Annotated in this window: 48 protein-coding genes, 1 pseudogene and 2 riboswitches; of the genes and pseudogenes, 32 read left to right on the top strand and 17 right to left on the bottom strand. The window is 71.9% G+C overall.

From position 1 onward, the window contains the following. The coding region (locus tag CW362_RS26590) for a L,D-transpeptidase (protein WP_103552075.1) at positions 1–932 on the top strand (932 nt) is incomplete at its 5' end. Positions 933–961: 29 nt separating this feature from the next. Here CW362_RS26590 and CW362_RS26595 read toward each other — a convergent pair. Then, positions 962–1363: a response regulator gene (locus tag CW362_RS26595; protein WP_103552076.1), complete on the bottom strand. Its 402-nt coding sequence runs from the start codon at positions 1361–1363 to the stop codon at positions 962–964. Between the two features lie 202 nt (positions 1364–1565). Here CW362_RS26595 and ctaE point away from each other — a divergent pair, with 202 nt between their 5' ends. The 6 genes from ctaE (at position 1566) to CW362_RS26625 (ending at position 8765) form a co-directional block, all read left to right on the top strand. Continuing rightward, a complete protein-coding gene (gene ctaE / locus CW362_RS26600) occupies positions 1566–2186 on the top strand; it encodes an aa3-type cytochrome oxidase subunit III (protein WP_103552077.1) in 621 nt (206 codons plus the stop codon). A 64-nt stretch (positions 2187–2250) separates the two neighbouring features. Next, positions 2251–3060, top strand: coding sequence for a cytochrome bc1 complex diheme cytochrome c subunit (gene qcrC, locus CW362_RS26605; protein WP_103552078.1), 810 nt, complete (start codon positions 2251–2253; stop codon positions 3058–3060). Next, positions 3057–4133 carry a cytochrome bc1 complex Rieske iron-sulfur subunit gene (qcrA, locus tag CW362_RS26610; RefSeq protein WP_103552079.1) on the top strand — a complete coding sequence of 359 codons (1077 nt, stop codon included), beginning with the start codon at positions 3057–3059 and terminating at the stop codon, positions 4131–4133. Before qcrC ends, qcrA begins: the two co-directional genes overlap by 4 nt. After that, positions 4130–5770 (top strand): cytochrome bc1 complex cytochrome b subunit, encoded by a 1641-nt coding sequence (gene qcrB / locus CW362_RS26615; protein WP_103552080.1) that lies wholly within the window; start codon positions 4130–4132, stop codon positions 5768–5770. The genes qcrA and qcrB overlap by 4 nt, the downstream gene beginning before the upstream one ends. 169 nt (positions 5771–5939) lie before the next feature. Then, a complete protein-coding gene (gene trpD, locus CW362_RS26620; RefSeq protein WP_103552081.1) occupies positions 5940–7004 on the top strand; it encodes an anthranilate phosphoribosyltransferase in 1065 nt (354 codons plus the stop codon). An 85-nt stretch (positions 7005–7089) separates the two neighbouring features. Further along, positions 7090–7206: riboswitch (SAM riboswitch) on the top strand. 185 nt (positions 7207–7391) lie between these two features. After that, positions 7392–8765 carry an aminotransferase class V-fold PLP-dependent enzyme gene (locus CW362_RS26625; RefSeq protein ID WP_103552082.1) on the top strand — a complete coding sequence of 458 codons (1374 nt, stop codon included), beginning with the start codon at positions 7392–7394 and terminating at the stop codon, positions 8763–8765. Between the two features lie 39 nt (positions 8766–8804). On the opposite strand, the gene CW362_RS26630 is transcribed toward CW362_RS26625, so the two are convergent. Both CW362_RS26630 and CW362_RS26635 read right to left on the bottom strand, forming a co-directional pair. After that, on the bottom strand, positions 8805–9086 hold the full coding sequence (locus CW362_RS26630) for an Lrp/AsnC family transcriptional regulator (protein ID WP_103552083.1): 282 nt from the start codon (positions 9084–9086) through the stop codon (positions 8805–8807). Positions 9087–9128: 42 nt separating this feature from the next. Next, entirely contained in the window at positions 9129–9884 is a 756-nt protein-coding gene (locus CW362_RS26635) for a rhomboid family intramembrane serine protease (protein WP_103552116.1), read from the bottom strand. A gap of 154 nt (positions 9885–10038) precedes the next feature. Here CW362_RS26635 and CW362_RS26640 point away from each other — a divergent pair, with 154 nt between their 5' ends. From CW362_RS26640 to CW362_RS26660, 5 genes are all read left to right on the top strand, one after another. Next, positions 10039–10278: a hypothetical protein gene (locus CW362_RS26640; RefSeq protein WP_037624014.1), complete on the top strand. Its 240-nt coding sequence runs from the start codon at positions 10039–10041 to the stop codon at positions 10276–10278. Between the two features lie 36 nt (positions 10279–10314). Continuing rightward, entirely contained in the window at positions 10315–11664 is a 1350-nt protein-coding gene (locus tag CW362_RS26645; protein WP_103552084.1) for an NYN domain-containing protein, read from the top strand. A 492-nt stretch (positions 11665–12156) separates the two neighbouring features. Then, on the top strand, positions 12157–13191 hold the full coding sequence (locus tag CW362_RS26650; protein WP_103552085.1) for a C40 family peptidase: 1035 nt from the start codon (positions 12157–12159) through the stop codon (positions 13189–13191). A gap of 241 nt (positions 13192–13432) precedes the next feature. Continuing rightward, entirely contained in the window at positions 13433–14452 is a 1020-nt protein-coding gene (locus CW362_RS26655) for an NlpC/P60 family protein (RefSeq protein WP_103552086.1), read from the top strand. 66 nt (positions 14453–14518) lie between these two features. Continuing rightward, positions 14519–15754, top strand: coding sequence for a hypothetical protein (locus CW362_RS26660; RefSeq protein WP_103552087.1), 1236 nt, complete (start codon positions 14519–14521; stop codon positions 15752–15754). Between the two features lie 13 nt (positions 15755–15767). Here the strand turns inward: CW362_RS26660 and CW362_RS26665 are convergent, their stop codons facing one another. Further along, entirely contained in the window at positions 15768–16292 is a 525-nt protein-coding gene (locus tag CW362_RS26665; RefSeq protein WP_103552088.1) for a PadR family transcriptional regulator, read from the bottom strand. Between the two features lie 127 nt (positions 16293–16419). Between CW362_RS26665 and CW362_RS26670 the strand changes: the two genes are divergently transcribed. Then, positions 16420–17748 (top strand): MATE family efflux transporter, encoded by a 1329-nt coding sequence (locus tag CW362_RS26670; RefSeq protein WP_103552089.1) that lies wholly within the window; start codon positions 16420–16422, stop codon positions 17746–17748. On the opposite strand, the gene CW362_RS26675 is transcribed toward CW362_RS26670, so the two are convergent. Beyond that, a complete protein-coding gene (locus CW362_RS26675; RefSeq protein ID WP_103552090.1) occupies positions 17709–18950 on the bottom strand; it encodes a glycosyltransferase 87 family protein in 1242 nt (413 codons plus the stop codon). The two genes, CW362_RS26670 and CW362_RS26675, sit on opposite strands and share 40 nt — an antisense overlap. Positions 18951–19091: 141 nt before the next feature. Between CW362_RS26675 and CW362_RS26680 the strand changes: the two genes are divergently transcribed. After that, positions 19092–20234, top strand: a complete 1143-nt coding sequence (locus tag CW362_RS26680; RefSeq protein ID WP_103552091.1) for a glycosyltransferase family 4 protein — start codon at positions 19092–19094, stop codon at positions 20232–20234. A 314-nt stretch (positions 20235–20548) separates the two neighbouring features. On the opposite strand, the gene CW362_RS26685 is transcribed toward CW362_RS26680, so the two are convergent. After that, positions 20549–22345 carry an AMP-dependent synthetase/ligase gene (locus tag CW362_RS26685; protein ID WP_103552092.1) on the bottom strand — a complete coding sequence of 599 codons (1797 nt, stop codon included), beginning with the start codon at positions 22343–22345 and terminating at the stop codon, positions 20549–20551. 296 nt (positions 22346–22641) lie between these two features. Between CW362_RS26685 and CW362_RS26690 the strand changes: the two genes are divergently transcribed. The 6 genes from CW362_RS26690 to CW362_RS26715 all read left to right on the top strand — a co-directional run bounded on the left by CW362_RS26690 (position 22642) and on the right by CW362_RS26715 (position 28262). After that, positions 22642–23439 (top strand): metallophosphoesterase family protein, encoded by a 798-nt coding sequence (locus tag CW362_RS26690; RefSeq protein ID WP_103552093.1) that lies wholly within the window; start codon positions 22642–22644, stop codon positions 23437–23439. A 124-nt stretch (positions 23440–23563) separates the two neighbouring features. Next, complete coding sequence (locus CW362_RS26695) at positions 23564–24004, top strand: SRPBCC family protein (protein WP_103552094.1); 441 nt, start codon at positions 23564–23566, stop codon at positions 24002–24004. A 357-nt stretch (positions 24005–24361) separates the two neighbouring features. Then, positions 24362–25531: an ArsA family ATPase gene (locus tag CW362_RS26700; protein WP_103552117.1), complete on the top strand. Its 1170-nt coding sequence runs from the start codon at positions 24362–24364 to the stop codon at positions 25529–25531. 92 nt (positions 25532–25623) lie between these two features. Then, positions 25624–26109, top strand: a complete 486-nt coding sequence (locus CW362_RS26705; protein WP_103552095.1) for a DUF5304 domain-containing protein — start codon at positions 25624–25626, stop codon at positions 26107–26109. 54 nt (positions 26110–26163) lie between these two features. Next, on the top strand, positions 26164–27117 hold the full coding sequence (locus tag CW362_RS26710) for an ROK family glucokinase (protein WP_103552096.1): 954 nt from the start codon (positions 26164–26166) through the stop codon (positions 27115–27117). Positions 27118–27497: 380 nt separating this feature from the next. Beyond that, on the top strand, positions 27498–28262 hold the full coding sequence (locus tag CW362_RS26715; RefSeq protein ID WP_103552097.1) for an endonuclease/exonuclease/phosphatase family protein: 765 nt from the start codon (positions 27498–27500) through the stop codon (positions 28260–28262). A 72-nt stretch (positions 28263–28334) separates the two neighbouring features. Here the strand turns inward: CW362_RS26715 and CW362_RS26720 are convergent, their stop codons facing one another. After that, entirely contained in the window at positions 28335–29171 is an 837-nt protein-coding gene (locus CW362_RS26720; RefSeq protein ID WP_103552098.1) for a hypothetical protein, read from the bottom strand. Continuing rightward, a complete protein-coding gene (locus CW362_RS26725) occupies positions 29164–29973 on the bottom strand; it encodes an alpha/beta hydrolase (RefSeq protein WP_103552099.1) in 810 nt (269 codons plus the stop codon). Before CW362_RS26725 ends, CW362_RS26720 begins: the two co-directional genes overlap by 8 nt. A 159-nt stretch (positions 29974–30132) precedes the next feature. On the opposite strand from CW362_RS26725, the gene CW362_RS26730 reads away from it, so the two are divergent. The 5 genes from CW362_RS26730 to CW362_RS26750 all read left to right on the top strand — a co-directional run bounded on the left by CW362_RS26730 (position 30133) and on the right by CW362_RS26750 (position 35297). Beyond that, the gene (locus tag CW362_RS26730; RefSeq protein WP_240658063.1) at positions 30133–31032 is read left to right on the top strand and encodes a lysophospholipid acyltransferase family protein; all 900 of its coding nucleotides are present in this window, start codon (positions 30133–30135) and stop codon (positions 31030–31032) included. Between the two features lie 89 nt (positions 31033–31121). Then, positions 31122–32345, top strand: coding sequence for a MacS family sensor histidine kinase (gene macS / locus CW362_RS26735; RefSeq protein ID WP_103552100.1), 1224 nt, complete (start codon positions 31122–31124; stop codon positions 32343–32345). A 19-nt stretch (positions 32346–32364) separates the two neighbouring features. Then, positions 32365–33051 carry a response regulator gene (locus CW362_RS26740; protein WP_225860537.1) on the top strand — a complete coding sequence of 229 codons (687 nt, stop codon included), beginning with the start codon at positions 32365–32367 and terminating at the stop codon, positions 33049–33051. A 140-nt stretch (positions 33052–33191) separates the two neighbouring features. Continuing rightward, positions 33192–34220, top strand: a complete 1029-nt coding sequence (locus tag CW362_RS26745; RefSeq protein WP_103552101.1) for a 6-phosphofructokinase — start codon at positions 33192–33194, stop codon at positions 34218–34220. Positions 34221–34301: 81 nt separating this feature from the next. Further along, entirely contained in the window at positions 34302–35297 is a 996-nt protein-coding gene (locus CW362_RS26750; protein ID WP_103552102.1) for a 2-hydroxyacid dehydrogenase, read from the top strand. Here CW362_RS26750 and CW362_RS26755 read toward each other — a convergent pair. Both CW362_RS26755 and CW362_RS45705 read right to left on the bottom strand, forming a co-directional pair. Beyond that, a complete protein-coding gene (locus CW362_RS26755; RefSeq protein WP_103552103.1) occupies positions 35249–37204 on the bottom strand; it encodes an anthranilate synthase family protein in 1956 nt (651 codons plus the stop codon). The two genes, CW362_RS26750 and CW362_RS26755, sit on opposite strands and share 49 nt — an antisense overlap. Positions 37205–37314: 110 nt before the next feature. Next, entirely contained in the window at positions 37315–37371 is a 57-nt protein-coding gene (locus tag CW362_RS45705) for a trp operon leader peptide (RefSeq protein ID WP_101392327.1), read from the bottom strand. A 125-nt stretch (positions 37372–37496) separates the two neighbouring features. On the opposite strand from CW362_RS45705, the gene CW362_RS26760 reads away from it, so the two are divergent. From CW362_RS26760 to CW362_RS26770, 3 genes are all read left to right on the top strand, one after another. Next, a complete protein-coding gene (locus CW362_RS26760) occupies positions 37497–38714 on the top strand; it encodes a glycoside hydrolase domain-containing protein (protein WP_103552104.1) in 1218 nt (405 codons plus the stop codon). A 136-nt stretch (positions 38715–38850) separates the two neighbouring features. After that, positions 38851–40203, top strand: a complete 1353-nt coding sequence (locus CW362_RS26765) for a class II 3-deoxy-7-phosphoheptulonate synthase (protein WP_103552105.1) — start codon at positions 38851–38853, stop codon at positions 40201–40203. A gap of 159 nt (positions 40204–40362) precedes the next feature. Then, positions 40363–40650 (top strand): (2Fe-2S)-binding protein, encoded by a 288-nt coding sequence (locus CW362_RS26770; protein WP_103552106.1) that lies wholly within the window; start codon positions 40363–40365, stop codon positions 40648–40650. Between the two features lie 28 nt (positions 40651–40678). Here CW362_RS26770 and bfr read toward each other — a convergent pair whose 3' ends face one another. Continuing rightward, positions 40679–41158, bottom strand: coding sequence for a bacterioferritin (bfr, locus tag CW362_RS26775; protein ID WP_103552107.1), 480 nt, complete (start codon positions 41156–41158; stop codon positions 40679–40681). A gap of 154 nt (positions 41159–41312) precedes the next feature. On the opposite strand from bfr, the gene CW362_RS26780 reads away from it, so the two are divergent. Further along, a complete protein-coding gene (locus tag CW362_RS26780; protein WP_103552108.1) occupies positions 41313–41945 on the top strand; it encodes a sulfite oxidase-like oxidoreductase in 633 nt (210 codons plus the stop codon). A 52-nt stretch (positions 41946–41997) separates the two neighbouring features. On the opposite strand, the gene CW362_RS26785 is transcribed toward CW362_RS26780, so the two are convergent. The 6 genes from CW362_RS26785 to thiO all read right to left on the bottom strand — a co-directional run bounded on the left by CW362_RS26785 (position 41998) and on the right by thiO (position 48081). After that, positions 41998–42510, bottom strand: coding sequence for a DUF4396 domain-containing protein (locus tag CW362_RS26785; protein ID WP_103552109.1), 513 nt, complete (start codon positions 42508–42510; stop codon positions 41998–42000). A 96-nt stretch (positions 42511–42606) separates the two neighbouring features. Further along, entirely contained in the window at positions 42607–43476 is an 870-nt protein-coding gene (locus CW362_RS26790) for a deoxyribonuclease IV (protein WP_103552110.1), read from the bottom strand. A gap of 140 nt (positions 43477–43616) precedes the next feature. Next, a complete protein-coding gene (pknB, locus tag CW362_RS26795; protein ID WP_162684242.1) occupies positions 43617–45557 on the bottom strand; it encodes a Stk1 family PASTA domain-containing Ser/Thr kinase in 1941 nt (646 codons plus the stop codon). Between the two features lie 362 nt (positions 45558–45919). Further along, on the bottom strand, positions 45920–46714 hold the full coding sequence (locus tag CW362_RS26800) for a thiazole synthase (protein WP_103552112.1): 795 nt from the start codon (positions 46712–46714) through the stop codon (positions 45920–45922). A 3-nt stretch (positions 46715–46717) separates the two neighbouring features. Further along, the gene (gene thiS, locus CW362_RS26805) at positions 46718–46918 is read right to left on the bottom strand and encodes a sulfur carrier protein ThiS (protein ID WP_103552113.1); all 201 of its coding nucleotides are present in this window, start codon (positions 46916–46918) and stop codon (positions 46718–46720) included. Beyond that, a complete protein-coding gene (gene thiO / locus CW362_RS26810; protein ID WP_103552119.1) occupies positions 46915–48081 on the bottom strand; it encodes a glycine oxidase ThiO in 1167 nt (388 codons plus the stop codon). Before thiO ends, thiS begins: the two co-directional genes overlap by 4 nt. Continuing rightward, positions 48079–48191, bottom strand: a riboswitch (TPP riboswitch). Its footprint overlaps the gene before it by 3 nt. 51 nt (positions 48192–48242) lie before the next feature. Between thiO and CW362_RS26815 the strand changes: the two genes are divergently transcribed. From CW362_RS26815 to CW362_RS26825, 3 genes and pseudogenes are all read left to right on the top strand, one after another. Further along, on the top strand, positions 48243–48620 hold the full coding sequence (locus CW362_RS26815; RefSeq protein ID WP_103552114.1) for an avidin-fold protein: 378 nt from the start codon (positions 48243–48245) through the stop codon (positions 48618–48620). Positions 48621–48652: 32 nt separating this feature from the next. Beyond that, positions 48653–49891, top strand: a complete 1239-nt coding sequence (locus tag CW362_RS26820) for an NAD(P)/FAD-dependent oxidoreductase (protein ID WP_103552115.1) — start codon at positions 48653–48655, stop codon at positions 49889–49891. Positions 49892–49977: 86 nt separating this feature from the next. Continuing rightward, positions 49978–50122 (top strand): annotated as a pseudogene (locus CW362_RS26825) (Rv2175c family DNA-binding protein); the annotation flags it as partial.

Genomic DNA, 50122 nt, shown 5'->3' on the forward strand with positions numbered 1-50122 from the left:
CGGTGCGCGTGAGCACCGAGGACGAGGACGGCGCCCCCGGCCGCAAGGTCGTCGGCTTCGACACCAGCACGCCGAAGGCGAAGAAGCTGCTGACCGCCGAATTCGGCCCCAAGGCGGGCAGGTACGGCGTCGGCCAGCCCGTGACCGCCGAACTCAGCGCCCCCGTCAAGGACAAGGCGGCCCGCGCGATCGTCGAGCGTGCCCTCAGGGTCGACTCCACCCCCGCGGTGGACGGGGCCTGGCACTGGGTGGACGACAAGACGCTGCACTACCGCCCCAGGGAGTACTGGCCCGCCCACGCCACCGTCACGGCCCACAGCAACCTCGCCGGAGTCAGGATCGGCGACCGCCTGTGGGGCGGCGACGTCAAGCCTGTGAAGATCACCACGGGCGACAGCCTGATCGCCCTGACCGACGCCGCCACCCACTCCATGAAGGTCTACCGCAACGGCCAGGACATCAAGGAGATCCCCGTCACCACGGGCAAGCCCGGCTTCGACACGCGCAACGGCGTCAAGGTCGTGCTCGGCAAGGAGTCCCTCGTACGGATGCGCGGCACCAGCATCGGCATCGCCGAGGGCAGTTCGGACTCCTACGACCTGGAGGTGCGCTACGCGACCCGGGTCACCTGGAGCGGTGAGTACGTCCACGCCGCGCCCTGGTCGACCGGCTCCCAGGGGTACGCCAACGTCAGCCACGGCTGCACCGGGATGAGCACCGAGAACGCCGAGTGGTTCTTCAACACGTTCAACGAGGGCGACATAGTCAAGGTCGTCAACTCCGGCGGCAAGACCATGGACGCGTTCGGCAACGGCTTCGGCGACTGGAACCTCGCCTGGAAGGACTGGCGCGAGGGCAGCGCGCTGGTGGCCGGGTCCCCGGACCTGCCGAACCCGGCCCAGCGCGCCAGGCTGCGCCCCGAGAGCGTGTGAGACCGCGCCCCGCGAGGGGCGCGGGTTCCTCAGGCGCTCAGAAGGTTCCTGCGGCGCAGCAGGGAGGCCAGTGAGGCGGCGAACTCCACCGGGTCGACCGGCAGGGTCACCGCGGCGTCGGCGCGGCTCCAGGTGGCCAGCCAGGCGTCCTGAGGCCGCCCGATGAGCACCAGCGCGGGCGGGCAGTTGAAGATCTCGTCCTTGATCTGCCGGCACACCCCCATGCCGCCCATCGGCACCGCCTCGCCGTCCAGCACGCAGACGTCGATGCCGCCCTTGTCGAGTTCCCTGACGACGGCGGCCGGCGTCGCGCACTCGACGAACTCGACGAGGGGGACGTCCGGGGCGGGCCTGCGCCCGGTGGCGAGCCGCACCTGTGCGCGGGTGTTGGAGTCGTCGCTGTAGACCAGCACCGTGGCGGTCGGCTGCATTCTTCCTCCGAGACGTCAGCGTCGTACGGACAGCGTGCGCATCGGGCTGATCGTCCCCGCCCGATGCGCGGATGCTACTCCCTTGAACACCTCGTCAACACCGGTTCGGACACGGCTTCGATGGTCCATACGGGCTGGACACACCCGGTCAACACCCCGAACGGCACCCCCCGGCGTGAGGGCGGGATAAGCGACCGACATAATGTCGGTCGTGGCGACAGCAACGACAGTAGAAACCGGGCACGCGCACCCGTCGGTCAATCGGCCGAACCTCGTCAGCGTCGGAACCATCATCTGGTTGAGTTCCGAGCTGATGTTCTTCGCGGCCCTCTTCGCGATGTACTTCACCCTGCGATCGGTGACCGGGCCGGATCACTGGAAGGAAATGGCGTCCAGCCTGAACCTTCCGTTCTCGGCGACGAACACCACCATCCTGGTGCTCTCCTCCCTGACCTGCCAGCTCGGCGTGTTCGCCGCCGAGCGCGGGGACGTGAAGAAGCTCCGGATGTGGTTCATCGTCACCTTCGTCATGGGTGCGATCTTCATCGGCGGTCAGGTCTTCGAATACACCGAACTGGTCACGAAGGACGGGCTCTCGCTCTCCTCCGACCCGTACGGCTCGGTGTTCTACCTGACCACCGGCTTCCACGGACTGCACGTGACAGGCGGCCTCATCGCCTTCCTGCTGGTCCTCGGTCGCACCTACGCGGCTCGGAGGTTCACCCACGAGCAGGCGACCGCCGCCATCGTCGTGTCCTACTACTGGCACTTCGTCGATGTCGTCTGGATCGGCCTCTTCGCCACGATCTACCTGATCAAGTAATCGGGCCCACCGCCCGAAACATCCAGAAGCACCGACGCAGAAGATCCTGACACCGGGGTAATCCGTGAAAAAGCTCTCCGCACGACGACGCCATCCGCTGGCGGCGGTCGTCGTCCTACTCCTCGCGCTGGCGGCCACCGGGGGGCTGTACGCCGCGTTCGCACCCGCGGGCAAGGCGCAGGCCGATGAAACCTCCCAGTCCCTCGGTATCACCGAGGGGCAGAAGCTGTACTCCGTGGGCTGCGCAAGCTGCCACGGAACCGGCGGTCAGGGCAGCTCCGACGGGCCGAGCCTGGTGGGCGTGGGCGCCGCCGCGGTCGACTTCCAGGTCGGCACCGGCCGTATGCCGGCCCAGCAGCCGGGCGCTCAGATCCCGCGCAAGAAGGTGATCTACACGCAGGCCGAGATCGACCAGCTGGCGGCCTACATCGCCTCGCTCGGCGCCGGCCCCGCGATCCCGACCAAGAACCAGGTCAGCCCCGAGGGCGCGGACATCGCCAAGGGCGGTGAACTCTTCCGTACCAACTGCGCCCAGTGCCACAACTTCACCGGCAAGGGCGGCGCGCTGACGCACGGCAAGTTCGCGCCGAGCCTGGAGGGTGTCGACCCGAAGCACATCTACGAGGCCATGCAGACGGGCCCGCAGAACATGCCGTCCTTCCCCGACACCACGCTGTCGGAGAAGAACAAGCAGGACATCATCGCGTACCTCGACGCGGTCAACGGTGACGACACCGAGAGCCCCGGCGGTCTCGAACTGGGCGGCCTCGGGCCGGTCAGCGAGGGCCTGTTCGGCTGGATCTTCGGTCTCGGCACCCTGGTCGCCGTCGCCGTCTGGGTCGCCGCTCGGACCGCAAAGGCCAAGAAGTCATGAGTAGCCAAGACATTCCCGAAGAGAACGTGCCCGCTGAGCGGGCCTCCGACGACCACGCCGGTCACGGTCACGGTCCGGTAGCCCTCGCGGACGAGCAGAACCCGTTCGCGGACCCGGGGCTCCCGCCCCACGAGCACCGCATCCAGGACATCGACGAGCGGGCCGCCAGGCGGTCCGAGCGCCTGGTCGCCCTGCTGTTCGTGCTGTCGATGGTGGCCACCGTCGGCTTCATCGCCTCGTACGTGGCGATCCCGAACGACAAGTCGGTCTACATCTTCCCGCTCGGGCACATCAGCGCGCTGAACTTCGCGCTGGGCATGTGCCTCGGCGTGGCGCTGTTCTCGATCGGCGCGGGCGCGGTCCACTGGGCCCGCACCCTGATGTCCGACGTGGAGATCGCCGACGAGCGTCACCCGATCGAGGCGGCGCCCGAGGTCAAGGCCAAGGTCCTGGCCGACTTCAAGGACGGCGCCAGGGAGTCCGCGCTCGGCCGCCGCAAGCTGATCCGCAACACGATGTTCGGCGCGCTGGCCCTGTTCCCGCTCTCCGGCGTCATGCTGCTGCGCGACCTCGGCCCGCTGCCCGGCACGAAGCTGCGCCACACGCTGTGGTCCAAGGGCAAGCTCCTCGTCAACATGAACACGAACGAGCCGCTGCGTCCCTCGGACGTGGCCGTCGGTTCGCTCACCTTCGTCAAGCCCGAGGGCCTGGAGGAGCACGACGAGGACTTCCAGAAGGAGATCGCCAAGGCGGCCCTGATGATCATCCGGCTCCAGCCGGAGGACATCAAGGACAAGCAGGAACTCGAGTGGTCCTACCAGGGCATCGTGGCGTACTCGAAGATCTGCACCCACGTCGGCTGCCCGATCTCCCTGTACGAGCAGCAGACGCACCACGCGCTGTGCCCGTGCCACCAGTCCACCTTCGACCTCTCCGACGGAGCCCGAGTCATCTTCGGCCCGGCCGGTCACGCCCTGCCGCAGCTGCAGATCGGCGTGAACGCTGAGGGCTACCTCGAGGCGCTCAGCGACTTCAAGGAGCCCGTCGGTCCTGCATTCTGGGAGCGCGGATGAGCACTACCACCACCTCCGACTCGCGCCCCTCGCGCGAGAAGGCGCCCGCCGGTGAGCGGGTCGCCGACTGGGCCGACGGCCGTCTCGGGATCTACTCCCTGGCCAAGTCCAACATGCGCAAGATCTTCCCCGACCACTGGTCGTTCATGTTGGGTGAGGTCTGCCTCTACAGCTTCATCATCATCATCCTCACGGGTGTGTACCTGACCCTGTTCTTCCACCCGTCGATGAACGAGGTGGAGTACCACGGCAGCTACGTCCCGCTGCAGGGCCAGCTGATGTCCGAGGCGTTCAACTCGACCATGCACATCTCCTTCGATGTGCGCGGTGGTCTGCTGATCCGCCAGATCCACCACTGGGCCGCGCTGATCTTCCTCGCCGGCATGTTCGTGCACATGATGCGCGTGTTCTTCACGGGTGCGTTCCGCAAGCCGCGTGAGGTCAACTGGGTCTTCGGATTCCTGCTGTTCGTCCTCGGCATGTTCACCGGCTTCACCGGTTACTCGCTCCCGGACGACCTGCTCTCCGGCACCGGTGTCCGCTTCATGGAGGGCGCGATCCTGTCCGTGCCGATCGTGGGCACGTACCTGTCGTTCTTCCTGTTCGGCGGCGAGTTCCCGGGCGGCGACTTCGTGGCCCGCTTCTACTCGGTGCACGTGCTGCTGCTGCCGGGCATCATGCTCGGCCTGGTCGTCGGCCACCTGATCCTGGTCTTCTACCACAAGCACACGCAGTTCGCGGGCCCCGGCAAGACGAACAACAACGTCGTCGGCATGCCGCTGCTGCCGGTCTACATGGCCAAGGCCGGAGGCTTCTTCTTCCTGGTCTTCGGTGTCATCGCGGCCATCGCGGCGATCGCCTCGATCAACCCGATCTGGGCCCTGGGCCCCTACCGTCCGGACCAGGTGTCCACCGGTGCCCAGCCCGACTGGTACATGGGCTTCTCCGAGGGCCTGATCCGTGTCATGCCGGGCTGGGAGATCAACCTCTGGGGCCACACGCTCGTCCTGGGCGTGTTCATCCCGCTGGTCATCTTCCCGCTGGTCCTGGTCGCGATCGCGGTCTACCCGTTCATCGAGTCCTGGGTCACCGGCGACAAGCGCGAGCACCACATCCTGGACCGCCCGCGCAACGTCCCGACCCGGACCGCGTTCGGCGCCGCCTGGATCAGCTGGTACTTCGTCCTGCTCGTCGGTGGCGGCAACGACCTCTGGGCCACGCACTTCCACCTGTCGATCAACTCGATCACCTGGTTCGTGCGCATCGCGTTCTTCGTCGTGCCGGTGCTCACCTTCCTCGCCACCAAGCGGGTCTGCCTCGGCCTCCAGCGCCGGGACCGGGACAAGGTGCTGCACGGCCGTGAGTCGGGCATCATCAAGCGCCTGCCGCACGGTGAGTTCATCGAGGTCCACGAGCCGCTCAGCCAGGACGCGCTGCACACGCTCACCGCGCACGAGCAGTACAAGCCGGTCGAGATCGGCCCGACGGTCGACGAGAACGGTGTCGAGCGCAAGGTCTCGGGCGCGCAGAAGCTGCGCGCCAAGATGAGCGAGGGCTTCTACGGGGAGGAAGGCCAGATCCCCAAGCCCACCATCGAGGAGTACAAGGAGATCACGAGCGGCCACGGCCACCACTGATCCCCGGCTGTTCGCCACGGCAGGAGCCCCGTCCATGCAATGGACGGGGCTCTTTGCCGTCCTCCGGGCTGGATAGGGTGGACTCACCCGGTGCTGCGGGGCGATCCACCCCGCGTCACCCACGACCGTGTCACCCGCGACCGCGTGACCTACGAACCCAGGAGCGACCATGAGCGCTGTGAACCCCGCTGGAGGCGACACCGCGGCGGGCCGTTCCTGGCCCGCGGTACTGAACGGCCTGCTCGAGGGCCGCGACCAGAGCGCGGACGACACGGCCTGGGCGATGGACCGGATCATGCGCGGCGAGGCGACCGACGCGCAGATCGCCGGGTTCGTGGTGGCGCTGCGGGCCAAGGGCGAGACCGTCCAGGAGATCACCGGACTCGTCCGGGCGATGTACGAGCACGCCAACGTGATCGAGGTGCCCGGACGCACCGTCGACATCGTGGGAACGGGCGGTGACGGCGCGAAGACCGTCAACATCTCCACGATGTCCTCGATCGTGGTGGCCGGCACCGGCGCCAAGGTGGTCAAGCACGGCAACCGGGCCGCGTCCTCGGCGTCCGGGGCGTCGGACGTCCTGGAGAAGCTCGGCGTCAATCTCCAACTGCCGGTGGGCCGGGTCGCCCAGGTGGCCGAGGAGGCCGGGATCACCTTCTGCTTCGCGGTCAAGTTCCACCCGGCGCTGCGTCATGTCGCGGCGGCACGCGGCCAGTTGGGCATCCGTACCACCTTCAACGTGCTCGGCCCGCTGACCAACCCGGCACGGGTGAAGGCCCAGGCGGTCGGCGTCGCCGATCCCCGGATGGCGCCGATCGTGGCGGGCGTGTTCGCCGAGCGCGGCAACTCCTCGCTGGTCTTCCGCGGCGACGACGGCCTCGACGAGCTGACCACCACCGCGGGCTCCCACGTCTGGGTGGTCCGCGACGGCTCGGTCACCGAGGAGCGCTTCGACCCGCGCGACGTCGGGCTCGACATCGTCCCGGTGGAGGCCCTGCGCGGCGCCGACGCCTCGTACAACGCGGAGGTCGCCCGACGCCTGCTGGACGGCGAGAAGGGGCCCGTGCGGGACGCGGTCCTGCTGAACTCGGCGGCGGCCCTGGTGGCCCTGTCGCCGACCGGCGCGCCGCTCGCCGGACAGCTCCGCGACCAGATGGAGAGGGCGGCCGAGTCGATCGACTCCGGTGCCGCGAGACGCACCCTGGACCGCTGGGTGGCCGCCAGCAACGCCTGATCCGTGCGGGATCCCGCGCAGGACGCAGTCCAGGATCCGGACTGCGTCTTGCGCGCGGAAGATCCTCTGGCAAGATGCTGTACCAGGTCATGAGTGACAGCCATCAGGCCCCGGCCGGCTGTCCGGCAACCCTCCGTCCGTGGCGGGGTGCCCCGGGTGAAGACCAGGTCGTAGGCAGCGAGGCCTACGGCAAGCGCGGACCCCTCCCGCTCTCCGGGCGGACCACCAGGGGTCCTGGTCGTTCGAGGGAGCCTTCTGTGAGCAAGCGAATGCGTTAGGGCGCCGAGCCCCGCCTCCGCACACCCCTTTCACCTTTTCCCGCGCCGTGCCCCGCCCTTCGGCGGCCGGCCGCGCGGTGATCCCGCCTGCCTCTCACAGGAGCTCGCCATGTCTGTCTCCACCGTTGCCGCCGACCAGACCGTTTGCAGTGACTCTTCGGGGGCCCTGCCCGTTCTCGGCCGGGATGTCACCGTCCCGCTCGTCACCGGCGGCGAGGTGACCTACGCGGCCCTGGACTACGCGGCCAGCGCGCCGGCCCTCCAGCGGGTGTGGGACGACGTCGCCGCGTACGCGCCGTACTACGGCAGCGTCCACCGGGGCGCCGGCTACCTCTCGCAGCTGTCCACCGACCTGTTCGAGAACGCCCGCAGGACCGTCGAGGAGTTCCTCGACTGCCGCGCCGGCGACCAGGTGGTCTTCACCCGCTCCACCACCGACTCGCTCAACCTGCTCGCCGCGGCCCTCCCGGCCGACTGCCAGGTCTTCGTCTTCGAGACCGAGCACCACGCCTCGCTGCTGCCCTGGCGCGACGCCCGCGTGACCTACCTGAACGCCCCGCGCACCCCGGGCGAGGCCGTCGACACCCTGGAGCGCGCCCTCGCCGCCCGCGACCCCTACGGACCTGCCCTGGTCTGTGTCACCGGCGCCTCGAACGTCACCGGTGAGCTGTGGCCGGTGCGGGAGCTGGCCACCGCCGCCCACGCCCACGGCGCCCGCATCGTCCTCGACGCCGCGCAGCTCGCCCCGCACCACCCCGTCTCGGTCCAGGACCTCGACGTCGACTGGGTCGCCTTCTCCGGGCACAAGCTGTACGCGCCCTTCGGCTCCGGCGTCCTCGCGGGCCGCTCCGACTGGCTGCGCGAGGCCGAGCCGTACCTCGCGGGCGGCGGCGCCAGCCGCAGGGTCACCCGGCGCGAGGACGGCGGCGTGGACGTGGAGTGGCACGACAGCGCCGCCCGGCACGAGGCAGGCTCGCCGAACGTCATCGGCGCCTACGCGATCGCGTCGGCCTGCAAGGCGCTCACCGAGGAGGGCTTCGACAGGCTTATCGCCCGTGAGCAGCACCTGATCCGTACCGTCCGCGCGGGCCTCGCCGAGGTCCCCGAGGTCCGGGTCCTGTCCCTCTTCGGCGACGACGCCCCGCGGGTCGGCGTCATCTCCTTCGTCGTCGAGGGCTGGAACAGCTCGCACTTCGCGGCCGCGCTCTCCGCCGAGTACGGCATCGGGGTGCGCGACGGCCTCTTCTGCGCCCACCCCCTGGTCCGCACGCTGCTCGGCAGCGCCCCCGAGGCGCAGGGGGAGTGCGGCGCCCCCGAGGCGGCCCCCGGCGAGAAGTCCCTCAACGCCATCCGCGTCAGCTTCGGCGCCGGTACCCCCGACGAGCACGTCGAGCGGTTCGTCCGCGCGGTGCGCGAACTCGTCAGCGACGGCGCGCGCTGGCAGTACCGCACCGAGGACGGCCGCTGCGTCCCGGCCGTCTGACGGCCGGGAAAGCCCCGCCCGGAGGCGGCGCCGCGTCGGTCAGGAGTCGAGACCGATCGCGAACGCCGCCTCCAGGTCGTGCTGGGAGTACGTACGGAACGCCACGTGCGTGTCCGTCGCCTCGACGCCCGGGATCTTGCTGATCCTGCCGGGGATGACGTCCGCCAGGTCGTCGTGGGCCTGGACCCGGACCATGGCGATCAGGTCGTAGGTGCCGGTGACGGAGAAGACCTCGCTGACGCTCTCCAGGGACGCGATCGACTCGGCGATCTCGGGGATCCGGTCCACGCTGGTCTTGATGAGGACGATCGCGGTGATCACGGCTGGTTCTCTCCCTAGGGGGCCGCTGCTGGGGATCTCACCCTACTCGCGGTCCACCGGACCCGGCCGCTCCACCGGGGGGCGCGGAAACACCCCCGCAGGAGGAGCGGCGGCCGGGCGCCGGCGGAACCGCGCCCACGCGTAGACGAAACCCAGGGAGAAGCCCACCAGGTGGGCCAGGTAGGCGACTCCGGGGCCCGAACTGCTGCGGCCCGCCGCCAGCCACTGCAAGGCGAACCAGAACGGCAGCACCACCCACGCCGGGAACCGCAGCGGCAGGAAGAACAGGAACGGGAAGAGACTGGTCACCCGGGCCCTGGGGAACAGGTACAGGAACGCGCCCAGCACCGCGGAGATCGCCCCGGAGGCTCCGACCAGGGACTGCTGCGCGGTGGCGTTGGCGGCCGCGTAGCCGAGCAGGGCCAGGTATCCGCAGCCGAGGTAGAAGAGGACGAACTCCAGATGGCCCATGCGTTCCTCGGCCATCAGCCCGAAGACGTAGAAGAAGAGCATGTTGCCCAGGAGGTGCAGCCAGCTGCCGTGGATGAACAGGGCGGTGGCGGGGGTGAGCGCCTCGCCCGGGGCCCCGCCGAACAGGTCGGCCGGCACCACGCCCCAGCGGCGGAAGTACGCCCGCTGGGCGACCAGCAGTTCGTCCCCCGTGCCGTACGCGGGATCCAGGCCCGAGGCGGGACCGATCACGAAGATCAGACAGCACAGGACGATCAGCCCGTACGTCACCGGTGCCGGCCGACCCCGTACAGCCCTGCCGACCGCAGCACTCCAATTGCCGATCATGGTGCAGAGCATGACGTAACCACATCGATGCGCACAGATCGCCTCGCCGCCGTGGACAGCCGAGCGTCGAGTACCCGCCAGGCCGTAGGGTTACGAGCCAGACGCGCCGGGAGACCGGCACCGGACGGACACTAGTAAGGAAAGCGGCTGCCCTATGACAGTTCCCCTGCCCGACGCCAAGACCCGCTGGCGCTGCACTCTCTGCGGCAACCTCACGCGCTTCGACGTGACCCGCTCGTCGAAGGTCGTCGAGTACGTGCACCTCGACCTGGCCGGTGAGCCCAAGGTCGAGGAGCGCGAGGTGGTCAGTGAGACCATCGAGTCGGTGCGGTGCCGTTGGTGCAACGCGGTGGATCAGGTCGAACTCGTGGACAGGCCGGGCGCCGGCTCCTGACGGAGCGGGCCCCGTACGGATGGTTGGGGTGAACGGATGGTGGAGACCGCGGGCGGGGAGCCGGACGACGGCACCGCCGAGGTGCTCGACCGTCCGCTGCCCGACGGCGTGCGCAGACGCGTCGTGCAGATCGTCTCGGACGGCTTCGGCGGGCTGACGCTGACCGAACTGCCCGCCCAATTGAGGCAGTACGCCCGGTTCGCTCCGAATCGGCGTGCCAAGTTCGCCGGCAACGCGATGGCCGCCGCGCTGGAGACGGACCCGCTGTTCAGACAGCGCATCGCCGAGAAGCTCAGAGAGGCCCAGCCGGAGCTCACCGGCGCTCTCGACTCGGGCGCGCCGCCCCCGGCCGCGGATCCGCTGGACGTGGCGGCCGCGGCCTACGTGCTGCGTCCCGCGGGCTGGGTGAAGCTGGTGGCCGCCGCGGGCGAGGAGGCCGTACGGGCGGACGCCGAGCGCGCCGACGAGGAGAACCGCGCCGAGCTGGAGCGGCTGCGCGCGGAACTCGCGGAGGCCCGTGGGCAGACGCGGGCCGAGACCGAACGGCTGCGTGCCGAGCTGGAGACGGCCCGGAAGGAAGCGGAATCGCTTCACCGCAAGCTGCGCGGGGCCCTCAGCGATGTCAAGCGCGGTGAGGCGGCCCTGCGCAAGCTCCAGGCCGAGACGGACGGGGTGAAGGCGGAGGGCCAGGCGCAGGTGTCCGCGGCCGAGAGCGAGACGCGGCGGCTCAAGGCGCGCCTCGCGGAGGCCGAGGCCTCCCTGGAGGCCACCCGCAAGGCGGCCCGCGAGGGGCGCAGCGTCGAGGACATGCGGGTGCGGCTGCTGCTCGACACGGTGCTGGAGGCGGCCCAGGGGCTGCGCCGGGAACTGGCGTTGCCCCCCGTCTCCGTGCGGCCCGCCGAGACGGTGGAGGCGGTCGAGCCGGGGCGGATGACCCCGAAGGACATCGCCACCCGCGCGCTGTCCGAGAACGACCCCGCGATCCTGGACCAGTTGCTCGCGCTGCCCCAGGCGCATCTGGTCGTCGACGGCTACAACGTCACCAAGACCGGCTATCCCCAGATGCCGCTGGAGAAGCAGCGGCTGCGGCTGCTCGGGCAGCTCTCGCAGCTGGCCGCGCAGACCGGCGCCGAGGTCACCTGTGTCTTCGACGGGGCGGAACTGGCCGCGCCGGTGCTGCTCGCGCCGCCGCGCGGGGTGCGGGTGCTGTTCTCCAAGCCCGGTGTCACGGCGGACGAGCTGATCCGCCAGCTGGTGCGGGCCGAACCGCCCGGCCGGCCGGTCATCGTCGTCTCGACCGACCGTGAGGTGGCCGACGGGATCGCCGAGGCGGGTGCCCGGCCGGTGGCGTCCGTGGTGCTCCTCAAGCGCCTCTCGCGCGGCTGAACGGCTCCTCGACGCGTTCCTGTCGCGGGCCTCCAGCCGAACACCTCCCCTTGTGCCCGGTTCGGCACTTTCGTCCGCCTTGAATCCTTACGCGGCTTTCCCCCTGTGTGCCACGTTCCGAGGGGACTTGGGCGTGTGTCCGGAAGTCTCGCCCCACCCCACGGACCACGGGTTTCACGTGCGCGGCGATCCATGACCTAAGTCGCATGGGTCACCTACGCGTCATGCGTAACTTCTGCGCAGGATGCCCGGATTCGCCGGATCTTCACGCGACGTAGCGTCAAGCGGACATCACTGCAGGTGAGTTGATGGCAAAGAATGCGCTCCGTGACAAAGAATTTTCAGGTTTGGATTTGAACTGATCACAAGCAGGTCACTAGGGTCATGGCTCGAACCTCCAACTCGGGTGATCACTCATGGGGAGTGACGGTGGAGGGGCACCGCCCGTCGGCGTTTTCGGCAGGCGGCTGGAGGAAGAAGGAGCTCGCCTTCGTGGCGTCCCACCGTCGACCCAAGCAGCCGAGCCGCGCCCGTGTGACCGTGCTCACCACCGCCGCCGCAGCAGCCGTCGTGCTGAGCGCCAACGCCGCCAACGCGGCCCCGTCCGAGAAGCCCAACAAGGACGAGGTCAAGACCAAGGTCGACAAGCTCTACGAAGAGGCCGAGCAGGCCACCGAGAAGCTCGACGGCGCCAAGGAGAAGCAGCAGAAGCTGCAGAAGCAGATCAGCGCCCTCCAGGACAACGTCGCCCGCGGCCAGGAGGAGCTCAACGAGCTGCGCGACGGCCTCGGTTCGATGGCCAGCGCCCAGTACCGCACCGGTGGCATCGACCCCTCCGTGGCGCTCTTCCTCTCCTCGGACCCGGACGACTTCCTGGACAAGGCCTCGGCCATGGACCAGCTGAGCGCCCAGCAGATCGAGTCGCTCAAGAAGGTCCAGGAGAAGCAGCGTTCGCTCGCCCAGCAGCGCGCCGAGGCCTCCGCGAAGCTCAAGGACCTCGCCGACACCCGGACCGAGCTCGCCAAGAAGAAGAAGGAAGTCCAGGCCAAGCTGGGCTCCGCGCAGAAGCTCCTGAACTCCCTGACCGCGCAGGAGCGGGCGAAGCTCGCCTCCGAGGAGCAGGAGCGGGCGACCCGCGCCAGCGAGCGCGTCGACCTCGGCGACACCCCGCCCGCCTCGGGCCGCGCCGCCGCCGCGTTCGCCGCCGCCAAGACCAGGATCGGCTCGCCGTACGTCTACGGCGCCACCGGCCCCAGCTCCTTCGACTGCTCGGGCCTCACCTCCTGGGCCTACGCCCAGGCCGGCGTGACCATACCCCGCACCTCGCAGGCCCAGGCCAACGCGGGCACCCGCATCTACTCGCAGAGCGATCTGCAGGTCGGTGACCTGGTCATCTTCTACGGCGACCAGCACCACGTCGGCCTCTACGCGGGCAACGGCCAGGTGCTGCACGCCCCGCGCACCGGCACGGTCGTCCGCTACGAGTCGATCGGCAACATGCCCTTCCAGTTCGGCGTCCGGATCTGATCCGCCCGGGCGGACCGGGGCTCGGCCCCCACCGCCCGGAGCGCCCCCTGCCGCTCCGTCCGAACGGGCGAATCGCGGCAACTCGCGCTGACCCCACGCCCCGTCGGTGACCTGCGTCTCCGGCGGGGCGTCACTGTGCGTGCCCACCGGAGCCTTTGGTCGGTGCGTGGTCGCGCGGTTACTGTCTGGCGCGTTCCCCCGACGGGCGGGGGTCCGTCAGCGGAAGGGAGTGCGGCCAGCCGTGGGGTTCCATCGCCGCCTTGCACCGACCGGCTCCGACCGGGGCACCGGCGCCTTCGGCGTCGCCTGCGTGATGTCCGCGGCGGTCGCCGCACTCGGCACCCTGCCCGCCTCCGCGGCGCCGCAGGACGACACCCGGGCCGAGGTGGACCGCCTCTACACCCAGGCGGAGAGAGCCACCGAGGCGTACGACGCGGCCGACGAACGCGGCGACGCGCTGCGCGAGCAGCTCGGCACGGCGCAGGACGAGATCGCCCGGCAGCAGGACCGGGTCAACACCATGCGGGACGCGCTGGGTTCGCTCGCCGGGGCGCAGTACCGCTCGGGCGGACTCGACCCCTCCCTCGCGCTGCTCTTCTCCGCCGACCCGGACGACTATCTCGACAAGGCCTCCGTGCTCGACCGGATCAGCACCCGTCGGGCCGGTGAGCTCAAGGGCCTCCGGCTCGCCCTGCGCGAACTCGCCCAGAAGCGTGAGGAGGCCGACGGGAAACTCGCCGAACTGGAGCGCAGCCGTACGGCGGTCGCCCGGAACAAGCGGGTCATCGAGGGCAAACTGGCCAGGGCGAAGCGGCTGCTCGACTCGCTGCCGTACGCCGACCGCGCCGCCTACGACCGGGCGTCGCGCTCGGTCCGCGACGACCTGGCCGGCCTCGGGGACTCCGTCGCGTCCTCGGCGCGCGCGGCCGCCGCCGTCGCCGCGGCCCGTTCGGCGCTCGGCCGCCCCTACGTGTGGGGCGGCAACGGGCCCGGCGGCTTCGACTGTTCGGGCCTCATGCAGTGGTCCTACGCGCACGCCGGGGTCGGTCTGCCGCGCACCTCGCAGGCCCAGCGGTTCGCCGGACGGCGGATCCCGCTCTCCCAGGCGCGGCCCGGCGACCTGGTCACCTACCGGTCCGACGCCAGCCACGTCGGGATGTACGTGGGCGGCGGCCAGGTGATCCACGCGCCCTACCCGGGCGCCCCGGTGCGCTACGACCCGGTCGGGATGATGCCGATCTCGTCCGTCACCCGGGTCTGACGGGACGCGGGGCCGGCGCCGGACGGGCCGGGCGCGGCCGGGCCCGGGCACCGTACGATCGGGAGGATGGCTGGTCGAAGGGGTGCGTCGCGGGCAGGGCTCTCCGTGCTGCTGCTGCTCGCCGGGCTCGTCGGCTGCGGCGGCCGGACGGCTCCCGACACCACCACGGCCGAGGTGCAGCGGGTCCTCGACCGGCGGGCGACCGCGGTCCTGCACCGGGACGAGACGGCGTTCCGGGCCACCGGCGCGGCGGCCGGGGCCGGAGAGGGCCTCGCGAACCTGCGGGACGTGCCGCTGGCGGCCTGGTCCTACCGCCTGGCCGGTCTGAACCGCTCCGGCGACCGCGCCACCGCCCGCGCCGAACTGCGCTACCGCATCGAGGGCTACGACGCCGTGCCGGTCGAGACGGACCGCACCCTCGGGCTGATCCGTACCGGCGGGACCTGGCGCGTCACCTCCGACAGGCCGGCCGGCAAGGGTGGCGACCAGTTGTGGGACGAGGGGGCCGTCACGGCCGTACGGGGCCGCAGCAGCCTCGTCCTCGGGGTCGGGCAGTCCGGTGAGCGGCTGCGCTCCTTCGCGGATCTCGCGGACCGTGCCGTTCCGGCCGTGTCGGAGGCCTGGGGCACGGACTGGTCGCGGCGCGTCGTCGTCCTCGTGCCGGAGTCGCTGGAGGGGATGGCGGGGCTGCTCGGGGCTCCGGCGTCGGGCTACCGGGGGATCGCGGCGGTCACCATCGGCGAGACGGGCGGAGCGGAACGGGGATCCTCCCGGCCGGAGACCGGGGGAGGTCCGGCGAAGGCGCCCGCGGACCGCGTCATCGTCAACCCGGACGCGTACGGCGTCCTCGGCGACCTCGGCAAGCAGGTCGTGCTCACCCACGAGACCACGCACGTCGCCACCCGCGCCCGCACCACGGCCGCCACCCCGCTGTGGCTCTCCGAGGGGTACGCGGACTGGACCGGCTACCGCGGCAGCGGGCGGACGCCCGGGCAGGTCGCGCCGGAACTCGGGCGGGCGGTGGCGGAGGGGCGCGTCCCGGCCGCCCTGCCCGACGACGAGGACTTCGGGTTCACCGCGGACGCGGGCGCGCTGGCGCGGGCCTACGAGGGCGGCTGGATGGCCTGCCGGCTGATCGCGGACCACTGGGGCGAGGTCCGGCTGAACGACTTCTACCGGGCGGTGGGCGACCACGGGAAGCGCGCGGGGGCGGTCGAGGGCGCGCTGCGGGACGTGCTGCACACGACGCCGCAGGGGTTCACCCGGTTGTGGCGGCAGTACCTCAGGGGCCAACTCGGCTGACGCGCCGGGCGGTTCAGCCCTCCAGCAGGGCGATGGCCTCCGCGAGCCAGGCCCGCTCCGCCGCGCCCGTCGCCCGCGCCACCCGCAGCATCCCCCGCCGGAACAGGTCGTCGGCCTCCTCCGCGCGCACCGGCTCGCCGTCCCGGTAGAAGAAGCTCGCCGGGGTCTCCAGGAACTCCTGGCGGCGGCGCAGCACCGCGGCCTGTTCCCGGGGGTCGCCCAGGTGGCGCAGGAACGCCAGCAGGGTGTTGAAGCGGACCTGGTCGGTGATCTCGGCCTGCTTGGGCCGCCGCAGCCGCTCCAGCAGGTCCTCGCGCCCCTTGTCGGTCAGCGCGAGGATGCGCCGCGGGGCCGCGCCGCTGCCGGGCTCGGTGTGCTGGTCGAGCAGGCCCTTGTCGACGAGGCGGGTGATCGCCGGGTAGAGGGCGCCGTCGCTGACCGGCCGGACATGGCCGCTGAGGGCCTTGATGCGTTCCTTCAGCTCATAGCCGTGCAGGGGCTCCTCGTACAGAAAACCCAGGATCGACAGCTCCAGCATCGGGCCGGCCCTTCCCTCGTGGACGCCCCGCGGGGCCGGCGCGTCCGGGTGGTTGCGGGGTTCACCCGCCCATGGTACCTCTTATCGAGCTACCTCGAAACGAGGTAGCTCGATAAGAGGGAGTCCTGTGAACGCCCACCGCAAGCAGCTCATGGCGCTCGCCCGTCCCGTCTACCTCTCGCTGCTCGCCTCCGTCGCCGCCGGAATCATCAACACCGTCTGGGTCTCCCGGCTCGGCCGGGACGCCGTGGCCGCCGTCGCCGTCGCGACGAACACCGAGAACGTGCTGCTGGGCGTCGCCCTGGTCTTCGCCTCCGGCACCACCGTCCTGGTCGCGCACGCCCGGGGCGCCCGGGATCCGGGCGCGGTCCGGGCGGCCGTGCGCGGGGGCTGGGCGCTGTGCGCGGCGGTCACCCCGGTGGTCGCCCTCGGCGGCTTCCTGCTGCGCGAGCCGCTGGCCCGGCTCGTGCTCGGCGGCGACGGACGAGCCCTGGCCCTGGCCGTCCAGTACTTCGCGATCTCCCTGCCCGGCATCGCCGTCTTCTTCGCGCAGAACCTCGTCGACGGCATCCTCAAGGGGACCGGCGACACCCGGACCCCGATGCGCCTCGCCCTGCTGGCCAACGGCCTGATCCTCGGCCTCGACCCGTTCCTGATCCACGCGTACGGCGTCCCCGGCGCCGCCCTGTCGACCGTGCTGTGCCGCTCGGTGGCCCTCGTCGCGGGCCTGCGCGCCCTGCGCCGCGACCCCCTGCTGTCACAGGCGGCCGGCGCGGCGCCCGCCGAGGGAACCGGCGCGGCCCTGCGCCGCACCCTCGCCACCGGTCTGCCCATGTCCGCCGACTTCACCGTGCGCCAGGGCGGCTCGCTGGTCCTGGTCGCGATCGTGGCCCGGCTCGGGACGACGGTCGTGGCCGCCTACGCGATCGCCTACAAGGTCATGTACATCGCCACCATGGCGTTCTACTCGGTCCGGCAGGCCGCCTCGATCCACACCGCGCACAGCAGTGGCGCGGGCCGTGACGAGCGGGGTGCCATCGGACGGCAGGCCGTCCTCGTCTCGGGGACCGTCGGCCTGCTCGCCGCGGCGCTGCTCGGAGCCCTGGCTCCCTGGATCATGCGGGCCTTCGGCGCCGGTCCCGCGGTCGCCCACGAGGGCGTGCTGTTCCTGCGCTGCGTCGGTCCCTACCTGCTCCTGATGGCCTGCTTCATCGCCCTGGGAGGGGTCTTCGAGGGCAGCGGGGGAGCACCGGTGCTGCTGCGGGTGACGCTGGCCGGCACGGCGGTCCAGCTGCCGCTCGCCCTGGCCCTGTCCGCACTGGGGCCCGCGGGCATCTGCCTGGCCCTCGCGCTGTCCATGACGGTGCAGTGCGCGGCCCTGTGGCTGTGGGCCCGGCGGACGGTGCGGTCCGGGCGTCAGGAGGACGCCAGGGTCTCCCTGGTGGGGGCCGCCTGAGCGGGGAGCTCCGGCTCCGGCCGGGAGACCGTGCTCCGCCACAGCTCCCGGGCGGCCAGCACCGAGGCGACCACCAGCAGGCCGTTGCGCAGGAACAGCAGGGTGATGCCCAGCCACGTGCTGTTCACGACGTCCCCGAACCAGGTCGGGAACTCCAGCACCGTCACGAAGCACGCGACCAGCACGAGGACGGCGGGCACCGGCATCCGGCTCGCGCGGAAACACAGGCAGACCGCGGCGATCCCGACCAGCCACACCAGGTACTGCGGGCTGATGACCCGGCTGGTGGTGATGAACATCAGGACGGCGACGAACGCGGCGTCGGCGAGCGTGTGCGGCAGGAACCGCTTGACGCGCAGCCGCCACAGCAGCAGCCAGCCGAAGGCGAGCGCGGTCAGCACCAGGGCCGCCGTGCTCACCTCGTCGACGTAGTGGCCGACGAACTCCACCGAGCCGTAGTTGAGCAGCACCCGCCCGTTCCAGCCGTGGTGCCGGGCCACGTGGAAGACCAGGGCACCGAGCGACTCCACCTCGGTGCCGCGGTCGCGCTGGAAGGCCAGGAAGGCGAACGCGCCCGGCATCGTCGCCCAGAACAGCGCCGCGATCCCGGTCGCCGTCGCCGCCGCCCAGGCCCAGGCCCGGCGGCGCACGGCGGCGAGCAGCAGCAGCACCGGCCACACCTTCACCATCGCGCCGATGCCCGTGAGCGCCCCCATCACCCGGGGCCGGCCGGCCCCGGCGAGCAGAGCGGCGACCGCGACGGCCGTCACCATCAGGTCGTAGCGGGCGTACACGGTCGGACCGAGCAGCGGCACCCCGATCATCCACACCCAGGCGCCGCGCAGGGTCCTGCCGGGGCGCGAGCCCGCGTACAGGAGCAGTCCGAAGACCACCAGGTCGGCGACGAAGGCCAGCACGAAGAAGGCGTGCGGGTAGTCGAGGAAGGGCAGCAGGCCGGGGGAGAGGATCGCCAGGGCGGCGCCCGGCGGGTACTGCCAGGTGACGTCGTGCAGGGGGAAGAAGCCCCGGCTCAGGACCTCGTACCAGCCGTGGTAGATCACCGAGACGTCGCTGGTGACGTCCGGTCCCGGGAAGACGTACACCTTGGCCACGAAGAGCAGCAGCCCCAGCCTGGTCAGACCCCACGTCCCCAGCAGTACGGCCACGCCGAACGGGAACCTCGTGTTCCGTGCCCCCGTCATGCTCACCTGGCCCCATCGTCCGGAATCGTGTGCCACGCCGCCGCGCTCTTCGCGGAACCAGGGTGACGCACCGGTCTGTGTGCGAGCCGTCCAGCGCGGCCTGGCGGAGCTGTGAGTATAGGTTCGATATCGTCGAACACGATGCACAAGACCCTGATCGTGACGAACGACTTCCCGCCCCGCCCCGGCGGTATCCAGGCCTTTCTGCACAACATGGCACTGCGCCTGGACCCCGAGCGGCTCGTCGTCTACGCCTCGACCTGGAAGCGCGGCCGCGAGGGCGCCGAGGCGACCGCCGCGTTCGACGCCGAGCAGCCCTTCACCGTCGTACGGGACCGCACGACCATGCTGCTCCCGACACCGGGTGCCACCCGGCGGGCGGTCGGCCTGCTGCGGGAACACGGCTGTACGTCCGTGTGGTTCGGCGCGGCGGCACCGCTCGGGCTGATGGCGCCGGCCCTGCGCAGAGCGGGCGCGACCCGCCTCGTCGCGACCACGCACGGCCACGAGGCCGGCTGGGCCCAGCTGCCCGCCGCGCGCACCCTGCTGCGCCGGATCGGCGAGTCCACCGACACCATCACCTACCTCGGCGAGTACACGCGCTCGCGGATCGCCTCCGCGCTGACCCCGGAGGCGGCGGCGCGCATGGTGCAGCTGCCGCCCGGTGTCGACGAGCGGACCTTCCGTCCCGGCTCGGGCGGGGACGAGGTCCGGGCCCGGCTCGGCCTCACCGACCGGCCCGTCGTCGTCTGCGTCTCCCGCCTGGTCCCGCGCAAGGGCCAGGACACCCTCGTGCTCGCGATGCCGCGGATCCTGGCCAAGGAGCCGGACGCGGTCCTGCTGATCGTCGGCGGCGGGCCCTACGAGAAGGACCTGCGCACGCTGGCCGCGGAAACCGGGGTGGCCGGCTCGGTCCGGTTCACCGGGGCGGTGCCCTGGTCGGAACTGCCCGCGCACTACGGGGCCGGGGACGTCTTCGCGATGCCGTGCCGGACCCGCAGGGGCGGCCTCGACGTCGAGGGGCTCGGCATCGTCTACCTGGAGGCCTCGGCGACGGGCCTTCCGGTGGTGGCCGGCGACTCGGGGGGCGCGCCCGACGCCGTGCTCGACGGCGAGACGGGCTGGGTCGTCCGCGGCGGCTCCCCGGAGGAGGCCGCCGACCGCATCGTCACCCTGCTCGGCGACCCCGAACTGCGCCGCCGCATGGGCGAGCGCGGCCGTGCCTGGGTCGAGGAGAAATGGCGCTGGGACCTCCTGGCCGAGCAACTCCGAGCCCTGCTCTGACCCCACCGGGTGCCACACCTGCCCGTCGGCGCCTCGGGCTGCCCTGGGCCGTTCGCGCAGTTCCCCGCGCCCCTGGACGGCCGCCCTGACGGGCGCCCGCCAGGGCCGCGCCCGTCAGGGGCGCGGGGAACTGCGCGAGCAACCACGACGAGCCGCCCGCCCGGGACGGCGACTCCCTCCACGGCGGAAGCCGGAACCCCCCACCCGGCGAACGAGGCAAACGGCCCCCAGGGACGGAAACGGCTCGGCCCCCTCCACCGGAGGGGGCCGAGCCGTGTTGTTCCCGGCCGGGGCAGGACCCGGTCGCTCGGGCGTCAGCCCCGATAAAGTGCCTCGATCTCGTTCGCGTAGTCCTTCGCCACCACGTTGCGCTTCAGCTTCAGGGACGGCGTGAGGTGCCCCGACTCCTCGGTGAACTGGTGGGCGAGGATGCGGAACTTGCGGACCGACTCGGCCTTGGACACCGCCGCGTTGCCGTCGTCGATCGCGTCCTGGATGGCCGCCGTCAGGTCCGCGTCCTCGCGCAGCGACTCCGCGGTCGAACCGGCCGGCTTCCCGTGCTCCGCGGCCCACCGGCCCAGGAACTCCTCGTCGACCGTGACCAGCGCGCCGACGAACGGACGCCCGTCGCCGACCACCATGCACTCCGCGACCAACGCGTGCGCGCGGATGCGGTCCTCTATGACGGCCGGGGCGACGTTCTTGCCGCCCGCGGTGACGATGATCTCCTTCTTGCGGCCGGTGATGCGGAGGTAGCCGTCCTCGTCGAGGGTCCCGATGTCACCGGTGTGGAACCAGCCGTCCGCCAGCGCCTCCGCGGTCGCGCCCGGGTTGTTCCAGTACTCCTTGAACAGGTGCTCGCCGTGCAGCAGCACCTCGCCGTCGTCGGCGATGCGGATCACGGAGCCCGGCAGCGGCTGGCCGACCGTGCCGATCTTCGTGCGGTCCCACGGGTTGAAGGCCGTGGCCGCGCAGGACTCGGTGAGGCCGTAGCCCTCCAGGACCGTGAAGCCGATGCCGCGGAAGAAGTGGCCGAGCCGCTCGCCCAGCGGGGCGCCGCCCGAGATCGCGTACTCGCCGCGACCGCCGAGCACCGCGCGCAGCTTGCTGTAGACGAGCTTGTCGAAGGTCTTGTACTTGATCTTCAGACCGAACGACGGCCCCGAGGGGGTGTCCAGCGCGCGGCTGTAGGCGATCGCCGTGTCCGCCGCCTTGTCGAAGATCTTGCCCTTGCCGTCCGCCTGGGCCTTGGCGCGCGCCGAGTTGTAGACCTTCTCGAAGACGCGCGGCACGCCGAGGATCAGCGTCGGCCGGAACGCGGCCAGCTCGTCGGTGAGGTTCTTGATGTCCGGGACGCAGCCCAGCTTGATCGGCGCGATCATCGGCGCGATCTGCACGAGCCGCCCGAAGACGTGCGCGAGCGGGAGGAAGAGCAGCACCGAGCACTCACCGGTGCGGAACAGCGGACGCAGCCGCTCCACGATGTTGCCGCACTCGGCGAAGAAGCTGCGGTGGGTGAGCACACAGCCCTTGGGACGGCCGGTCGTGCCGCTCGTGTAGACGATGGTCGCCGGGTCGTCGGCCTTGGCGAGCGAGCTGCGCTCCTCGACGGTGGCGTCGCTGACGTCCGCGCCCAGGCGCCCCAGCTCCTCGACACCGCCGGCCTCGATCTGCCAGACGTTCTCGAGGGCGGGCAGCCGGTCGCGCACCGACTCCACGGAGGCCGCGTGCGCGGGGAGCTCCACGATGCAGGCCCGCGCGCCCGAGTCGCCGAGGATCCACTGCACCTGCTCGGGGGAGCTGGTCTCGTACACCGGCACGGTGACGGCGCCGGCGCTCCAGATCGCGAAGTCGAGCAGCGTCCACTCGTAGCGGGTGCGGGACATCAGGGCCACCCGGTCGCCGGGCCGCACGCCCGAGGCGATCAGACCCTTGGCCGCGGCCCGCACCTCGGCGAGGAACGTGGTGGCGCTGACGTCCGTCCAGGTACCGCCCACCTTGCGGGCGATCACGGCTACGTCGGGATGCTGCGCGGCGTTTCGGCGGACGATGTCGGTGAGATTTCCGTCCGCAGGGACCTCGTACAAAGCCGGAAGGCTGAACTCGCGCAAGACTGCTGCTCCTCATAGGGCGCCGACGCCACGACTCTGTGTGATGCGACGGTGCGGTCCAAGGCTCGGGCAGGTACTCAAGAGATCACTTGTTGAAATCCCGAGTACGACTGGACTGCCCGGACGTTACCCGCCGGTATGGCTTCTTCGACAGGGGGTCCCGGCGAGATGTTCCATGCGTCACACGTGGTGGCGTTCCTGCGCGCACAGTAGTCCACGGGCTTCCGGAGGTGCCAGTAACCGCAGGTCCGGCCCCCTCTGTTCACGTTTGCCGCACCGGCCTACGCTTGATCGTCATGGCATCCACACCGGTCAACCGTCCGAGGACGCGCATCCATGTCGTCAGCGACGTACACGGCAACGCCCGCGACCTGGCCCGGGCCGGCGACGGCGCCGACGCCCTGATCTGCCTCGGTGACCTGGTCCTCTTCCTCGACTACGCCGACCACGCGCGCGGCATCTTTCCGGACCTCTTCGGCGTGGAGAACGCCGACCGCATCGTCGAACTGCGCACCGCCCGCCGCTTCGAGGAGGCGCGCGCGTTCGGTGCCCGGCTGTGGGCGGGCATCGGCACCGACCGGGCCGCGGCGATCGAGAAGGCGGTGCGCAGGCAGTACGCCGAGATGTTCGCCGCGTTCCCGGAACCGACGTACGCGACCTACGGCAATGTCGACATGCCGACCCTGTGGCCGGAGTACGCCGGACCCGGCACCACCGTCCTCGACGGCGAGCGGGTCGAGATCGGCGGCCGCGTCTTCGGCTTCGTCGGCGGGGGGCTGCGGACACCGATGCGGACGCCGTACGAGATCAGCGACGAGGAGTACGCGGCCAAGATCGAGGCGGTCGGCGAGGTCGACGTGCTGTGCACGCACATCCCGCCGGAGGTGCCGGAGCTGGTGTACGACACCGTGGCGCGCCGTTTCGAGCGGGGCTCCCTCGCGCTGCTGGACGCGATCCGGCGCACACGTCCCCGTTACGCGCTCTTCGGCCACGTCCATCAGCCCCTCGTCCGCCGGATGCGCGTCGGGGCGACGGAATGCGTGAACGTGGGGCACTTCGCGGGCTCGGGCCGCCCCTGGGTGCTGGAGTGGTGACACGGTGACGGCGCGGAAGGCCAGGTGGGGTGACAGCGTCCGCGGCCGTGCGCGGTAGCCTTCACGCTGCACACACGTGCGTACCACCCTCCTTCACCGGACCGCATCTCGAGGAGCCACCGCGATGGCGGAACACACCAGTTCGAGCATCACGATCGAGGCGGCACCGGCTGACGTCATGGCGGTGATCGCCGACTTCGCCCGGTACCCGGACTGGACGGGTGAGGTGAAGGAGGCGGAGGTCCTCAAGTCGGACGAACTCGGCCGCGCCGAGCAGGTCCGTCTCGTCATGGACGCCGGTGCCATCAAGGACGACCAGACCCTCGGCTACACCTGGACCGGCGACCACGAGGTCTCCTGGACCCTGGTCAAGTCCCAGATGCTCCGCTCCCTGGACGGCTCGTACCTCCTCAAGCCCGCGGGCGAGGGCGCCACCGAGGTCACCTACCGGCTGACCGTCGACGTGAAGATCCCCATGCTCGGCATGATCAAGCGCAAGGCCGAGAAGGTCATCATCGACCGCGCCCTGGCCGGCCTGAAGAAGCGCGTCGAGGAAACGGCCTGACCACAGGGCTTTTCGCCCCCTCCGCCCCTACCCGACCCCAAGGTCCCGGCTTCTCCCCCAGCCTTCGGCCGGGAGGGACCCCCAGACCAGGGGCGACCCCCATCGCCGCCGGGACTCTGCTCCTCGAACACCGGAGGGGCCGGATTTTCCCGGCCGGGGCTGGATCTCGCACGAGCCACCACGCACCCGCAGTCGGGATCCGGCGTGAGGGGCCGTGCCGGTACATCGATGCCCGTCGCCACCGACGCTCACGCCTCACCCGACGGCGACGGGCTGATGCACCGGCACGGCCCCGACCCCCCACCGAACCGGAACCCGAGAACCGCAGAGGTCATCGCCCCGGTAGCGTTCACCCCCATGCGCACCATCCTGATCACCGGCCAAGGCGGCACAGGCCGTACCACCGTCGCCGCGGCCACCGCGCTGAAGGCGGCGGGGGAAGGCACCCGAACCCTGGTGCTCACCGCCGACCGCACCGACACCCTCGGCGCCGTCCTCGGCGTCCCCACCGGCCCGGACCCCGTGGAAGCCGCCCCCGGCCTCACCGCCTGGCGCCCCGACGCCGCCGCCCGCTTCCGCGACGACCTCACCGCCTTCCAGCGGCGCGCCACCACCGCCCTCGACCTCCTCGGCGCCTCCCGCCTGGACGCCGAGGAGGTCACCCCCCTCCCCGGCGCCGAGGAACTGGCCCTCCTGCGCGCCCTGCGCGACGCCGCCCTGTCGGACACGTACGACCTGCTCGTCGTGGACCTGCCCCCCACCCCCCAGGCCCTGGCCCTCCTCGCCCTGCCCGAGGAGCTCCGCCGCTATCTGCGCCGCCTGCTCCCGCCGGAGCGCCAGGCGGCCCGGGCCCTGCGTCCGGTCCTCGGGCGGCTCGCGGGCGTGCCCATGCCCGCGGAGTGGCTGTACGAGACCGCGGGACGCTGGGACGTCGAGCTGGCCGCCGTACAGGCGGTCGTCGAGGACCGCGCCACGACCGTACGGCTGGTGGCCGAGCCCGGACCGGCCGGCACGGACGCCGTCCGCACCGCCGCCACCGCGCTCGCCCTGCGAGGACTGCCCCTCGACACCCTCGTCGCCAACCGGGTCCTGCCCGGCGCCACCAACGACGCCTGGCTGGGAGCCCTCGCGGCCCAGCAGCGCAAGGCCCTGGACGAGTGGCGGGAGTCGTACGAGGTCCACGAGGTCCCGCACCGCGGCCACGACCCGCGCGGCACCGACGAGCTCGCCGCGCTTCCCGTGCCCGGCGTCAACACCGCGCCCACCCCGGTCGAGTGGCCCGTCACCGACCGTCTCGCCGACGACGGCGTGCTCGTGTGGCACATCCCGCTGCCCGGCGCGATACGCGACGAACTCGACCTCATCCGGCGCGGTGACGAACTCGTCGTCACCGTCGGCCAGTCCCGCAGGATCGTCCCGCTCCCGTCCGCGCTGCGCCGCTGCACGGTGGCCGGAGCGGCCCTGCGCGAGGGCGAGCTGCGCGTCCGTTTCACGCCGGATCCCGGGCTGTGGCCGCGCGAGAAGTGACCGTGCGCGACCCGGGACGCCGGGCACGGTGAACGGAGTACCCCCGTTCGGGTAACGTCGAAGGCACGAGACACGTAGGCAGGAGTCCCGCCATGAGCGAAGAGCGCCCCACATCCGACGCCGCTCAGGAGGAGACGGCCGACGAGGTGCGTGTCGAGGAGAAGCGCGCCACCGACGACGACGCCTGGGCGACGGCCTGCGCGGAGGACCTCGCCGCGGAGAAGGCCCGCCGCCGCGCCCAGCAGGGCCCGCCGCCCGGCTCGGCCGCCGAGGAACTGCGCAGACTCGTCGACGCCGTCGCCGACAAGCTCTCCGGGCTCCAGTCGCCGCTGTTCGGCGCGGCCGCCTCCGGCACCGCCCAGCAGATGGTCAACCAGGTCGTGCAGCAGGCCAGGGCCGCCGTGGAACCGGTGCTGGAGCGCAATCCCGAGGTCTTCGACCATCTCGCGGCCGCGGGCTCCGAACTGCTCGCCGCCTACCGTTCGGCCGTCGAGAACCAGGAGCGCCGCTGGACCACTCGGGGCACGGATTCCCGCGACGACGAGGCCGGTCCGGGCGAACACATCGACTTGGACTAATCGCCCCTCGGGTACGGTTGGCCGTAGCGGGGCTCGACCGAAACTGAGGGATTCATGGGACTCACCATCGGCGTCGATATCGGCGGCACGAAGATCGCGGCCGGTGTGGTCGACGAGGAAGGCAACATCCTCTCGACCCACAAGGTGCCGACCCCGAGCACGCCGCAGGCCATCGTGGACGCCATCGCCTCGGCCGTGGAGGGCGCGCGTGCCGGCCACGACATCGTCGGCGTCGGCATCGGTGCCGCCGGATATGTGAACCGCCAGCGTTCGACCGTCTACTTCGCGCCGAACATCGACTGGCGCAACGAACCGCTCAAGGCCGAGGTCGAGCGGCGTGTGGGCCTGCCGGTCGTCGTCGAGAACGACGCGAACGCGGCCGCCTGGGGCGAATACAAGTTCGGCGCGGGCAAGGGCCACCGCAACGTCATCTGCATCACCCTGGGCACGGGCCTCGGCGGCGGCATCATCATCGGCAACAAGCTGCGCCGCGGCCACTTCGGCGTGGCCGCCGAGTTCGGCCACATCCGGATGGTGCCGGACGGGCTGCTGTGCGGCTGCGGCTCGCAGGGCTGCTGGGAGCAGTACGCCTCCGGGCGCGCCCTCGTCCGTTACGCCAAGCAGCGCGCCAACGCCACCCCGGAGGCGGCGGAGGTCCTGCTGGGCCTCGGCGACGGCACTCCCGACGGCATCGAGGGCAAGCACATCTCCATGGCCGCCCGCCAGGGCGACCACGTCGCGGTGGACTCCTACCGCGAGCTGGCCCGCTGGGCCGGCGCGGGTCTGGCCGACCTCGCCTCGCTCTTCGACCCGTCCGCCTTCATCGTCGGCGGCGGCCTCTCGGACGAGGGCGAGCTGGTCCTCGACCCGATCCGCAAGTCGTACAAGCGCTGGCTGGTCGGCGGCAACTGGCGTCCGGTCGCCGACGTGATCGCCGCCCAGCTGGGCAACAAGGCGGGTCTCGTCGGAGCGGCGGACCTCGCCCGGGAGCCCGACCCGATCATGTAGGTCCCGCGCCTCTCGCACGGCAGCGCCCGCCGCACCGCACAGGACGGCGGGCGCCGCCGTGTCCGTACCCGCAGCGCCCGTCGGAACCTCGCGCCCCACCGGGCCGGCGCGCTTCCACGGAACTCCGGCCGTCAGCCGACTGCGTCGCGCCCGCACAGGAGGGCGCGCCCCTCGTACCCGCAGCGCCCGTCGGAACCGCGCGCCCCACCGGGCCGGCGCGCTTCCACGGAACTCCGGCCGCGCGCCGAGTGTGCTTCACCCGATCGAGGGGCCTCCGGTGCGCCGGAAGGAGCCCGCCCGCCTGCCCCGCGCCCCGCGGAGTCCGGGCCGTGTGTCCCTTCGGCCCTTCCGGCGGGCCTCCGGCGCGTATCTTGATCGCCATGCCGACCAGCTTCTCCGCCAGTCCGCTGCCCGTGTCCCGCACCGAAGCCGACGGTTCGGCCGTCGTCCGCGTGCTCAGCTACAACATCCGCTCGATGCGCGACGACACCGCGGCGCTCGCCCGGGTGATCAGCGCCTGCGCGCCGGACCTCGTCCTGGTCCAGGAGGCGCCGCGCTTCTTCCGCTGGCGCAAGAAGCTCGCGCGTCTCGCCGCCGCCTCGGATCTCGTCATCCTGTCCGGGGGCGCCACCGCCGCCGGGCCCGCGCTGCTGTGCACCCTGCGGGCCACCGTGGAGCGCACCGAGGACGTGCTGCTCCCGCTCACCCCGGGACAGCACCGACGGGGCTTCGCCACGGCGGTCGTGCGGTTCGGGGGCGCCCGGCTCGGCGTGCTGAGCTGCCACCTGTCGCTCCAGAAGGACGAGCGCCACGAGCAGAGCGGCATGCTCCTCGACCGCCTCGCCGGCCTCGGCACCCCGCACGCCGTCGCGGGCGGCGACCTCAACGAGAGCCCGACGGGACCGGCCTTCCGCCGGCTCGCGGACGCGCTCCAGGACGGCTTCGCGACCCGTCCCTGGGGCGGGGAGCACACCTGGACGTTCGCGGGGCCCGACCGGCGCATCGACGCGGTCTTCGCCACGCCCGGCATCGAGGTCCTCGGCTGCGGGGTGCCGCTCGCTCTCCCCGGCGTGAGCGGGGCGGACCTGAGGGCGGCCACGGACCACCTGCCCGTACTGGCCGCCCTCAGAGTGCCCGCGTCCTAGACGCTGCCGGACCGCCCCGCCGTACTTCCCGGCCGAGCCGCCCCACCGTGCTCCCGGCCGGGGCGGCCCTGGTCAGACCACCGCGCCGCGGCCCGGGTCGTCGTCGTCCTCGTCGTCGTCCTTCATGCGCGTCACCAGGGTGGCGAAGCCGCCGAGGAAGCCGCCGATGCCGAGGGTGGTGAGCCACCAGGTCATGTCCCAGCCGAGCAGGACGGCCAGCAGGAGCAGCGCGGGGCCGCCGAGCACGCCGAGCCAGGCGAACTTGGCGGTCGTGTCCGCGGCGGGCAGCGGAGGCGGCTCGGGCGGGACGAAGTGGCCCTCGTCGTCCTCGTCGAAGTCGTCCTCGGACGGCTCGGGCGCGCTGTAGTCCCGCGGGCCGCCGACACCGGGCGCGAAGCGGATCGAACTGCCGAGGGGCCTGACGGCGGAGGGCAGGTCGCCGGGGGAGGCCTCCGGCCCGGACCCTGCCGGGCCGTCTTCGCCCTTGCCCTTGCCTTTGCCCTCGCCCTCTCCCAAGGTCTCGGCTTCTCCCCCAGCCTTCGGCCGGGAGGGGCCCCCGGACCAGGGGGGACCCCCACCGTCCCCGGCGCTCCCGCCACCGGTGTCCGTCCCGGGCTCGGGGAGCGCCAGGTCCTCCACCGACCGGAACGGCCGCGAGCCGGGCGGGTCCGGCGGCTCCTCGCCGTACCCCTCGACGATCGACTTCCAGGCGGCTTCCTCGTCGAAGGGCACGCTCTGCCCGTCGTCGTCGGACTCCCCGCGGGCATCACCGGGAGACTCTCCGCGCGGCTCTCCCGCGGACTCGGTGAGCGCGTCGCCGAGTCCCTCGCCGCGGGCCCCGTCGAGCGGTTCGCCGACGGGGACGCCCTTCTCCTCGAAATCGCCGCGGTCCGCGTCGTGCTCAGCCACCGGCTGCCGTCCCTTCCTGCAAACCCACCTGACCGGCGTCGGCCTCCTTGCCGGCACCGGGCGCGAGCCGGGTGACGAAGGAGAGGCTCTCCTCGAAGATCCGGTCCGCGTCGTGGTCCAACGTCGCGACGTGGTAGCTCTGTTCCAGCACGATCTCCGTCACGTCCGTGGAGGACACCCGGCCGAGGACGCGGGCCGAGTCCGCGGGGGAGACCACGTGGTCCTGCAAGCTGTGCAGCAGCAGGAGCGGCTGGGTGACCTGCGGCAGCTCCGCGTCCACCACCCCGCACAGCCGGCGCATCGAGTGCGCGGCGTGCAGCGGCACCCGGTCGTAGCCGATCTCCTCGGAGCCCTCCTTCGCGATGTCGCTCTTGATGCCCTTGGTGGAGGGGACGAGGTGACGCAGCACGGGCAGTGCGTGCGCGGCCAGGCCCTGCACCTTGTTGAGCGGGTTGACGAGCACGACGCCGCTGATCTCGTCGCCGTGCCGGGCCGCGAGCCGCAGGGCCAGCGCGCCGCCCATCGAGAGCCCGAAGACGAACACCCGCGAGCAGCTCCCGCGCAGGGCGCGCAGCTCGCGGTCGACCTCCGCGTACCAGTCCTGCCAGCCGGTGACCTGCATGTCCTCCCAGCGGGTGCCGTGTCCCGGCAGCAGCGGCAGCGCGACGGTCAGACCGTGCTCGGCGAGGTACTCCGCCCAGGGGCGCAGCGACTGCGGGGAGCCGGTGAAACCGTGGCAGAGAAGGACGCCGACCTCTCCGCCCTCGTGGCGGAACGGCTCGGCTCCAGGAAGGACCGGCACCTCGGTCTCCTGTTCATGAGTTGGGCGGAAAACGACTCCGGGTGTGCTTCACCGTACGCGAGCGTACTGACACCGACCAGGGTCGTCGGGGCCTTTGACGCCGCTCCGGGTTAAGGTCTGATCTACGACACAGGAGGCACGCGGGTGATCTACGGCGCAATGAAGTTTTCCATCGGAGGGCCGCTGAAGCTCGCCTTCAGGCCCTGGGTGGAAGGCCTCGAGAACATCCCCGCCGAGGGCCCGGCCATTCTGGCGAGCAATCACCTCTCGTTCTCGGACTCGTTCTTCCTGCCGGCGGTCCTCGAACGCAAGGTGACCTTCATCGCGAAGGCGGAGTACTTCACGACGCCGGGCATCAAGGGCCGGATGACGGCCGCCTTCTTCAAGGGCGTCGGCCAGCTCCCGGTGGACCGTTCCGGCGCGCGCGGCGCGGGTGAGGCGGCCATCAAGAGCGGCATCGAGGTGATCGAGCGCGGTGAGCTGTTCGGCATCTACCCGGAGGGCACGCGCTCGCCCGACGGCCGCCTCTACCGCGGCAAGCCCGGTGGTCTCGCGCGCGTGGCCCTCGCCACCGGCGCGCCCGTCATCCCGGTCGCGATGATCGACACCGAGAAGATCCAGCCGCCGGGCAAGCTGATGCCCAAGCTGATGCGTCCGGGCATCCGCATCGGCAAGCCGCTGGACTTCAGCCGCTACAGCGGCATGGAGCACGACCGGTTCGTGCTCCGCGCGGTGACCGACGAGGTCATGTACGAGATCATGAAGCTCTCCGGCCAGGAGTACGTCGACATGTACGCGACGGCCGCCAAGCGGCAGATCGCGGAGGCGGCGAAGGCCGAGAAGGACGCCGAGAAGGCGGCGAGGGCGACCCTCGCCCAGGCGGAGAAGCAGGCGGCCAGGGAGCAGGCCGAAGCGCGGGACGCCGCGGCACGGACCGAGGGGCGGACCGGGGAGGGGACGGCCGGGGAACGGACCGGCGAGGATCCCGGGGAGCAGGCCTCCGAGGAGCAGGCCCCTGAGAAGCGGGCGGGGGAACAGACCGGTCCTGCGGCCGGTTAGGGGGCGGGGGGAATGCGGACCGGCCGGCAGGCAACGGTCCGGCTCCCGGGAGCGTCCGTAGGGACGTCGGCGGCGTGGGGTGGGGGGACATGGCCAAGCGCGAGAGAGTCATGAGGATGTCGGTCGAGCAGCCGCTGTGGCGCGCCCTGGCCGGGTACCGCGTTCTGACGGTGCTGTACGCGATCGGGCTCTTCGTCAGCGCGTACCACCGGTTCGACCGCCCGTGGGTGGCCGTCGCGTTCTTCGCGTTCCTGTTCGTCTGGACGCTGGCCACGCTCCCGAAGGTCTCCGGCGCGGCGAACTGCACCCGGCGGTTCCTCGCCGCCGACCTCACCGTCGCGCTGGCCGGCGTCCTGCTGACCCGCGTCGCCGACTCCGCCGCGCGCATCGAATCGGGCGGCCCGACCCTGCCGTCGATATGGACGGCGGGCGCCGTCCTGGCCTTCGCGATCAAGGGTGGCTGGCGGTGGGCCGCCTTCGCCTCCACGCTCGTCGCCGTGGCCAACCTCGTCGAGCGCGGCGCCCCGACCCGCGACACCGTGCACAACGTGATCCTCGTCTGGGTCGCCTCCATCGCCATCGGCTACGTCGTCGAGGTCGCCCGCGCCTCCGAGCGCACCCTCGCCCGAGCCCTGGAGATCGAGGCGGCCACCCGCGAACGCGAGCGCCTCGCCCGGGACATCCACGACGGTGTGCTCCAGGTCCTCGCCATGGTGCAGCGGCGGGGCAGCGCGCTCGGCGGCGAGGCGGCCGAGCTGGGCCGGATGGCCGGTGAGCAGGAGGTCGCGCTGCGCACGCTGGTGTCGGGCGGTCTGGTGCCCGTCTCACGGGTGTCGGAGGACGCGGCGCTCGGCGCGGTCGTACGGGCCGTGGACGAACCCGACGGCGAGGATCCCGAGGGCCCCCTCGACCTGCGCGCCCTGCTCGCCCCGTACGCCACCGCGCGGGTGACCCTCTCCGAGCCCGGCGCGGCGGTGCCGCTCGACCCGTCCGCCGCGCGGGAACTGGCGGCGGCCGTGGGCGCGGCCCTGGACAATGTCCGCAAGCACGTGGGCGCGGACGCCCGTGCCTGGATCCTGGTCGAGGACGAGCCGGACGTCGTGATCGTGACGGTGCGCGACGACGGCCCCGGCATCCCGGAGGGGCGGCTCGCCCAGGCCGAGGGCGAGGGCCGGCTCGGCGTGGCGCTCTCGATCCGCGGCCGGCTGCGCGAGCTGGGCGGTACGGCGGAGCTGGTCTCCGTCCCGGGACAGGGCACCGAGGTCGAGCTGAAGGTGCCGAAGGACGTGCGGGGCAAGGCGAGGACGCGATGACGAAGGCGACGGTAGGGCGATGACGGGCGGGACGACGGGGGAGACCCCCATCAAGGTCATGGTGGTGGACGACCACCCCATGTGGCGTGACGCCGTGGCCCGTGACCTGGCGGCCGCCGGGTTCGACGTGGTCGCGACCGCGGGCGACGGGGAGCAGGCCGTGCGCCGCGCGCTGGCGGCGGCGCCCGACGTCCTCGTCCTCGACCTGAACCTGCCCGCCAAGCCGGGGGTCCAGGTCTGCAAGGAACTGGTCGGCGCCGACCAGTCCCTGCGCGTCCTGGTCCTGTCGGCCAGCGGCGAGCACGCCGACGTGCTGGAGGCGGTGAAGTCCGGCGCGACCGGCTACCTCCTGAAGTCGGCGTCCGCGGAGGAGCTGACCGACGCGGTGCGCCGGACGGCCGTCGGCGACCCGGTGTTCACGCCGGGCCTCGCGGGACTGGTCCTCGGCGAGTACCGCCGGCTGGCCTCGGAACCCGTCACCGCCACGGGCGCCGACGAGCCGAGGGCCCCGCAGCTGACCGACCGTGAGACGGAGGTGCTGCGCCTGGTCGCCAAGGGCCTGAGCTACAAGCAGATCGCCGAACGCCTGGTCATCTCCCACCGCACCGTCCAGAACCACGTGCAGAACACCCTGGGCAAGCTCCAACTGCACAACCGCGTCGAACTGGTCCGCTACGCCATAGAGCGCGGACTGGACGGGGCGTGATCGCCGCGAACGCCGTCTTTCGGGTGATCTATTGATCAACTCCCGACAATTCACCGGAACGGCCCGTCCGCACCATGCCGAAGTGACCTGGATCACTATTAGCGTGAGTCCGACAGCCAATCGTGGCGAAGGGACTTTCCATGCGGGTCGGAGTACTGACCGGAGGCGGCGACTGCCCCGGGCTCAACGCCGTCATCCGGGGCATCGTCCGCAAGGGCGTGCAGGAGTACGGCTATGACTTCGTCGGTTACCGGGACGGCTGGCGGGGGCCGCTCGAGGGCGACACCATGCGGCTCGACATCCCCGCCGTGCGCGGGATCCTGCCGCGCGGCGGCACCATCATCGGATCCTCGCGCACCAACCCCCTCAAGCACGAGAACGGCATCCGCCGGATCAAGGAGAACCTCGCCAAGCAGGAGGTCGACGCCCTCGTCGCGATCGGCGGCGAGGACACCCTGGGCGTCGCCGCCCGGCTCGGCGACGAGTACGGCATCGACATCGTCGGCGTGCCGAAGACCATCGACAACGACCTCTCCGCCACCGACTACACCTTCGGCTTCGACACGGCGGTCAACATCGCGACCGAGGCCATCGACCGCCTGCACACCACCGCCGAGTCGCACATGCGCGTCCTCGTCTGCGAGGTGATGGGCCGCCACGCGGGCTGGATCGCCCTCCACTCGGGCCTGGCCGGCGGAGCGAACGTCGTCCTCATCCCCGAGCAGCGTTTCGACGTCGACCAGGTCTGCGCCTGGGTGACCTCGCGCTTCAAGGCGTCGTACGCGCCGATCGTCGTCGTCGCCGAGGGCGCCATGCCCAAGGACGGCGACATGGTCCTCAAGGACGGCAGCCTGGACTCCTTCGGGCACGTTCGGCTCTCCGGCGTCGGCGAGTGGCTGGCCAAGGAGATCGAGCGGCGCACCGGCAAGGAGGCCCGCACCACGGTCCTCGGGCACGTCCAGCGCGGCGGGACGCCCAGCGCCTTCGACCGCTGGCTCGCCACCCGCTTCGGACTGCACGCCATCGAGGCCGTCCGTGACGGTGACTTCGGCAAGATGGTGGCCCTGCGCGGCACGGACATCGTCCGCGTCCCGATCGCGGAGGCCACCGCCAGGCTGAAGACGGTGGACCCCGGTCTGTACGCGGAGGCGGGGGTTTTCTTCGGCTGACGGCGGAGCCGCGGCACCGCTCGAGCGGCCGCTGGGGTACGGGCCGTATATTCGGCCCGTACCCCAGCACGGGAGAGACCGGTGGAGATCCTGGCGTTCGGCGTCCAGTCCGACGAGAAGCCCCTGATCGAGAAGGCCTTCGAGGGACGCCACGAGGTCCGCTGCCTCGACGTCTTCCTCACCGAGGACACCGCGCCCATCGCGGCCGGCTACGAGGTGGTGTCCACCAGCGTCAACTGCGCCCTGGGACACCGCGTCCTACAGACCCTGGCGACCGGCGGCACCCAGCTCGTCGCCCAGCGCTCCACCGGGTTCAACAACATCGACCTGGAGGTCGCGGAGCGCCTCGGCATGACGGTCGCCAGGGTCTCGTCCTACTCGCCGTACTCGGTCGCCGAGTTCGCCTGGACCCTCGGCATGGCCGTCAACCGCCGTATCGTGCGCGCCGCCAACCGCACCCGCGACTTCGACTTCCGCCTCGAAGGCCTGATGGGCCGGGACATGCACGGCCGCACCGCGGGGATCGTCGGCACCGGGAAGATCGGCGAGGCCTTCGCCAGGATCGCCCACGGTTTCGGCATGAGGCTGCTCGGCTGGGACGTCGCCGAGAACCCGGCGTGCGTCGGACTCGGCATGGAGTACGTCTCCAGGGAACGCCTCCTCGCCGAGTCCGACATCGTCACCCTGCACGTCCCGCTGATGCCGGAGACCCAGCACCTCATCGACGCCGAGGCCCTGCGCCTGATGAAGGACGACGCGATCCTGGTGAACTCCAGCCGCGGCGGCCTCATCGACAGCCAGGCCCTCGTCGCCCAGCTGCGCGAGGGCCGCTTCACGGGCGTCGGCCTCGACGTGTACGAGGCGGAGGCCGGGCTCTTCTTCCTCGACAAGTCCCTCGAGACCGTCGAGGACGACACCCTGGCCCGTCTGGTCACCTTCCCGAACGTCCTGGTCACCTCGCACCAGGCGTACTACACCCGGGACGCGGTCGGCCAGATCGTCGACGCCACCGCGGCCAACGTCCTCGACTACACCGAGGGCCGCCGCTCGGAGAACGTGCTCGTGCCCCGCAGCTGACCCGTCAGCTCCCGCACCACGGCCGCCCCGTTCAGCGTCAGCACCGACTCCGGGTGGAACTGCACGCCCGCGAACCCGGGGCCGCGCAGCGCGTGCACCTCGCCGTTCGCGGCCCGGCTGACCTCGACACCGTGCGCCGACAGCTCCGCCAGCGCCTCGTCGTCGCAGCGCGCCGCGAAACTGTTGTAGAAGCCGACGGTCTCGGGCCGCCCGAAGAGGTCGATGCGGGTCTGCGCGCCCTGGTACGGCACGTCCTTGCGCACGATCTCAAGACCCAGCTCGGCCGCGATCAGTTCGTGCCCGAGGCAGACGCCGAGGACGCCGTGCCGGTGCTCCCGCAGCACATCGGCCGTCAGGGCGCGCAGGAAACGCATCTTGGGGTCCGCCGCGTCCGAGGGATCGCCGGGACCGGGGCCGAGGACGACCGGGCCCTCGTGCGCGAGCACCGCCTCGCGCAGCCCCGGCCTGTCGTAGCGGCGCACCGTCACCTCCAGGCCGGAGGAGCGCAGCACGTGCGCGAGCATCGCGGTGAAGGTGTCCTCGGCGTCCACGACCAGCGCGTGCCCGGTCAGGTCACGGGACCGCTCCTGCATCCGCAGCCAGAACGGCGCCAGCGAGGCCCGCCGCCCGTCCAACGACGCCCGCACCCGCGGATCGTCGCCGAGCCGGGGCCGGACGCCGTCCGGGCGCGGCCGGCCGGGCCGCACCCCGAGCGCCGCCAGCACACCCGCCGCCTTGGCGTGCGTCTCGGCGACCTCGCCCGCCGGATCCGATCCCCGGACGAGGGTGGCGCCGACCGGCACCCGCAGCCGGCCCTCCGCGTCGATGTCGGCGGTGCGGATGAGGATGGGGGAGTCGAGGGTCTGCGCCCCGGGGCCGCCGTCCGGCCCGTCCTCCGGCTGCCGCCCGACCAGCGCCAGCGCGCCCGCGTAGTAGCCGCGCCCGCCGACCTCGTGACGCTCGATGACCCGGCAGGCGTTCTGCACGGGCGAGCCGGTGACGGTCGCCGCGAACATGGTCTCCCGGAGCACGTCGCGCACGTCCAGCGAGGAGCGGCCCCGCAGCTCGTACTCGGTGTGCGCGAGGTGGGCCATCTCCTTGAGCCGCGGTCCGATCACCACCCCGCCCATGTCCCCGACCGTGCACATCATCTTGAGTTCCTCGTCGACGACCATCGAGAGCTCCTCGATCTCCTTGCCGTCGGCGAGGAACGCGAGCAGGTCCTCGGGCGTCGGCCCCCCGGCCGGGTAGCGGTACGTCCCGCTGATCGGGTTCATCACGACCGTCCCGGCGGACATCCGCACGTGCACCTCGGGGCTCGCCCCGACCAGGGTCCGCCCACCCGTCCCCCGCCCCCGCCCTTCCGAGGAAGGCCCTTCGGGCCCTTGCTCATTTCCGGTGTGCACGACGAACGTCCAGTACGCGCCGCGCTCGCCGACCAGCAGCCGGCGGAACAGCGCCAGGGCGTCGGCCCGTCCGAACCCCGGGATCCGGCCCTCGTACGTCCGCCGGATCACGAAGTTGGCGCCCTCGCCGCGCCCGATCTCCTCGCGCAGCACCCGCTCGACGATCCCGGAGTACTCCTCGTCGCCGACGTCGAAGCCGCCGCCCTCGACCCGCACGTCGTGGTCCGGCAGCTCCTCCAGCGCCCGGGCGAGCGGCAGTTCATGGCGTTCCTCGGGGACGAGCACCGCGAGCGGGGTGCCGTCGTCACGGACGTCGAAGCCGCGCTCGCGGATCTGCCGGAACGGGATCAGCGCGAGGGCTTCGTCGGGGATGTCGGCGAGGCGTTCCACCTCGCGCACCGGCCCCAGCAGCAGTTCGACCACGTCGTGGTCGCGGCCCGGGGTGCGGCGGCGCAGCAGGGCGAAGGGACGGGGATCGTCCAACAGGTCGAGCAGGTTCACGGGTGCGGTCCTTCTCTCGGATCGTGCATCTCGGAGAGGAACGACCCGGGTCCGCAAACACCGAAGGCCGCCCCTCGGGCGGCCTTCGCGAAGTCTTCGTCAACGCGCAGTCAGTGGGCCGCCGGATGAGCGGTCCACCACCAGTTCTGGTTCGAATGCGCGAACATGCGCCGCACCTTACCCGACGGTGAGGGGCGGGCAACAGCGTGAAACGGTCCCGCGGGGCGTTCCGACCGTCCGGTCACCGGCCATGGATGGCCAGACAGCCCGAACGCACCGAGAAACGAGAACCATGCACGCAGCCCGTTCGTCCCAGACCCGCAGGGCCGGAGCCCGCGCCCTGACCGTGCTCCTCGCGGCGTCAGCCCTCGCCGCCGGAGCGCTCGTCCCCGCGAGCTCGGCGCCGCGCCGGAGCGGCTCCGAGGACGTGACCCAGGTCGCCTACCGCGGTCACGTCTTCGCCGTGCCCGACTCCTGGCGGGTCGTGGACCTGAAGAAGCACCCCGACACCTGCGTCCGCTTCGACCGGCACGCCGTCTACCTCGGCACGCCGGGCCCCGACCAGAACTGCCCGGCCAGGGCCAGCGGCCGTACCGAGGCGCTCCTGGTCCAGCCCGCCTCCGCGGCCCCCAGGGCCGTCACCGAGAACCCGACGGCCCGCACCTACCGGGCCACCGCCGACCGCATCGCCGTCACCGCCACCTACGGCTACGACCGCGCCCGCATCCAGGACGTCCTGCGCGGCGCCGGACTGCCCGTCGCCGCCGCGCGGCGCGAGGGGCCCGCCGAACAGCGCGCGGCGGACCCGCTGCCCACCGACGCGACCTCCTTCCGCGGCGAGGGCTTCGACACCTGCGCCGCCCCGAGCCGGTCGGCGATGGATGCCTGGCGCGACGACTCCCCGTACGGCGCCGTCGGCGTCTACATCGGCGGCATCAACCGCGCCTGCGCCCAGCAGAACCTGACCGCCGACTGGGTGCGCGCGCAGTACACGCGCGGCTGGCGGTTCTTCCCGCTGTACGTCGGCCGGCAGCCCTCCTCCGACGGCGGCAGCTGCGGGGGCGGCTGCTCGGCGATCACCAGCCCGGTGCCGCAGGGCACCGCGGGCGCCGACGACGCCGTCAAGCAGGCCGCCGCGCTGGGCTTCGGCAAGGGCTCGGTGATCTATCTCGACCTGGAGCACTACGAGCCCGGAGGCAAGGTGACCGACTCGGTGCTCGCCTACCTCCAGGCCTACACCGTGCGCCTGCACGCGCTCGGCTACCGCTCCGGCGCCTACGGCAACACCTCCTCGCTGGTGTCCGACCTGATCGCCAACAAGAGCACCGTCACCCTGCCCGACGTGATCCACTTCGCCCGCTGGAACCGTGTGTCGAGCACGTCCGACTCCTCGATCCCCTCGACGCTGTGGGCGAAGCACCAGCGCGTCCACCAGTACGTGGGCGACACGACCGAGACCCACGGCGGGGTGCGGATCTCCATCGACCGCGACCGCCTCGACGTGGACTAGGACTCCCGTTCCCCTCTCCGGGCGGGCGCCGTGACCGGTCGTGCGGCCGCCCGGGGAGTCACCGATCGAGCGGGGTTCGTCTCACTTGATGGGCATGTGAACGGGACGCCCGACACGACCCCGTAATGTTGTCCGGGTGACCGTGAACGCTAAGTCCAGCGCGAGCGCTGGCAACACCTGGCGAGACCTGCCCGCGGCGCAGCAGCCCGAGTACCCCGATGCCGAGGCTCTGCGCGATGTGATCGCGGACCTCGAGTCGTATCCGCCGCTCGTCTTCGCGGGCGAGTGCGACCAGCTGCGCGCCCGGATGGCGTCCGTCGCCAAGGGAGAGGCGTTCCTTCTCCAGGGCGGCGACTGCGCCGAGGCCTTCGACGCCGTGTCGGCCGACCACATCCGCAACAAGCTCAAGACGCTGCTCCAGATGGGCGCCGTCCTCACGTACGCCGCCTCGGTGCCGGTGGTGAAGGTCGGCCGGATCGCCGGCCAGTACTCCAAGCCGCGCTCCAAGGGCACCGAGACCCGTGACGGCGTGACCCTGCCGACCTACCGGGGCGACTCGGTCAACGGCTTCGACTTCAACGAGAAGGCCCGTATCCCGGACCCCGAGCGCCTGAAGCGGATGTACAACGCGTCCGCCTCCACGCTCAACCTGGTCCGCGCCTTCACCACCGGCGGTTACGCCGACCTGCGCCAGGTGCACGCCTGGAACCAGGACTTCGTGAAGTCGTCCCCGTCCGGCCAGCGCTACGAGCAGCTCGCGCGTGAGATCGACAACGCGATGAACTTCATGCGGGCCTGCGGCACCGACCCGGAGGAGTTCAAGACCGTCGAGTTCTACGCCTCCCACGAGGCGCTGCTCCTCGACTACGAGTCGGCCCTGACCCGCGTCGACTCGCGCACGGGCAATCTGTACGACGTCTCGGGCCACATGGTGTGGATCGGCGAGCGCACCCGTCAGCTCGACGGGGCGCACATCGAGTTCGCGTCGAAGATCCGCAACCCCGTCGGGATCAAGCTGGGCCCGACGACGACGGCCGAGGAGGCGTTGCAGTACATCGAGCGCCTCGACCCGGACCGCGAGCCGGGCCGGCTCACCTTCATCGTGCGCATGGGCGCGGACAAGGTCCGCGACAAGCTGCCCGAGCTGGTCGAGAAGGTCACCGCCTCCGGCGCGACCGTGGCCTGGGTGACCGACCCGATGCACGGCAACACCTTCGAGGCGGCCTCGGGTCACAAGACCCGCCGCTTCGACGACGTGCTCGACGAGGTCAAGGGCTTCTTCGAGGTCCACAAGGGCCTCGGCACGCACCCGGGCGGCATCCACGTCGAGCTCACCGGTGACGACGTCACCGAGTGCGTGGGCGGCGGCGACGAGATCTTCGTCGACGACCTGCACCAGCGCTACGAGACGGCCTGCGACCCCCGTCTGAACCGCAGCCAGTCCCTCGACCTGGCCTTCCTCGTCGCCGAGATGTACCGCGACCAGTAGCAGATCAACAGGCGCGATGCCTGTTACGGACGCCTGAAGTGGGGCGCGGATCACATGCGATCCGCGCCCCACGCCACTTTTGTGGTTTCTGTGCGACGGGTAAGGTTAGGTTAGCCTCACCGATCATCGGGACGGCACGACCAGCGATTCCGGCGGGAGGTGAACCGCGTGTACGTGTGCAGTTGCTTCGGGATCACCGAGCAGCAGGTGAAGAAGCATGCGGAGGACGGCGCCTGTACTCCTCGGCAGATAGCCTCGGCCTCCAAGGCGGGTACGGACTGCGGTTCGTGCGTGCGCCGGATCCAGGCACTGCTGGGCAGGGGCTCGTGCCCGCGCCGCGACCTGGCCGACCGGGGCATGCCGGTGCTCTCCGAGGTCCTCGGGCAGGCCGAGGCCGATCGGCGCGAGGCCGCCGGCCACGGGATCTCCGGGCGCGAGGCCGCGTGACCCTCCGGCTGCCCGGTCCCGCGTCCGCCTAGCTCTCCGGCTGCTCGACGAGCTGTGCGATGTAGAGCGCCTCGCCGAGCTTCTCGACCAGTTCCAGCTGGGTGTCCAGGTAGTCGATGTGGTGCTCCTCGTCCGCGAGGATCGACTCGAAGATGTTCGCGGACGTGATGTCGCCCTTCGTGCGCATCACCTCGATCCCGCGCTTGAGGCGGTCGATCGCCTCGACCTCCACCTGTCGGTCGGCCTGGAACATCTCGGTGACGGTCTGCCCCACCCGGACGTGGAAGAGCCGCTGGTAGTTCGGCAGTCCGTCCAGGAAGAGGATGCGGTCGGTGAGCACCTCCGCGTGCTTCATCTCGTCGAACGACTCGTGCCGCGTGTACTTGGCGAGCTTCGTCCAGCCGAAGTTCTCCTGCATCTTCGCGTGCAGGAAGTACTGGTTGATCGCGGTCAGCTCGGCGGTCAGCTGCTCGTTGAGGAATTCGATGACCTCGGGGTCGCCCTGCATCGCAGAGGCTCCTTCCAAGCGGGTACTGGGCAGATTGCGCCGCATCTTTGCACCGGTGTCCAGGAGCGTCCAGTAAGTGCATGCTTACTCCGAGTTGTCCGGATCGGGACCGCGCTGGTCACGGGCACCGTTCCGGGTCTGTCAGGATGGAGTCATGGGTCAGCCGGTGGAGCGCGAATCTGGAGAAACGGCGCAGCCGGAGCTTCCGCCGGGGCAGCGGCTCCAGCGCGGCTGGCCGGTCACCCACTACGGGCCCGTCCCCAAGTTCCGCCCCGAGCGCTGGGAATTCAGGGTTTTCGGGGCCACCGCCGACGGCGGGAAGCAGTGCTGGAGCCACGACGAGTTCACCGCCCTCCCGTACGCCTCCGTCGTCGCCGATCTGCACTGCGTCACGAAGTTCAGCATGCTCGGGGCCGAATGGGGTGGCGTCCGCGCCCGTACGATCCTGGAGGCGGCCCCTCCCGCGCCCGCCGTCACCCATGTGATGGTCTGGGCCGAGTACGGGTTCAGCTCGAACCTGCGCCTCGCGGACTTCGCCTCCGAGCGCGCCATCTTCGCCACCCACAAGGACGGCGAACTCCTCACCGCCGAGCACGGCTTCCCGGTGCGCCTGGTCGTGCCCCATCTGTACGCCTGGAAGGGCCCCAAGTGGGTCCGCGGCATCGAGTACATGACCGCCGACCGCCGCGGCTTCTGGGAGGAGCGCGGCTACCACAACGTCGGTGACCCCTGGCGCGAGCAGCGCTACTCCTACCAGGAGGAACCCGGGGACGGTCCCGAACTCTGACCTCCGGCCCGAGGGTCGGCGCGTCCGTCCCCGGTGTCCGCCTCCCGGCGGGTCAGTGGTGGTACCGGTGCACCACGGCGTGCCCCCTGCCCCGGCCGATCGTCCACTTGTTGACCGGCGTCGTCACCGCGAAGGCCACGGCGAGCGAGATCAGCAGCGAGCCCCAGAACAGCAGGTCGTCCAGCTGTGCGTCCATGGCGTCCGGCCACAGCACGATCACGCCGTTGTCGATCAGCTCCATGACCGCGATGGACAGGGTGTCCGCGGCCAGCGCCACCCGGACGGCGGTGCGGAGGTCCACGCCCGCCGCGAGCACCCCGCGCAGGGTGAGCGAGTAGCCGAAGAGGAAGGCCAGTACGACCGCCAGGACCGTCGTCGGCAGGTTCCCCCATCCGAGCGCCGTGCCCACGACCATGCCGAGCACCTCGCCGACGGCACAGCCGGTGAGGCAGTGCAGGGTGGCCAGGGCGGCCATGGACCAGCCGGCCCCGGCCGGCCGGTGGTGACGGGCGTGCGGGTCCGTCTGTGCGTGCGGGTCCGTGTGCGCGTGTCCCTCGTGCTGCATGAGATCCCCCAGGGCCGAGTCGCGGTTCCTTCGCACAGAAGGAACCGTATACCCCCCTGGGGTATTCCAGAAGGGGGTGCGGGACCCGTCGCGGGACTATCCCTCGCGCAGTTTCTTCAGCCGCTCCACGTCCGCCGCGTGCCCTTCCTTGCCGCCGGGCGTCTCGATGATCAGCGGTACGCCCTCCGTGGCGGGATGTGTCATCAGGGCGCGGAACGGGTCCTCGCCGATGTGCCCGGAGCCGATGTTCTCGTGGCGGTCCTTGTGCGCGCCGACCACGTCCTTGGAGTCGTTGGCGTGGATCAGCTTCAGCCGCCCCTCGCCGACGGTGTCGACCAGGGAGTCGAGGGTCTGGTGCATACCGCTCGGTCCGGTCAGGTCGTGGCCCGCCGCGAAGATGTGGCAGGTGTCGAGGCAGACGCCCAGCTTGGGGTGCGCGTCCAGGGCCTCGAAGTAGGGGCCGAAGTCCCAGGTGCGCGAGCAGAGGGAGGAGCCCTGGCCGGCCGTCGACTCCAGCAGGAGGAACGGGTCGTCGTCATGGGTCAGTTCGTCCAGCAGCGGCAGCAGACGGTCGCGCACCTGCTTCAGGGCGACGGAGCGGTCCCGGCCGCCGGTGGCGCTCCCGGTGTGCACGACCACCCCCAGGGCGCCGATCTCCCGCCCGCGCCGCAGCGAGTGCCGCAGCGACTCCACCGACTTCTCGGCCGTCGCCTCGGTGTGCGAGCCGAAGTTGATCAGATACGGGGCGTGGACGTACGCGGGGATCGACCCGGCGGCGCAGGCGGCGCGGAAGTCCTCGTCCTGCTGCGGGTTCCCGGCGGGCGTCGCCCAGCCGCGCGGGTTGGCGACGAAGACCTGGACGGTCTCGGCCGCGAGGTCGCGGGCGTAGGCCAGGCCGACGGAGCTGAGGCCGCCGGCCACGGGGACGTGGCCGCCGACGGGGTTGCGGAGCTGCTTGCTGGTCACACCCGCCAGGGTGTCACGCGCCGCCGGGCGCCCCGCGGGCGGACCTGTGCGCGGACCCGCGGGCGGACCCCGCGGGGAGCGCGGCCTCCGGGCGGCTGCCCGGCCGGAGGCCCGGCGTCACCGCGGCCCCAAGACCCCGCTCAGCGGATCTGGATGGTTATCTTCGAGCCCTTGGGCGCCATGTCGCCGCCGTCCACCGACTGCTTCTTGACCGTGTCGCCGAAGAGCCCGAGCAGCCCGCGGTCCTCGTCGACCTCGAACCCGGCGCCCTCCAGCGCCTTCTTGGCGTCGTCCACGCTGTCGCCCACGACGTCCGGGACCTCGACCATCTCCGGACCCTTGGAGAGGGTCAGCGTCACCGTGTCGCCCGTGGCGGCCTCGCGGCCGGCGGCCGGCGACTGCCGGGCGACCTGGCCCTTGTCGAACTCCGACTCGACCCGCTCCGCGGCGATCTTCACCTTCAGGCCCGCGCCCTCCAGCTGTGCGGTGGCGTCCTCGACCGACGAGCCGGTCACGTCGGGCAGTTCCACCGGGGCGCCCTTGCTCACCACGATCGCGATCGCCGAACCCGTGTGCCGCTCGGTGCCTGCGGCCGGCTCCGTGCCGATCACGAAGCCCTTGGTCACGTCCTGGCTGAACTCGCGCGTGACCATGCCCGGGACGAGCCCGTCGCCCTTGAGCACCTCCTTCGCCTTGAACAGCGCGAGGCCCTGGAGGTCGGGCACCTTCACCGTCTGGGGGCCGTCGGAGACGGTCAGGGTCACCGAGTCGTTGTCGCGGATCCGCTCGCCGACACCCGGGTCGGTGCTGATGACCGTGCCGCGCTTCACGGTGTCGCTGTAGGCGTGCTTGACCCGCTTGACGTCGAGACCGGCGTGCTGGAGCTGGTCCCTGGCCTGCTGCTCCGTCTTCGCCAGGACGGGCGGGACCTTGGTGAACTGGCCCGAGTTGATGTACCAGACACCGGCGCCGAGGCCGAGGACCAGCACGATCGCGGCGATCACCAGCAGCATCCCGCGCCGCGGCCGCGCGCCCGGGGCCTGCTGCGACACGACCGGCGCGGTGGTGAACGGGCTGCTCTGCTCGAACCGGCTGGTCCGGTCGACGGAGCCGTCGTCCTCGTTCACGGGCAGCAGGCGGGGGACGGACAGCGAGCGCGGGATCACGCTCGTACGGTCGTCGGCGTTGTCGTGGCTCACGGACAGGGCGCCCGGCGGCACCGCGTCGAGCTGCTCGGCGGTGAGACCGGCCCGCGCCTCGAGGACCTGGCCGAGCAGCGCCACCGCGTCGGCCGGGCGGAGCTCGGGATCGCGGGCCGCTGCCCCGGTGACCAGCTCGTCCAGGGCGCGCGCCATGCCCGGCACGGCGGCCGAGGGGGGCGGCACGTCCTCGTGGAGGTGCTGGTAGAGGACCTGGGCGGGGGAGTCGGCGGTGTGCGGCTTGGCGCCGGTGAGCATTTCGTGGAGGACGACTCCGCAGGCGTAGACGTCGACCCGGGTGTCGGAGGTGCCGTGCTCGATCTGCTCGGGGGCGAGGTACGACACGGTGCCGAGGACGGCGCCCGTCGTGCTGGTCACCGTGTCCACGGCGCGGACGAGGCCGAAGTCCGCGACCTTGACCCGGCCGTCGTCCCCTATCAGGACGTTCTCCGGCTTCATGTCGCGGTGCACGAACCCGGCGCGGTGGGCCGCGCCGAGCGCGGCGAGCACCGGCTCCAGGATGTCGAGCGCGGCCCGGGGTTGCAGGGCGCCGCGCTCGCGCAGCACGTCGCGCAGGGTGCACCCGGCGATGTACTCCATGGCCAGGTAGACGTACGACCCGTCCGCCCCCTGGTCGAAGACCTGCACCACGTTGGGGTGCGCCAGCCGGGCCACCGACTTGGCCTCGCGGATGAACCGCTCGACGAACGAGGCGTCGGCGGCCAGCGTCGGGTGCATCACCTTGAGCGCGAGCACGCGGTCGAGGCGGGTGTCCAGGGCCCTGTAGACCGTGGCCATCCCGCCGACCGCGATCCGTGCCTCGACGCGATAGCGGCCGTCGAGCACGTGTCCGACAAGCGGGTCCTGAAGGGTCGTATCCACGCAGGTGAGTCTACGAGCCGTCACTGTCACGGCGCCCCGTTCGGCCGGTACGGGGGCCCGACTGCAGCCGAGCTGTGACGCGCACCGCGTGGACGGAGGTCCGTTCGTCGTACAGATGTCCGATCGGACCCCGTCCGTCACCGCAAGGCCACAATGCGACAACCTCCGACGGCGGCGGAACGGCCCGCGGGCGACGGCGTCCACCGGCCCGGGGCCCTCCCGCGACCCGAAGCGCACGTCGTACGGGGGCGCGCTCGGGGGCGCACGGACACTTCACCCCGTCGCGCCCGCCGGCGACGGACCCGCCCGCGCCCGGCCCGACGCGGACGCCCGGCCGAAAACCGACGGCTGCGGACCGGCGGTCAGAACGCCGGACGCTCGGGATCCAGCGCCGCCATGCCCTCCACGGGGGAGGACGCCGTCGCGAAGTGCCGCCGCGGAATGCGCCCCGCCCGCCGTGCCAGACGCCCCGCCTCCACCGCGTGCCGCATGGCCTCCGCCATCAGCACGGGCTCCTGCGCCCGCGTCACCGCCGAGGCGAGCATCACCCCCGCGCATCCCAGCTCCATCGCGAGCGCGGCGTCCGACGCCGTGCCCGCCCCCGCGTCCAGGATCACCGGCACGCGCGCGTGCTCGACGATCAGCTCGAAGTTGTGCGGGTTGCGGATGCCGAGCCCCGAGCCGATGGGCGAGCCGAGCGGCATGATCGCCGCGCAGCCGACGTCCTCCAGCTTCCGCGCCAGCACCGGGTCGTCGTTCGTGTACGGCAGCACGGTGAAGCCGTCGTCGACCAGCGTCTCCGCCGCGTCGAGCAGCTCGATCGGGTCGGGCAGCAGCGTGCGCTCGTCGGCGATGACCTCCAGCTTGACCAGATCGGTGCCCAGCGCCTCGCGCGCCAGACGGGCCGTCAGCACGGCCTCCCCCGCGGTGTAGCAGCCGGCCGTGTTCGGCAGGACGCGGATGTCCAGCCTGTCGAGCACCGACAGGACCGAGCCGTGCACGGACGCGTCCACGCGCCGCATCGCGACCGTCGTCAGCTGCGTGCCGGACGCCACCAGGGAGCGCTCCAGCACGTCGAGACTGGGCGCGCCGCCCGTCCCCATGATCAGCCGGGACGCGTAGGCCGTACCGCCGAGGACGAAGGGGTCGTCTGCCATGGGTCAGCCTCCCTGGACGGCGGTGAGGACTTCGACGCGGTCGCCCTCGCGGAGCGCGGTGGACGACCACTGCGCGCGCGGGACGACGGTCTCGTTCAGGGCGGCGGCCACCCCGGACGGTGCCGGGGTGAGGGTCGCGACGAGCGCGTCGAGAGCGGTTCCCGCGGCGATCCGCCGCCGCTCCCCGTTGACGACGACGTTCATACGGGCAGCTCCGTGCGGGCCGTGGCGCCGAAGCGCAGGGGAGTGAAGGGGCGGGCCTCGGCGGGGAGTTCGCCCGTGGTCAGGACGTGGGCCATCACGTCGCCGGTCACCGGCGTCAGGAGCACCCCGTTGCGGTGGTGGCCGGTGGCCAGCAGCAGTCCGTCCAGTGCGCTCGGGCCGAGCAGCGGCGCGTTGTCGGGCGAGCCGGGACGCAGCCCCGCGCGGGTCTCCGTGAGCGGCAGCTCCGTGATCCCGGGGACCAGTTCGTGGGCGTCGCGCAGCAGTTCGTACACGCCGCCCGCCGTCACGGTGGTGTCCCAGCCCAGCTCCTCGCTGGTCGCGCCCACCACGAGCTCGCCGTTCTCGCGCGGCACCAGGTAGACGTGGCTGCCGCGCACCACGGCCCGCACGGTGCGGTTCAGGAAGGGCGCGTACCGCCGCGGCACGGTCAGCCGCAGCACCTGCCCCTTGACCGGGCGCACCGGCGGCACGACGTCGTCCGGGACGCCCGCCAGACGCCCGCTGAGGCTGCCCCCGGCGAGCACCACCCGGTCCGCGTCCAGCCCGGTGCCCTCCGTGGTGACCACCCCGGTGGCCCGCTCGCGGGCGACGCTCAGCCGCTCCGCCCAGGTCCGGTGCACCACCACCCCGGCCCGCTCGCACGCGGTGACCAGGGCCGCGGCGAGGCGCCGCGGGTCGATCTGGTGGTCGCCGTCCACCCGCAGCCCCCCGCGCACGCCGGGCGCGAGCATCGGCTCCAGACGGCGGCACTCGCGGCCGCTCAGCCACTGCGACTCCAGCCCCGACCGGACCTGGAGCGCGTGCAGTTCCCGCAGGTGGGCGCGGTCGTCGGCGTCCAGCGCGACGGCCAGTGTGCCGTTCCGGCGGTAGCCGAGGTCGTGGCCGGTGGTCTCGGTGAGCTCGGCGGCGAAGTCCGGATAACGGCGCGCGGAGGCGAGGTTGAGGCCCAGCAGGGTCTCCTCGCCGAAGTGCAGTTCGGTGACGGCGGCGAGCATCCCCGCCGCGACCTGGGCGGCCCCGCCGCCCGGCTCGGGGTCCACGAGCGCGGTGGTGAACCCGCGCTGCGCGGCCCGCCAGGCCGTCACCAGACCGATGATCCCGCCCCCGACGACGAGGACGTCCGACGAACGTGCAGACGGCATGGGCGTCCAGCCCCTCCCTTCGCCGGCATGACCCGGATCAGGTTCGTACGGTCGGAGGCCGCCCAGCCTCCCTCTCAGCCCGGTGCGTCCGGGCTCCCGCGAGTGCTTTACGTTGGCCACCCTAGCCCGCCCCCGTCCGTCTCAGTAAGGGAGCCTCGCCCATGGCACGACCGCTCGACGGCCTCGTCCTCGTCCCCGTCGCCGACCAGGCCCCCGGCCAGGTGGGCACCGGCACCCGGTTCGCGTACCACGAGGAGGACGGCGTGGTCTGGGCCGACTACGCGGGCGGCGACGTCGTCCGCGGACACCTCGTGGGAACCCGCGAGGGCGACCGCCTCGACTTCCGGTACGTGCAGCTCAGGCGCGACGGGACCACCGCGTCGGGCCACTGCGTGTCCCTCGTCGTGGAACTGCCCGACGGCCGCGTGCGGCTGGAGGAGACCTGGACGTGGGAATCGCAGCCGGGATCCGGGACGAGCGTGGTGGAGGAACCGCACGGGACCCGTCGTGTGGACCAGGTCACCGAGCACGTCCGCTGACTGACGCATTGTCACGCGCCTATGGTGATCAGGTGAGCGATCAGACGCAGGCACAGTCTCAGGCGCAGGGGCCCACGGCACGGCGGGTCGTCGTGGTGGGCGCGGGCATGGCCGGGGTGCAGACCGCTGTCGCCCTGCGCGAACAGGGCTTCACCGGCACCGTCACGCTGATCGGCGCGGAGCCGCATCAGCCCTACGACCGGCCACCGCTCTCCAAGGCCGTCCTGCTGGGCAAGGCCGAGGGCTCCGCCTTCGACGTCGACTTCGAGGCCCTGGACATCGACCTCAGGCTGGGCAGCGAGGCGCTCGGCGTGCGCCCCGGCGACCACGAACTGGACACGGCCGCGGGACCCGTCCCGTACGACGTCCTGGTCGTCGCCACCGGCGCCGAACCGATCCGGCTCCCCGGCGCCGAGGGCGTGCCCGGGGTGCATCTGCTGCGCACCCTGGACGACGCCGACCGGCTGCGTCCCGTCCTCGCCCGGCAGCACGACATCGTGGTGGTCGGCGCGGGCTGGATCGGCGCCGAGTTCGCCACCGCGGCGCGCGAGGCGGGCTGCGCGGTGACCGTCGTCGAGGCCGCCGACCGGCCGCTCGCCGGAGCGCTGCCCGCCGAGGTGGCCGCCCCGATGACCGCCTGGTACGCGGACAGCGGGGCCTCGCTGCGCACCGGCGCGCGCGTGGAGCGGATCGAACCCGGCGCGGTGGTTCTGGACGACGGCTCCCGGGTGCCCGCCGACGCCGTGGTCGTCGGGATCGGCGCGCGGCCCGCGACCGCCTGGATCGCCGGCTCCGGCATCGAACTCGGCGCGCACCGCGAGATCGTCGCCGACGACCACCTGCGCACCTCCCTGCCGGACGTCTACGCGGTGGGCGACTGCGCCTCCTTCCCCTCGGGACGCTACGAGGAGCGCCTGCTCGTCCACCACTGGGACAACGCCCTCCAGGGCCCGCGCACGGTCGCCCTGAACATCGTCGGCCAGACGCCCGCCGCCTACGACCCCGTGCCGTACTTCTGGTCGGAGCAGTTCGGCCGGTTCGTGCAGTACGTCGGCCACCACACGCCCGCCGACACCCTGGTGTGGCGCGGGGACCCCTCGGGCGCCTCCTGGTCGGTGTGCTGGCTGCGCGAGGCGCGGCTCGTCGCCCTCCTGGCGGTGGGCCGCCCGCGGGACCTCGCCCAGGGCCGCCGGCTGATCGAGGCGGGCGCCGCCATGGACCCGGAGCTGCTCGCGGACCCGTCGAGGCCGCTGAAGGGCGCCACGGTCTGATCCGCCTCCCCTCCGTCTCCCCCTTCCGCCCCCGGGTCGGACGCCCTCGGCTTCCGGCTGTCGGTCCGGGATGGCAGGCTTGTCCCGTGACCGAGATTGACGCAAAGACCGATGCTCTCGTCCCCGCCTGGCTCACCCTCCCCGACATCGCCGAACAGCTCGGCGTCGAGGTGACGCGCGTCCGGCAGCTGGTCAAGGAGGGCCAGCTGATCGCCGTACGCCGTGGTGAGA

It is taken from the genome of Streptomyces populi (assembly GCF_002911015.1).
GTDB classification, from domain to species: Bacteria; Actinomycetota; Actinomycetes; order Streptomycetales; family Streptomycetaceae; genus Streptomyces; species Streptomyces populi.

Coding starts and splice junctions, on each gene's coding strand:
- CW362_RS26595 (WP_103552076.1), bottom strand. CDS start 1,363: ATGCAGCCGACCGCCACGGTGCTGGTCTACAGCGACGACTCCAACACC.
- ctaE (WP_103552077.1), top strand. CDS start 1,566: ATGTCGGTCGTGGCGACAGCAACGACAGTAGAAACCGGGCACGCGCAC.
- qcrA (WP_103552079.1), top strand. CDS start 3,057: ATGAGTAGCCAAGACATTCCCGAAGAGAACGTGCCCGCTGAGCGGGCC.
- qcrB (WP_103552080.1), top strand. CDS start 4,130: ATGAGCACTACCACCACCTCCGACTCGCGCCCCTCGCGCGAGAAGGCG.
- trpD (WP_103552081.1), top strand. CDS start 5,940: ATGAGCGCTGTGAACCCCGCTGGAGGCGACACCGCGGCGGGCCGTTCC.
- CW362_RS26625 (WP_103552082.1), top strand. CDS start 7,392: ATGTCTGTCTCCACCGTTGCCGCCGACCAGACCGTTTGCAGTGACTCT.
- CW362_RS26635 (WP_103552116.1), bottom strand. CDS start 9,884: ATGATCGGCAATTGGAGTGCTGCGGTCGGCAGGGCTGTACGGGGTCGG.
- CW362_RS26640 (WP_037624014.1), top strand. CDS start 10,039: ATGACAGTTCCCCTGCCCGACGCCAAGACCCGCTGGCGCTGCACTCTC.
- CW362_RS26645 (WP_103552084.1), top strand. CDS start 10,315: ATGGTGGAGACCGCGGGCGGGGAGCCGGACGACGGCACCGCCGAGGTG.
- CW362_RS26660 (WP_103552087.1), top strand. CDS start 14,519: ATGGCTGGTCGAAGGGGTGCGTCGCGGGCAGGGCTCTCCGTGCTGCTG.
- CW362_RS26665 (WP_103552088.1), bottom strand. CDS start 16,292: ATGCTGGAGCTGTCGATCCTGGGTTTTCTGTACGAGGAGCCCCTGCAC.
- CW362_RS26675 (WP_103552090.1), bottom strand. CDS start 18,950: ATGACGGGGGCACGGAACACGAGGTTCCCGTTCGGCGTGGCCGTACTG.
- CW362_RS26680 (WP_103552091.1), top strand. CDS start 19,092: ATGCACAAGACCCTGATCGTGACGAACGACTTCCCGCCCCGCCCCGGC.
- CW362_RS26690 (WP_103552093.1), top strand. CDS start 22,642: ATGGCATCCACACCGGTCAACCGTCCGAGGACGCGCATCCATGTCGTC.
- CW362_RS26695 (WP_103552094.1), top strand. CDS start 23,564: ATGGCGGAACACACCAGTTCGAGCATCACGATCGAGGCGGCACCGGCT.
- CW362_RS26700 (WP_103552117.1), top strand. CDS start 24,362: ATGCGCACCATCCTGATCACCGGCCAAGGCGGCACAGGCCGTACCACC.
- CW362_RS26705 (WP_103552095.1), top strand. CDS start 25,624: ATGAGCGAAGAGCGCCCCACATCCGACGCCGCTCAGGAGGAGACGGCC.
- CW362_RS26710 (WP_103552096.1), top strand. CDS start 26,164: ATGGGACTCACCATCGGCGTCGATATCGGCGGCACGAAGATCGCGGCC.
- CW362_RS26715 (WP_103552097.1), top strand. CDS start 27,498: ATGCCGACCAGCTTCTCCGCCAGTCCGCTGCCCGTGTCCCGCACCGAA.
- CW362_RS26730 (WP_240658063.1), top strand. CDS start 30,133: ATGAAGTTTTCCATCGGAGGGCCGCTGAAGCTCGCCTTCAGGCCCTGG.
- macS (WP_103552100.1), top strand. CDS start 31,122: ATGGCCAAGCGCGAGAGAGTCATGAGGATGTCGGTCGAGCAGCCGCTG.
- CW362_RS26740 (WP_225860537.1), top strand. CDS start 32,365: ATGACGGGCGGGACGACGGGGGAGACCCCCATCAAGGTCATGGTGGTG.
- CW362_RS26745 (WP_103552101.1), top strand. CDS start 33,192: ATGCGGGTCGGAGTACTGACCGGAGGCGGCGACTGCCCCGGGCTCAAC.
- CW362_RS26760 (WP_103552104.1), top strand. CDS start 37,497: ATGCACGCAGCCCGTTCGTCCCAGACCCGCAGGGCCGGAGCCCGCGCC.
- bfr (WP_103552107.1), bottom strand. CDS start 41,158: ATGCAGGGCGACCCCGAGGTCATCGAATTCCTCAACGAGCAGCTGACC.
- CW362_RS26780 (WP_103552108.1), top strand. CDS start 41,313: ATGGGTCAGCCGGTGGAGCGCGAATCTGGAGAAACGGCGCAGCCGGAG.
- CW362_RS26785 (WP_103552109.1), bottom strand. CDS start 42,510: ATGCAGCACGAGGGACACGCGCACACGGACCCGCACGCACAGACGGAC.
- CW362_RS26800 (WP_103552112.1), bottom strand. CDS start 46,714: ATGGCAGACGACCCCTTCGTCCTCGGCGGTACGGCCTACGCGTCCCGG.
- thiS (WP_103552113.1), bottom strand. CDS start 46,918: ATGAACGTCGTCGTCAACGGGGAGCGGCGGCGGATCGCCGCGGGAACC.
- thiO (WP_103552119.1), bottom strand. CDS start 48,081: ATGCCGTCTGCACGTTCGTCGGACGTCCTCGTCGTCGGGGGCGGGATC.
- CW362_RS26815 (WP_103552114.1), top strand. CDS start 48,243: ATGGCACGACCGCTCGACGGCCTCGTCCTCGTCCCCGTCGCCGACCAG.